This window comes from Thiomicrorhabdus marina (genome assembly GCF_017571465.1).
Lineage (GTDB): Bacteria > Pseudomonadota > Gammaproteobacteria > Thiomicrospirales > Thiomicrospiraceae > Thiomicrorhabdus > Thiomicrorhabdus marina.
On sequence record NZ_JAGETV010000012.1, the window covers coordinates 1 to 57,671 of the forward strand.

Sequence of the window (57,671 nt, forward strand, 5' to 3'; positions counted from 1 at the left end):
CGTAGGGGCTTTGCAAAATTTGGCTAAGCGGTGTTGTCTCTTTTTGTCAGGTCTAGACATAACTGCAAACAGACGCCTTGCTTAGCCTAAATTTTACTTTGCCTGAAGCCATTTGGATTTGTTCTGCGTTTCCTTAGAAGGAGCATTCACCTAAACCCTTGACTAATTCGCTACAATAGATCGAAATTTAAAGGAGTACATTATGAAATTAATCAACAATATGGCTTCCTCAACCATGAACACATTTCTTGGCGCTATTGCTCTAAGCCTAGCAACCATCACCCCTACCTTTGCCGAAAACGCTCCAAGCAGCTCCGACAAAGCCGAGCTCCAACAAAAAGCGCAAAACTATGCCATTTGCGCGGCATTGAGCAAAGGAAGTGAACAACAAACCTATACTGATAAGCTAACGGCGCTTTTAAAGCAACAGAATACTAAACAGCAAAAAAGCTATAGCGACCAGCAAATTAGCGAACTTAGCACCAATAAAATATCTGAATTAAAACGTAACTTCAGAGAGTACAGCGAGCAAAGTCAAAACAAGCTCTATGGAAAACTTTGTAGAGATTCATTAAAAATGGACGAGAACTTTGTCGGGCTTGAATTCAAAGAACTTCCCCTCAGCCTTCAACAAAAGATGCGTTCCATTGCTACTTGCGCGTTAATTTCCGATTCTCTACAACTGAAACAACAAGCCAAACAGTTAACCGCTGCCAACACATTAATTATGGTCGCTGCGGGGTTAAATGGACGTAATCAAGCGCTAAGCCAATTGACGGAACTCCATAACTCGATTATCGAAGAACTGAAACCGCTTTCCGAAGAACAAATTAAAGCGCAATTTAACAAATCATGTAGTGCTGTTCAGCAAATTCAACAACAACGTCACAATGCCAAACCTTAAAACAAGGTCAACCTAAGGAATAGATAAGATGGATATCTTCAGCAAAATTTTCTGGCAAGCTGGGCTTGGTCTAAGCCTTGTCATGCTATTTGTCGCTATCAGCGCCTTGCTTAATGCCGAGAACGGTCAACTAACTGTTGAAAATCTGGAGCATCTAAGCGGAACTTACAGTGCCTTATTTGAGACGTTAAAATTTGTTGTTTACCCTTGGCTAGCTCTCGGTCTATTCTTATTAATCCGATTCTTTATCAGGCTCAGCAAGTCTTAAGGAAGCACAGAACAAGATTCCCACTTTAGAGGAATGAATGATTTGTTTTCATTGAAGACTTCAATCTTCTTCTCGGCACTTCAACCAATTTCAAGTTAGGTATTTTTGTAGATAATTCAAAAAAACCAACGCTTTTCTTTACTGATTCAATACGCAAAAAGATGTATTATTACTAAACGTTTGTTATTCCTAGTTTAAAAAAAGGATTACTTTTACATGTCGTCAGGTAAAAACAGCTTGCAACTGCCAATTATCTTCAGTAGCGCACTACTTATTATGGTCAACATCATTCTGTTTGACCGTAATCAACAGCAGCAACAAATCTGGCAACAGATGAACGGTGACAACCGCGCCGCCGAGCAGTTGATTCGCAACCAACTTGCTGCGTTATATGGCGATATCAGTATTATCAGAGATCAGAGTATGCAGAGACTCACAACGAACGAGTGCGTCAAACAACCGAGCAGAGTTTTCTGACAATCATGCATAACCAACCGGAATTTATGCAGCTTCGCTATTTAGACAAGCAAGGCCAAGAACAAATACGCATTGATAGAACAGCAAAGGGAATTGTCTATGCAATCAAGCAACAAGACCTGCAAAACAAAGCCGATCGCTACTATTTCCAAGAAGCGCTTAAGCTACCGCGCAACGGAATTTTTCAATCGCCACTTGACTTAAATGTTGAACAAGGCAAAATCGAAACACCTTTCAAACCGACTATTCGCTATGCAACAGCCGTCGGCAAAACCGACATACAAGGGTATCTGATTATCAATATCCATGCCCAGCCATTGCTACAGAAAATAAAAAAATTGCACTTAGCGACTGAGGGACAGCTTTTTCTCGTAAACCATGATGGCTACTTCTTTAATAACTCTGATTCCGAACTTAACTGGGGCTTTATGCTCGACAAAAAAGAACACAGCCTTGCACAACAACACCCGCAATTCTGGAAAGAGCTTGTTGAAAATGGCGGATTCCAGAAATTACTCAAAGATCAAAACCTTTTTTTAGGTAGCGCAATTTGCTTGGCGCAAAGCTGCAATAACACCAATCAGAAATACTCCGTAGATACTTTGATTGATAAAAGTCATTGGTATTTGATCAATCAACATCCAACACCTGCATGGTGGCAACTTAATGCCAACACCTGGGCTAGCCTACTATTAATAATATTACTCCTGCTTGCTGTAATCGCCCGACGCTCTTTCAATGACAAACAAGCCATAAGCCAAGACTTAAAAGATGACCCAGCCAACTTTTTACCTTTATTGAAAGCGCTGCCAACGGGGGCTTGTACCATTGATAAGCTAGGACAAGTACAAATCTACAACCAAGGATTTGCCAATGTATTCAACCTACAGGATAGAAGCTCTCGAAAAAATAATTTTTACGATTTATTCCCAAGCTCAATCCGTGAGAACCTGACATTAAAGGTTTACAACGCCATTACAGATAACCACACCCAAACCTTATACGACAAACAGCAACCTCTACAGTTGCTACTAGCGCACAAAGCGCCGCTGTACTTCAGTTTACATATCGCCCCCTTAAAAGTCGGCAATCGCGAACCGCAATCCTATCTACTACTAATGGAAAACCTCACCATTGAGCTGCACAAACTCAAGCAAAATCAATTGAGCATCAGTTTGCAGACAATCAGTGAACTCAGTAACGAACTTCTCAATCAAACTACGATTCCACCGGAAGCAATCGTGCAGCACTTGCAAATGTGCGCTAGCCAAGTCGACCTAAGCAAACATCAACAGAAGTTGAGACCGCTACTCCAGCAATGGCAGGAGCAGTTACAACAGTCAGAAAAACCGCCACTGGAAATCGAAATGATCTTGACCGATGACTGCCAACTCAACCTAGATCAAGCCAACTTCAACCGTTTTATGGAGTTACTGCTGTCGACAATGCCGGAAAGCTGCGACAAACTTACTTTACAAAGCAAACGCATCAGCATTAAAAACAGCGGCGAAATGTTAAATTTATACCACTTAGAGAAAGGCGACTATGTGCAAATTGCACTCAAAGGTTGCCGCTACAAAAAGACTCAAAAACTTGATTCAAACAACAGCGAGCAGGGCACATTAGAACCATTTAACGGCTGCGAAATGCACAGCGGAGATTACCTTCCACTAGGAAGTGCATTTGGTTTAGTAAAACAGTGCAACGGGGCAATGCGGATTAAATGCAGTGAAAACAACAGAACCATCTTCATTTATCTACCTGTTTTTACCGATGATTAAAATCCTGTAGATAACAATATGAATTTTAATTATTGCATTTTTTGCAACAATCTAATGTTATTAGAAATTTTATTTTACAAGTCATTAACTCAATCAATGAAGATATTATCAATTGACTCGGTTAGCATGTACTTTATGCGAAAGAACAGTTTCTTTACAGGGTTATCAATATAATGAATTACTAATTCAAATGAAACTTATTGCAAATATTGCAACAAAAGATATAATCCACAACTAATGAATTAATGCAAAAAGTATACAAATATAAAACAAAATTCGTTCTAAACGGTACCGCCAACTGTTAGTAACAGCAATGACTAACAACCGTAAAGATCCGCGAGCTGCATTAATTCCTATACAACATCAACTAGAGTTACAGATTTGTTTTAGGGAGATAAACGATGAAATTCAATGAACGTCTCAAATACTATATTGAATACAAAGGTATTATCAAACACCGTGTTGCAGAAGTAGCCGGTATTACACCAAGCGCATTTTTCCGTTTTTTGAACGGTACCAGCACAATGAAATCTTCAAATATTGAAAAAATTAATGAAGTATGGCCGGAAATGATCGCTTTCGCCTTCTCGGTTGACCCAGATATAGCCAAGCGAGCTAAAAAGCTAAAACTATCAGACGAAGATGAGTAAACGCCATCTTTCTCTCGGATAAACTTTGACGACAAGTGTCTTAGCAATCCAAGCTAAACCCGGCTAGCCCGGGTTTTTTTATGCCTATCGTGTTGTATCCGTACACAATCTCGTTAAAATCACCTAAACAAAAATAATTGCTATTCAATAAAACGGTTGTCGTTTTATACAAAAGCTATACAATCATTAGCAGTCTCAAATTTTTGGAGAGAGTTATGCATTATCACGGGCGTGCCCAATTTCATCACGGTGAAAGCAGTGCGACCGGCGTTTTAATTACCAACCTTGGTACGCCGGATGCACCAACCAAACAAGCACTTCGACCTTACCTTAAAGAATTCTTGGAAGATCCTCGCGTGGTTGAACCACCGCCAGCTCGTTGGTTATGGAAACTGATTTTGAATGGCATTATCCTCAACACTCGCCCTGCCAAATCGGCAGAAGCTTATGCCAGTGTTTGGGACTCAGAAGGTCCGGGCGCACCGTTGTTGCGCATTACTGAACGCCAGCTAGAAGGCATTAAAAAAGAACTGGAACCGCATTTTGACGGCCGAGTCGAATTTGCACTCGCAATGCGTTACGGCAATCCTTCAATTTCCAGCGCTCTACAAGAACTGCACGAAAAAGGCTGCCAACGCATTGTCGTGCTACCACTTTACCCTCAATATGCAGCAGCAACCACCGCTTCGACCTTCGATGCCGTCACCGAAGAGTTACGAACATGGCGCTGGGTTCCTGAACTGCGCTTCATCAACCACTATCACCGCCACCCAGGTTATATTAAAGCCTTAGCGAATAGTATCCGCGAACACCAAGAAGTACACGGTAAGCCACAATTGTTGGTTATGTCCTATCACGGAGTACCGCAACGTTATTTGGATAATGGCGACCCTTATCATTGCGAATGTCACGTCACTTCACGCTTGGTCGCAGATGAACTTGGCCTAAGCAAAGACGAATACAAAGTGACCTTTCAATCACTATTCGGTAAAGAAGAATGGATTAAACCTTATACCGACGAAACGCTGAAAGGCTTACCGGAAAAAGGCATTAAAGACATTCAAGTGATTTGTCCAGGATTCTCGGCAGACTGCCTAGAAACCATCGAAGAAATTGATGAAGAGAACCGTGAATACTTTGAAGAAGCCGGTGGCGAGAAGTTTAGCTACATTAAATGCCTAAACGACCGTGAAGATCACACGCAAATGCTGGCAGATTTGATCCTGCAACATACGCAAGGCTGGTACGAACGTGACGGTTTTAATGCGCAAGCCGACGAGCAAGAACGCAATACCGTTAAAGAAAACGCTAAAGCGATGAACTGCCCTTACTAATAAGTTTGACCCACTTGTATACCTGCTGCTTGCTTACATAGCAAGCACAACAAAAAAGCCGCTGAAAATTCAGCGGCTTTTTCGTTATAAGGTTAAGCGAAATTAAATTAGCGCTCTTCCAGCGGTAGGTAACAAGCCGTGCCCTTCCCGGTATAAATTTGCGTCGGACGGAAGATACGGTTGTTCTGCAACTGCTCGCGCCAGTGCGCCATCCAACCGGCAGAACGTGCTACTGCAAAAATTGGCGTAAACAAACCAGGGTCAAAGCCCATTTCTTTATACAGAATCCCTGAGTAGAAATCGACGTTTGGATAAACCCCTTTGTGACCGAGAAGTTCTTCACAAACCTTCTCAACTTCAAGTGCCGTCGCAAATGATTCACTTAGTTTATCTGACTTACCGGCAAGCAATTCATTGGAAAGTTTCTGCAGAATCGAAGCACGCGGATCTTTGGTTTTGTATTCGCGGTGTCCCATCCCCCAAACAACTTTTTTATCTGCTAAACGCTGTTCGATGTAAGGACGAGCATTTTCCGGCGAACCAATTTCATCCAACATCTCAATCACTTTCTGGTTTGCACCACCATGAAGAGGACCGGAAAGCGAAGCAATTGCCGATGAGATAACCGAACAAGGATTTGCCAAAGTGGAACCGGTCACCATAGTAGTGAAAGTTGAGGCGTTAATAGTATGCTCAGCGTGCAGAATCAGAATCGCATCCAGCAATCGCGCCCAATCCTTATCTGGCTCCTGACCGTTTAACATATACAAAAAGTTTTCTGCATAGGTCAAATCTTTACGCGGCTCAATCGGATCGTAGCCATTGCGCATATGCTCCCAACTCGCTACCAAAGTTCCCATATGAGCAATAATCTTAACCGTTACATCATTGATGTATTCTTGGTTCTCTGTACCGCCTTTCATGTATTCGGTACTTGGATAGAAGCTCGCTAGAGAGGCCACCACCACTTGCAGCATATGCATCGGATGCGTGGTGCTTGGCAGATTTTTCATAATCTCGCGAATATTGTATTTAACACGGCGATTTTCACGTAATTGCTTATCAAAGTGCTCCAATTTTTCAGCCGTTGGCAGCTCGCCAAAAAGAAGCAAAAGAGTGGTTTCCTCAAATGAGGAATATTCAGCCAGTTCTTGAATGTCATAACCACGATAGGTTAAGACGCCTTTTTGACCATCAATAAATGAGATTTGCGATTCCGTTGCCGGAACCCCTGCTAAACCTGGAATATATTGCATAAGCTGCCCTGAAAATTTGTCAGAAAATTCGTGTGAATTACACGCTAAATGAAGAACCACAACCGCAAGTTGTGGTTGCATTTGGATTTTCGATTACAAAGCGAGCGCCTTGTAAATCTTCTAAATAATCAATTTTAGCGCCCACTAGATACTGGAAGCTCATTGAATCAACCAATAGCGTCACACCATCTTTGGTGACCACAGTATCATCATCCGCTTGGTTTTCATCAAAGGTAAATCCGTATGAAAAACCAGAGCAACCACCGCCGGTAATGTACACGCGAAGTTTTAGATTTGGATTTTGCTCATCTTCAATCAGACCGCTAACCTTAGAAGCCGCAGACTCGGTAAAAATTAAAGGCGTTGGAATATCAGACATATAAGAATCCTTTTCATGTCGGGATAAGCGACCAACCTTTTACAGGACAAATGTCGCTTATAGAGCAAATTAGAATTTTATTATAACAAAACGACTCTAGAAGTCGTCTCATTCATCATGGCAACAAAGCAACTTGTTGCAAACCAAGAGTCTCATCAAGCCCGAACATGATATTCATATTCTGCACAGCTTGACCGGCCGCGCCTTTCACTAGGTTATCGATAACCGAAGTCACTACCACTTGCGAACTGCCTGCCGGACGATAAACCGCAATACGGCACATATTCGAGCCTTTCACCGAACGGGTTTCCGGCAAAGTACCTGCCGGCATCACATCGACAAACGGTTCCTCTTTATAGGTCTCTTCAAACAGCTTTTGTAGTTCTTCTTGGCTCATGTCTTCAGTCATGGTCGCGTAAATGGTATTTTCCATTCCACGAATCATCGGTACCAAATGCGGCACAAACGTTAGGCTGACTGGCTTATCCGCGATTTGCGCCAATTTTTCACTCATTTCCGGCAAATGACGGTGGCCGGCAACGCCATAGGCCTTAAAGCTTTCCGACATTTCCGCCCCTAACATCGCAACATTCGCGCCACGACCGGCACCGCTAACACCCGATTTACCGTCAGCGATAATGTTCGTCACATCAATTAGATTGTTTTTCAAAAGCGGCGCAATACCCAGCGTTACGCTAGTCGGGTAGCAACCTGGGTTAGCAATAATCTGCGCATTTCTAATCTGTTCACGGAAATGCTCCGGCAGGCCGTAAGCAACCTTATCAAACAACTTACCTTCGGTATGTTTCATGCCGTACCATTTCGACCAAACGTCTAAATCTTCAATACGGAAATCCGCCGCTAAATCGATTACTTTCACACCAGCACTGGTCAGTTCATCCGCCATACTCATCGCCACACCGTGCGGCGTTGCAAAGAAAACGATGTCACAGGTTTTCAGTTTACTGGCATCCGGCACCGAGAATCTCAAGTCATATACGCCACGCAAGTTTGGGAACATATCCGCCAACGCCACACCTTCTTCCGAGCGCGAAGTAATCATCGTAACTTCCGCCTGTGGGTGACTTGCCAAAATACGTAATAACTCAACGCCTGTATAGCCTGTTCCGCCAACGATGCCAACTTTTACTTTTTGCATTCTCTGCTTCCTGAAAACTTATCTTGAATAACCCGCTATTGTACCGATTCACTACTGAAGGTGCTAACTTTAGCTATTGCTTATACTGAAGCGACAATACAACTTACTTCACTGTATTTCAAGCAATCAGAACTTTGCATCACAGAACAATCGGGGTAAGGTAATAATTAATCATATCCATTATTGTTTAGGCAATTTCCGAGGTGAATTATGAAATCATTCAAACCTTATCGCAGCCAGTTTAAAGAATCACAAGTTACGCCTGAAGAACTTTTTCTCAACCGTCGTCAGTTTATTCAAGGCGCCGTCGCTGCCGGATTAATCACTTCGCCGATTGCCGCTCTAGCGGACTTTAATTTCGCCCCCAACTCGAATTTTCGTCCGGATTTAAAACTGACTGATCCTGAGCACGCTCTCAACTACAACAACTTCTACGAACTCGGCACAGATAAATCCGACCCACCGCGCTATGCCGACAGCCTAAAAACCGATAACTGGCAAGTCAGAGTCGAAGGTCTATGCGCCAAACCACAAACCTTCGATATGGACGACCTACTCGCTTTCGACCAAGAAGAGCGCATCTACCGCTTCCGCTGTGTTGAAGGCTGGTCGATGGTGGTACCGTGGATTGGCTTTCCGTTAAGTAAGTTGCTCGACAAAGTCGAACCGACCAGTCAAGCCAAGTATGTCGAATTTATCAGTATTCTCGACCGTGAAAACTTACCGGGGCAACGCTTTAATATTCTCGACTGGCCGTATCGCGAAGGTTTACGTATAGATGAAGCCATGCACCCGCTCACTCTGATGACTACCGGTCTATACGGTAAAGAGTTACAAAACCAGAACGGTGCACCGATTCGCTTAATCGTGCCATGGAAATACGGTTTTAAAAGCGCTAAATCCATCGTCACCATTCGCCTAACCGACAAACAACCGGTTTCCAGTTGGGAACAAGCTGCGCCGGACGAATACGGCTTCTACTCCAATGTTAACCCGAATGTTTCGCATCCACGCTGGTCGCAAGCTAAAGAACGTCCGCTAGGCTCTTTCTTTAAAAAGAAAACCTTAATGTTCAACGGCTATGCAGAGGACGTTGCCGACCTTTACAAAGGCATGGATTTGAAGAAATATTATTAAGGAAACAACCATGCCGTTGGCGATTAAACTCATTTTATTCAGCCTAATCTGTGCGATTCCTGCGGGGCTGCTTAGCTTCAATTTACTAACCGATAACCTCGGTGCGAATCCTGTCGAAGCCTTAGAGCATACCACCGGCGACTGGGCAATTTACTTCCTGTTGCTAACGCTCTCAATCACCCCAATTCAGCAAATGTTCGCTCCAAAATGGTTTATGCCGATGCACCTAGTTCGTCGCGTTCTCGGTTTAAGCGCCTTGGCTTATGCACTAATTCATCTGGCGGTGTATTTTGTGTTTGATATGAGCGCAGACATTAATGAAACCCTGACCGATATTGCCGAACGACCGTTTATTCTGATTGGCATGACTGCTTTGCTTTTGCTTATCCCGCTTGGCATCACTTCTACGCAGGGCTGGCAACGTCGATTAAAACGTAACTGGCAACGTCTGCACAAACTGGTATACACAATCACCTTTTTGGGGATTTTACACTATGCGCTATTGGTCAAAGCCGACCTATTCCTGCCACTGCTATATATGACTCTTTTTGGCATTTTGATGCTTATGCGCCAATTCAAACTGCCAAGACTAAGGTAACTATCTGGGAATAGGTTTGCCTTCCGCCTTAGCACGAAATTGATCTTTGCGTTGTAACTGCGGTTCGTTAACCAATAACGGCTGATGGCTTGATTCCCAAACCGGACGGTTTTTCATTACCGCAGCAAAATAGTCACTGTCCATATGTTTTTCCAGCCAAGCCTGTACCGCCGGATAATCGGTCGACTGCCACCATGCTTGATCAACATGTGCAAACTGGCGCACAAACGGGAAAGTCGCCAAATCCGCAATCGACAATTCAGGACCTAATAAAAATGCGGTTTTTGATAACTGAGATTCCAATTTCCGGATAAACACTTCACCGCCTTGGCGTGCTTTTTCATGCCCGGCTTCCGGCGCTAAATCTGGATAAGATTCTTGGCAAAGCTCCGGATACTTATAATCATCCAAATGCTTTTTAAACCGATTATCACAAGCATCCACCCAATTATCGACACACTCGTCCTGCGAGTACAATCTATGCTCGGCCAACGCCCACTGCATAATCTCCCAACTCTCCTCAATCACCGAACCATCTTGTAACACCAAAACCGGTACAGTCCCTTTTGGCGATGCAGTCAACATCGACTCCGGCTTATCCCAAAACACAATCTCGCGTTGCTCAACCTCACGACCGGAAAAATAAATGGACAACCGCGCTCGCATGGCATACGGACAACGACGATACGAATACAAAACGGGAAAATCAGAACTCATAAAAACACCTTAAAAACAGATTGAAATGGCTTCTACAAAAGACAACATTACAATAAATTCTAAATACAAAAAAGCCAGCAAATTGCTGGCTTTTAGAGAATGAACACATAGGCTCTTTTTTCGAGCTAGGCGGTATAAATTTAAAATGAGAACTAGGCGAATTTGAAACCAGCGCGCAGCGTACATATTGGTACGTGAGCACTGGAAGTTCAAATTCAACGACGTTATCGCTTAAATTTAAATGCCCTAGCCGAAAAAATCACATCATGCCGCCCATGCCTCCCATCCCTGCTGCTGCCGCTGCATTATTATCACCTTCAGAAGGAAGGTCAGCAATCGCCGCACCCGTCGTCAGTACTAGACCTGCAACAGACGCAGCATTTTGTAGTGCAGAACGCGTTACTTTAGCCGGATCGATGATACCTGCTTCCAGCATGTCAACGTATTCTTCTTTCGAAGCGTCGAAACCGAAGTTACCCTCACCTTCCATTACCTTGTTGACGATAACAGAACCTTCTAGACCACAGTTAGTCGCGATTTGACGCATTGGCTCTTGCATCGCACGCATCGCGATTTGGATACCCACGTTTTGATCGTCGTTATCACCTTCAACCGTCACTTTAGATAGCGCACGAACTAGCGCAACACCGCCACCAGGGACGATACCTTCTTCAACCGCCGCACGAGTTGCGTGTAGCGCATCGTCAACACGGTCTTTCTTCTCGCGCATTTCAACTTCCGTTGCCGCACCAAGTTTGATAACCGCAACACCGCCAGCTAGTTTCGCTAGACGCTCTTGTAGCTTCTCTTTGTCGTAGTCAGACGTTGAAGATTCGATCATCGCTTTGATTTGTGCAACACGCGCGTCGATGTCCGCTTTAGAACCGGCACCGTCAATGATCTTAGTGGTGTCTTTACCAATCACGACTGACTTAGTTTGACCTAGGTGCTCCAGTTGAACCGTTTCTAGAGACAGACCGACTTCTTCAGAAACAATGGTACCGCCAGTCAGAACGGCCATGTCTTGTAGCATTGCCTTACGACGTTCACCGAAACCAGGTGCTTTAACTGCAGCAACCTTAACAATACCACGCATATTGTTAATAACTAGCGTCGCAAGTGCTTCACCATCAACGTCTTCGGCGATGATTAGTAGCGGACGGCTGGTTTTTGCAACCGCTTCCAAAGTAGGAAGTAGTTCGCGCATATTAGAGATTTTCTTATCGAAAAGTAGGATGAACGGATTTTCTAGTTCCGCAACCATTTTGTCTTGGTTCGTTACGAAATAAGGAGATAGGTAACCACGGTCGAATTCCATCCCTTCTACAACCACGAGTTCGTCTTCTAACGAAGAACCTTCTTCAACCGTAATAACCCCTTCAGTGGTTACTTTTTCCATCGCATCGGCAATCATGTTACCAACCGCAGCGTCAGAGTTTGCAGAGATAGTCCCAACTTGTGCCCAAGAATCTTTGGTTTCACAAGGAGTAGACATGGCTTTGATTTCCGCAACAACCGCTTCAACTGCTTTGTGGATACCACGGTTTAGGTCCATTGGGTTCATACCCGCTGCAACCGACTTCATCCCTTCACGAACGATTGCTTGCGCTAGAACGGTCGCAGTCGTAGTACCGTCACCGGCAACATCGTTAGTTTGCGAAGAAACTTGCTTAACCATCTGCGCACCCATGTTCATAAACTTGTCTTCAAGTTCGATTTCACGCGCAACAGAAACACCATCTTTGGTCACAGTCGGCGCACCGAAGTTCTTTTCTAGAACCACGTTACGACCTTTAGGCCCTAGCGTTACTTTAACTGCATCAGCAAGAACGTTGATACCGTCAACCATTTTTTCACGAGCGTCTAAACCAAAACGTACGTCTTTAGCCATTTTTAAATCCTTAAAACTTTAAATATATACTTAAATCTTATTCAGAAAATTCTATGAATTGATTCGTCAATTACCCAACGATTGCGATGATGTCATCTTCGCGCATAATTAGCAGCGGCTCACCGTTATCGTCTTTAACTTCACTTGCTCCGTTGTATTGGCCGAACATGACTTTGTCGCCAACTTTTACCGTCATCGCGATGATTGTTCCAGAGTCAGAAGCCTTACCAGGACCTACTGCAACCACTTCACCGGTGTTTTCTTTCTCTTGAGCCGAACCAGGCAGAAGAATTCCGCTCGCCGTCTCTTTTTTCTCTTCAACACGGCGAACCACAACGCGGTCTTGCAAAGGTTTGATGTTCATGGGTATCTCCCTAAAAAGTTAAATTTTGAAAATGTTAAAAATTGGTTTTGCGCACTGCTTAAAAAATTCCACTAAAACAGTCGCTTAGCTAGTCGCTAAGTAAAGAAGCACACATTCTAAACATCACGCGATAGCTGTCAACAGATATGGGGATGATGAAAATTTTTTCAAGGGAAATAGGTAACAAAAAATAAAAAGAAGCCTAGGGAAACGCAGAACAAGTCCAAATGACGCCAGGCAAAGTAAAATTTTATTAATTTATTGAAACTGCAATTTTTGTTTCAAATTCCTGTAATCCGCAACGAATAGCATAGCGATTTTAATTGTCAAACATTTAGACAGGGATATTTATGCAGTTCCAGAAAAAGACGCTTTTGGGCGCAATTTTATTAGCAGGCACGACTATATTAAGTGGTTGTGTTGATGACGGCGTCAATGGCGAAGACGCTTCGCAACAGACCATCAATCTATCGCAGATTGCTACCTATGAATCCGGTGTATTTGACGAATCTGCCGCTGAAATTGTGACTTACGATCCGGTCAACAACCGTACTTATGTAGTTAACGCCAATAATAAAAAAGTCGACGTACTGGACAATAGCAATATCAGCGTACCTGTTCTACAAACTTCTTTAGACCTTGCAGCAGACTTCGCAACAGCCGGAATTACTGGTACGGTTGGCGATGCAAACTCGGTTGATCTCTATAACGGTCTGCTAGCCGTTGCGGTTGCCGCAGACAGCAAAACTGACAATGGCTGGGTCGCTTTTTATAAAGCGAGCGATTTAACTTTTATCTCAGCGGTACAAGTTGGCGCTCTACCGGATATGGTGAAATTCTCGCATGACGGTTCTGTGGTAATGGCAGCGATTGAAGGGGAACCAAGCGATGACTACTTGATTGATCCAGAAGGTCAAGTGGCAATGATTGATATCTCTTGGGATGGCGCAAATTTAAACACCAGCCTAACCACCATCGGCTTTACTGATTTTAACATTGACGGCACTCGCCATGCGGAGCTGCCGACGAGCAAAATGGTGCTTGACGGTTACAGCGCAACAACAACGGACAATAAAGCAACTGTGGCGCAAAGCTTTGAGCCGGAATATATTGCATTTAACTCCGATGATTCTAAAGCCTATGTTTCTCTGCAAGAAAACAACGCCGTCGCGGTAATCGATACAGCGACCAAATCAATCGATAAGATTATCGGCCTTGGCTTTAAGAACCACTCGATCCAAGGCAATGAAATGGATGCCAGTCAAAAAGACGGTGTTAATATCCAAAACTGGCCGGTCATGGGCATGTATATGCCGGACACCATCGCGAGTATGGAATACCAAGGCAAGAGCTATATCCTGACAGCCAATGAAGGCGATGATCGTCAAGATTGGTTAGATAACGTAGTCGATCAAACAGACTGTGAAAACGCCGGTTATTTCTTTGGAGATGACGGTGATGGTGCACGTTGTATTGATGCTTTCTCAGCAAAAGATTTCTATGATGCCGATAATGTCACTCTAGTGGACTCTGAAGGCAATCCTTTTGCTGAAACCAATGGCGGCTTTGGTGAAGACAATGAACTACGTCGTTTGAAATTCTCATACCACACCACGCTAGCGATGAACGGTGGCACCGAGTTTACTTCACTGTATGCCTATGGCGGACGCTCTTTCTCGATCTACGATGCGGAAACTGGACAACAGGTTTTCGATTCCGCTAATGATTTTGAAGTCATGACTGCCAATATTTACGGCGACGACTTTAACAACGACAATGCCGAGAACACCGGCGATGACCGTTCTGATAACAAAGGACCTGAGCCGGAAGCACTGACAGTTGGCGTAATCAATGGTCAAACTTATGCGTTTGTTGGCTTAGAACGTATGGGCGGCATTATGGTTTACAACGTTTCTAACCCATACTCGCCGGACTTTGTTCAATACATCAATAACCGTGACGTGACGGTTGATAACGACACTTTAGAAGCTGGCGGAGCTGGAGATCTTGGACCGGAAGGATTCCATTTTGTTAATGCGGAAAACAGCCCGAATGGTAAGCCAATGTTAGTTGTCGGTAACGAAGTTAGCGGCACCACAACTTACTATGAAATTCAGGTTTCAGAATTTTAATCAGGGCTAAGGAAACGCAGAACAAGTCCAAATGACTTCAAACTCCTCGCTGAAGTCAATGGGGACTTATTCTGTGTTTCCCTAATCTAGCGCACAAAAAAGCCAGCGTAATGCTGGCTTTTTCCGTTGTAAGGCAATTAAAGTAATTATTCACTCAACACTAAATTATCTCGGTGCACAAGTGATTCATCATCCATATAGCCAAGTACACTCGTAATTTGATGGCTTGGCTTGCCAAGAATTTTAATCGACTCATTGGCTGGGTAATTAATCAAACCTCGTGCCACCTCTTTACCTGCTTCATCGACACAGATAACCATTTCACCGCGTTGAAAGCTGCCTTCTTGGCTTTTGACACCAATCGGCAATAGACTTTTACCAGAGCTTTGCAGCACCTTGACCGCGCCGGCATCCAATACCAATTTACCTTTAGCTTGCAGATGCCCTGCCAACCACTGTTCACGCGCAGTCATCGGCTCTAAATCTGGAATCAATAAAGTGCCATGCTGTTCACCATTCGCAAGCTTAACAAGGATATTCGGCTCACGACCGGAAGCGATAAACGTTGCCGTACCGGAACGTGCCGCACGTTTTGCCGCCATTACTTTGGTATACATTCCACCTTTGCCAAGCGCGCCACCTTCCGGCGAAGCCATCGCTTCAATATCTTTACGCGACACTTGCGCTTCGGAAATCAACTCCGCATCTGGATTAGTACGCGGGTTATCGTTGTACAAACCTTTCTGGTCAGTCAAAATCACCAATACATCGGCAGAAATCAAGTTTGCGGTTAAAGCACCAAGCGTGTCATTATCGCCAAAACGGATTTCGTCGGTTACGACTGTATCGTTTTCATTGATAATCGGCACGACACCATATTCCAACAACGCTTTGATGGTATTGCGCACGTTCAGATAACGTTTACGGTTCGACAAATCATCGTGTGTCATCAAAATTTGTGCGGTATGAATGTCGTACTTGGCAAACTTTGACTCGTAAGCCTGAATCAACCCCATCTGTCCGACTGCTGCAGCGGCCTGCAAATCGTGCAACGCTTCCGGACGCGAACTCCAGCCTAAACGCTTCATGCCTTCAGCAACCGAACCGGAAGAGACCAAAACCACATCCTTGCCGCTTTTTTTCAGTGCAACAATCTGTTCGACCCAATGCGCCAGAGCTTCTTTGTTCAGCCCTTGACCGTCATCGGTCAGGAGCGCACTGCCAATTTTTACCACCCAACGCTGGGTACTGTTTACATCTGCACGCTGCATGCTACAGATCCTTCTACTCTAAAAATCGAAATCTTCTTCAACGGTAGGACGACGAACAGTTCGACTTTCTTGCAAGTCGGCCTCTTCATGCGCCAAGCGTTTATTCTCATGCAACTGCTTAGCAATCGCATTCATTAACTCTTGAGTACCGCTACGATCAACCGCTGAAATACGGAATACCGGCCCTTGCCATTCAGTCTCTTCAACAATCCGAGTACAAGTCTCTTCAACTTCATCTTCAAGCATTAAATCGGTTTTATTCAAAACCAACCAGCGCTCTTTTTCCAGCAACTCATCCGAATACTTCTCCAATTCTTGCTGAATCACTTTGACATTTTCGGCGGGATCGGAATCATCCATCGGGGCAATATCGACCACATGCAATAATAAACCGGTACGCGACAAGTGCTTCAGAAACTGAATACCAAGACCGGCACCTTCCGCCGCGCCTTCAATCAAACCAGGAATATCTGCAATAACAAAACTGGTTTCCGGCGAAATCGAGACCACGCCCAAGTTTGGATACAGCGTGGTAAACGGATAGTTGGCAACCTTTGGTCGCGCAGCAGAAACAGCGGAAATCAAACTCGATTTACCGGCATTTGGCAAACCTAACAGACCTACATCGGCCAGAACCTTCAACTCTAGACGCAGGTCGCGCTCTTCGCCGTCTTCGCCTTTAGTGCATTGACGCGGCGTACGGTTGGTCGAGCTTTTGAAGTGCACGTTACCTAAACCGTGACGACCACCTTGTGCCACCATCAATGTTTGACCATGCTCGGTCAAATCGCCCATGACTTCATCAGCATCAATATCGAACACCACAGTTCCGACCGGCACCGGAATGATTAGATCCTCACCAGCCGCACCGGTTTTTTGTTGCCCCATACCGGTTTGCCCGTTCTGGGCTTTGTAACTTTTGGTATAGCGAAAATCGACCAAAGTATTCAGGTTACGGTCAGCGACTAGGATAACGTCACCGCCGTCACCGCCGTCACCGCCATTCGGACCACCAAAAGGAATGTATTTTTCCCGGCGGAAACTGGCAATACCGTTACCGCCGCGACCGGCTTGTACAGAAATGGATGCTTCATCAACAAACTGCATGATTTTCCTCTTGGTGTCGATTACCTGATAAACGCTATATTTTAGCAGAGCGCCCCGCTTTGTCAGCGTAGCGTAATAAAATTTGGATCATTATTTCTATATAAAAACAAAAACGCCCCGACAAAGCGGGGCGTTTCGCAATCAGAACTAAATAATTAAATTATTCAGCAACGATTGTTACGAAAGTACGTACTGGCTTACCTTTAGATACGAAAGCAACTTTACCGTCTGCTTTTGCAAATAAAGTGTCATCCTTACCGCGACCAACGTTGTCACCAGCGTGGAACTTAGTACCACGTTGACGAACAATGATGCTACCAGCTGATACAGCTTCACCGCCGTATGCTTTTACACCAAGTCGCTTGGCATTGGAGTCGCGACCGTTTTTAGTACTACCTGCTGCCTTTTTATGAGCCATGGGTGCTATCCTTTAGTTAACAGAGCTGGACCCTCTTCAGATACAGCTGCCGTTTTGAATTATAAAACTAGTCTTGCTAAGCAAGCTTAATGGTATACCAATTAAGCTGAGATTTTACCGATTTTAACTTCAGTGTAGTTTTGACGGTGGCCTTGCTTAGTTTTCGAGCGGTTCTTACGACGACGGAATTTGATGATGGTTACTTTTTTACCACGACCGTTTGATTCAACAGTTGCTGCAACTTTAGCACCTTCAACAAAAGGCGCACCAACTTTAACGTCTGCACCTTCACCAACCATCAATACTTCGTCAAACTCAACTGCATCACCTGCTTCTGCATTCAAAGACTCGATGCGTAGTACTTGACCTTCACGAACTCGATACTGCTTACCACCGGTTTTAATAACTGCGTACATACATATCTCCCGGATATCTAAAATTCTTTTTAATAAGCTTCAAGCTAATAGCAAATATTAGCGAAGGCCGGATTATATAAGCTTTTGATATTAAGGTCAAAATTTAATTTCGCGAAATGCAGTAAATTGATGTAACAGCCAGTTAAAATTAATATGAGTTACCCGCAAATGTGGCTAATCTACAATATTCATACTAAAATAGCGGCTTTTAAATAATATCGTGGCTGAGAGCCTTTTCATGACCCTTCAACAAATCCGTGAACTAATTGCCGATGACATCCAAGCTGTAGATCAACTAATTCTAAACCGTTTGTCTTCCGATGTTGTCCTGATAAATCAGATTGGTCACTATATTATTAATAGCGGCGGTAAACGCCTCCGCCCTCTACTAACACTGCTTAGTGCCCGTGCTTGCGGTTACCAAGGAAGCGACCATCTGCTGATGGCGGCGGTGATTGAATTCATCCATACCTCCACCCTTCTGCATGATGACGTGGTCGATGAATCGGATACGCGTCGCGGCAATAAAACCGCCAACGAAGTTTGGGGCAATGCCGCTAGTGTTCTAGTCGGTGATTTCTTATATTCGCGCTCTTTTGAGATGATGGTTGAACCGGGCATCTTAAAAATTATGCAAGTCATGTCAGTAGCGACCAACGTCATTGCCGAAGGCGAAGTTCTACAACTATTGAACGTCCATGATGCCGACACCACTGAAGCACGCTATATGGAGGTCATCCATCGCAAAACAGCCAAACTGTTTGAAGCGGCCACACAGATGGGACCAATTCTGGCACAAAAACCGGAGTTAGAAGACGCTTTTGCGGCCTATGGCCGCCACTTGGGCGCGGCTTTTCAATTAGTCGATGACGCTCTCGATTACACCGCCGACGCCGAAGAACTTGGTAAAAACATAGGGGATGATTTGGCCGAAGGCAAGCCGACCCTGCCGCTGATCTATATTATGCAGAACGGTTCTGACGACGAACAAGCTCTGATTCGCCGCGCAATTGAAAATGACGGCATTAAACTGATTGAAGAAGTTAGTCAGATTATCAAAAACTCCGGTGCCATCGATTACACCTATGATGTAGCAAAACGTGAAGCAAAACTCGCGCAACAAGCTTTAGCGCCACTTGCCGACAGCGACCTAAAACAAGCGTTAGCCTCACTGGCCGATTTGGCGGTTAATCGTAGCCACTAGAACAGCTTCAATAAAGAGGTGACATTCTTTCGCCTCTTAGCCAATCTCCATTTCCTCAAGCAAAACCTGTTTTCTTTTACGCTCTCGCTCGTCATTAAAGAGTCGATATAAATCCAAGTTAACCAATTTGGTTTTACTCCAATCGAAACGCGGTAACATCCACTTAATCATCCAACGAATAATATGGCATTCATCAGGACTCTGATACAGTAATTCCGGTTTAGGGCGATATCCATGCATACGTTCAACCTTAATGACTTGCTGTTCGCGATCAGGCAAAATACGGACATAGCCAGATTTACTTTCGTCAAAACTGGTGCTGTAGTACACCTTAACCACACGATTCATACTAAAGATAGCTTTAGACAGAATGGTTGATTCTTGTTTACCATTCAGCCCAACGGTAAAGATAAAAATATTTTGAGTTTTTATCTGACGAAAAAACTTCTCAACTTCGGAAAAGTTTAAATCTTGTGTAGCACGTACTATTTCTTGCCGAGCAATTTCATTTTGCTGCTCGATTTTTTCCATGTGTTGGAATAAATATCTCGTGCCTTGTGACAATTCTAGTTTATTACTCATAGCCTAAATTCTCCCTTGCATCAGAGATAACGGCGACAAATCATGAAACTTAAGGGAATCATTGAAAAACGGACATAAAAAAAGGAGTAAGTCCGATGGACTACTCCCAATAAAGGTCTTTACAAAAAAACATGCTTTGGATCGCACAAGAAGAATCATAACAAAAACTTATCCCTTGTCATAAACAAAATTTTTATTTAAGCAGAAATTAAACTTATATCATGACGAAAAGAACACTGCTTAAGTGCGAAAGCTTATTTTTTTAGCTGAATTCGGGAAAATTTATTTTTTATCTTAAATTACAAATACTTAATAATCTTTAAAGTAAGTTTTCTTTACAAAAAGCCAACAACCTTACCCTAGTAGTTTTGCCTTAATTTTTACCGTGAATGAACTTTCTAGCAATAAAAAACCCGCCATAAAGAAAGCGGGTTCTGAATACTCAATGCAACTCTTACAATCTAAAACGGCACGTCGTCGTCGTCAAAGTCATTTGGCGCGTAAGCCGGAGCAGGTTTTGGCTGCATTGGTTGATTACCACCCATAGGCTGATGTTGCTGTCCAGCCATGCCTCGGTTCTGCTGTGGTGCTTGCTGCATACCACCCATGTTATTGCCGCCGAAGCCGCCCTGATTTTGACCCATCGCTGGTTGCTGACCCATACCTTGGTTACGCTGTTGAGGCGCTTGGTTTTGCATGCCTTGGTTATTATTCATACCGCCGCCAAAACCGCTGTTTTGTTGGAAACCACCACCAGCGTTGTTATCAAAGCTCGCATCGCCGCCACGCCCCGAACCGCCGCCAAGCATCTGCATATTACCGTCAAAACCACTTAGAACCACTTCTGTAGTGTAACGGTCTTGACCGTTTTGATCTTGCCACTTACGCGTCTGCAATTTACCTTCTAGATAAACTTGCGAACCTTTTTTCAGATACTGCCCGGCGATTTCTGCCAACTTGCCGAAAATCGACACACGGTGCCATTCGGTTTTCTGCTGCTTCTGACCTGTATTTTTGTCATTCCACTCTTCACTGGTCGCAACGCTTAAGTTTGCAATGGCGTTACCATTAGCGGCATATTTTACGTCCGGATCTGCGCCTAGGGTGCCGACCAAAATTACTTTGTTCACGCCCCTCACACTATACCTACCTTTAAATTATTGTTTTTCATAACATTTTCCTTATTTTTTAGAAATTATACTATACCAGCTGACTTAAATTAAATATTTTCACTAAAATTTACCTTGAAAGTGATAAAGAGATGAGTGGCTAATATTTTGTAATAAAGAGTTTAACTCTTTCTCAACTGACTTAATTTCAGCAGTGCCTCGATATTTGACCTCAAGCCTTTCCACAATTTTTTTTGCTTGAGAATAAGCTCGAGAACTTTGATGAACTGTTCTGAGCAAAATCGCATTTGCTAAATAAACCTGCAATTCTAATTTTTTTACTAAATTATTATCAATACTTTCAACAGACTTTAACCTTTTTAACTGACTTTCTTGCTCTACTACAGCATCAGTAAGCCTAGAATTTTCGTCCTTTAGACTGTTATTCTCTAATCTCAATTGCTCAGGGCTCATCGCTTTACCTGATGCATTTTTTTTCTTTGTAGGAGAGCTTTTTGCATCATCAACGGCATTCTTAATATCCCTTAGAAGGGAAGCATAAACATACTCACTAGTTTGCTGATCTTTTTTATAAAGAGTAGTCTTTCCAACTCTAGATCCATCTCTAAACTTTGCTCCATTTATTACATCTTTTTGAGAAAAAGGCTTATTAGCATCAATTAACACGTCCAAAGATCTTTTAATCGCCTCTTCAAATGAGCCTTTGACGGAAGAAACAGTAGCATCCATTCACACATCCTCTTTCATTGAATTCAAAAGCCTTTGCGCCCGCCGCATACCATTCTTAGCCGCAGTTCTTAGTTCAGAATTCTTTGTTGTCTCGAAGGTATGTTTGTGAGCATCATATCTTCTTTGCCAATGCTCTTTTCTGTCAAGCGGAACACCAAAGTTGGGACAGTTGGAGCACAATTCTTCTGAACGATTAGAATATTCAGGCATGCCATTCGTTCCACATCTAGCTCTTGAAGCTCGCGATAAATTCATAAAACAATAACCATCAGCAGCAGGCATAACAATATAGCCCAACTGCTCAACAAGACGCTCAGCAATAACTTCAGCCTTAGAAACGCCTACCACTTGCACAGATTTTTTTATTAAATTCTGGTACTTTTTAATTGCACGAGAAAAACCAAAGTAAAGATTTTTCTCACCTAGCAAAGCTTTTTCTAGTACATCTTTAGTCAATATTTTTAATTCCTCAGGAATGAATTCCCATACAGCTTCATCAGAGGTATACGCTTTTGTAAATTGTTGACCATTGTGAAATAGAAGATCAGCCAGATATTCCATATCTCCAGTCTCAAACCTCCAAGCCCACATTAACGAAAAAAATCTTCTAAACATATGTGGCCTTAAAGTACCTTCAGCATAACCAGCATCCTCAGCAAAAACATCTAGCATTCGATATAAAACATCTTCGGCTAATTCAACTCTAGTACTCTTAGATTCTATAGAATGACCATCTCCGTGCAAAAGCCTTATAAACAGATATTTTGATCTATGTTTCTCTCTCATAGGAGCTGTTAGCGAAACAACAATAGACAAAGCCTCTTTTAATTCTTTTACAACGGTTCTATCAGTCTTCTTACCGGTTGAAGTTCTTGCAGTTTTAAAAACTCTTCCTGTTAGTAAATCTTGTCGACCGTCTAGAAGCATTTCTGTTTCACCAAGTTCAATAAGGCTCATTTCATGTTTACGCATTGCTGAAAGGGTCAATAAAACCAAAATAGAAGATGCATATAAAACATCAACTTTGCGCTTTATTTCTCTAAAGGTTTCTGAATACTTATCTCGATATATTGTGTATGAATTACTCTTGCCACTATGTTTTAAATGTAAATAGTACTCATAGCGCTGCAAAACACCTTTACTGTCGGATATTTTTCTCAAAGCATGGTTTAACAAACCTAATCCAACCTTAGGATATAAGGTATCCGTATGTCCATCTGGTTTTGAGATTCTTTTTGCTACTTTACTCAAAGGGTTAATAGCTTCGGAATAAGGATCAAATTGTATTCCATTACTTAAGAGTGGCGAATTTAAATAAAACAGTCTGCATATTCTGAGCAACTCAGACACATATGAATAACTAGCATTTTTCTGCTCAATATAAACCTCCAAAGCATCGACATCTTGTCTGGTTATATCCCTAGGAGTAACTACCTCCCTCTCAATAGCAAAGAATGAAATTACAACTCTAACATTCTGAACAAAGGCTTTTTTGGACGAAGAAAATAGATCGTGATTTTCAAAATAATTAACAGAAAAATCTTTTCCAAATCCTTTCCAAATACCCCAAATAACTTGTGCAGAGGAATCTTCAATATCGAATACTGGCTTCCAATTAAACTTTAATTTACTATCTGATTCTGCATCGTTATATGGCTTGAACTGCCACTCATCGTCAACTATCGAGGAGTTAACCAGCCAGTTGACTGTCGGAACTATTTTTTTCTCAAGCTTCTCGTCAACCAAAGAGGGAATTATTGGTTCAACAGTATCCAAAATAGATTTCTTCAAATTAGTAATCCTGTGTTTTTAGCCATTAATCTGATCATTAAAGCGATTACTCTTCAGCAGGTGAGAGTTGCTGATTATTCGAGTGGAGATGTTTGGAATTGTAAAACATTTCGATGTAATTAAAGATGTCTTGTTTCGCTTCAGCGCGAGTTTTATAGACTCTTCGCTTAATGCGCTCGCGTTTCAGCAGTTGGAAAAAACTCTCTGCAACCGAATTGTCGAGGCAGTTCCCTCGACGGCTCATGCTGCCTTCTAGTCCATTCACTTTGGGAAGTGGCTCCAATCGAGACTAGTGTTGACCTTGTAGTGGTCAACAAAATCCAAACGTTAATTTAAGTTGTTCCTCTGCTTTCGCAGACGACCTGATGCTAAACGAGTGAAAGAACTCGCCATGGTGCGAAGAATTCATACTGAAATAATGGTTCAGCCGGTGCGAGAACGTTTGCTCAAATAGCGACAGATAGACAGTTCCCAATTAGCCGTTATCAAGTGGCCAAGATGATGAAGCAATTACAGCTTGTTAGCTGTCAATTGCCTAAACATAGCTATAAAAAAACACATCGGGAGCATATAGCAATTCCGAATGTACTCGACAGGCAATTCAATTCTGGTAAACCAGATGAAATCTGGGTAGGTGATGTCACTTATATCTGGACAGGAAATCGCTGGGCATACTTAGCAGTTGTCATCGATTTGTTTGCGCGAAAACCGGTTGGTTGGGCAATGAGTTTTTCACCAGATAGTGAACTGTCAGCCAAGGCCTTAACAATGGCTTATGAATCGAGAGCTAAGCCCTAGGACTGCTCTTCCATTCAGATCTGGGCACACACTACACTAGCGTGAGATACCGTCAATTGCTATGGCGTTACAAGATAAAGCAAAGCTTAAGTCGTAAGGGTAATTGTTGGGATAACAGTCCGATGGAACGCTTTTTTAGAAGTTTAAAGACGGAATGGATTCCGACCACTGGATATCGACATTTAGTCGAAGCCCAAAACCATATTGGAAATTATATTTTTGGGGTATTACTCTCGGGTGAGACCGCATCAATTTAACGGTGGTAAAACACCAAATAAGGCTGAGCAACTCTATTGGAAAATTGCTCTAAAGACGCGGCCAAATCTACTTGACCACTACAGAAGTTAAGTTTGAGAAAGAGCAATTCAATTGTGTGAATCACACACTTAATAGCTCAACCTTTCAGCAACTCACGTATATGACTCTCAGAAATTCGACCTTGAATTGAATTAGTTCAGCCCCTACCTGACACATTCCGAAAACCATCTTTGGCATAGTCAGTCAGTTCCAACACTTCCATTTTTCACATAATTTCTTTTATATTTGTTCTAGTAGTAATAACGAAAATATTCTTTGAACCGATCTCTTAGCTGTTACCTAGTCAAACTTGATTTTTATGATCTAAAGGGAAATAATGAATCTTGGTTCAAAGGTGCGGACCTATTTTTCACCCATTTTATAATGGTAAAGCTATCGCTTGCGATGCGCATCTGGCTTATCAAGGCAAACACAATTTACAACATAGTTGATTTTCATGCTTCATGTGAAAAAGGGGCATAGTAAAAGGAAGTTAATTATGAACATCCCTCGCTACACATCCAATGGATTTTCTCATAAGTCTTTGTTAGACAGAGCTAGACAATTCCGGAATGACAATGAATCCCACCTATCTTTACACCAAGCTAAAAATCAAATTGCTCAAGATGTCGGCTTTAAAAACTGGAAAATATTGGAAAAAGAGCCTACAAATAGAAATAGAGACTCTTTTTATTATGACGCTTTTTCTGACAGGGAAAAGTATCAAGCCAGATATGAGGTTTTTCTTGAAGAGTCTGGAGTTGAGCAGTCTATGGACGCCTATAGAGACTTTGTTGTACAAGAATTTCAACGTGAGTCATCCAATAAAGAAAATAAAGTAGAAGTTCAACTTCTTCAAGAAATAATTGACCGATTGCAAGCATTTGGTCCTGAATCCTTATTGCCACAAAACTTTCCTGAATATTTACTTATTAAAGTCGGTGATGCTTTTGAATCTTTCTTTTCGGAGGATGAAGAAGCTTCTACATCTACTGTACCTCCAGAAATTATTATCTTGTTAAATGCTGCAATAACATCTGAAAAGAATAGAAACTGGAATGGTGAGATGACAATATCTGAGCAAAAGTTTATGGACGATTTAGATGCATATCGACTCTATCTTAGCTTTGAACGTTTTAAGCGCTCATTAGGGCTAGAGTATTCACCTCCAACAATATCAAATATTTTCGATCCAAACCATAAGGTAGAAATAAAGACAAATAAGGAATTTTTTGAAAAAGGAAAGGAAGTCTTTGGCGATAATCTTTCGCCTGAATTTGAATATCAGATTTAAATTTCAGCTGCCTGACAAAGTCTCCCAGAACTTTTCATACAATTTAATTCGTTTAATTGTCAGCAACCCTTCCCACCCTATCCTGAACCTTAGTGACAATTCAGGATTTGGGTGAGAGCCATAAAAAAATCCAGTACCGAAAACGAGACTGGATTTTAACTTTCTCAACTAAACAATGCTTAAGTGAACGGCACTATGCCAACAGTAGCCTTTTCTGAAAAGTAGTGCTTAGGATGGCTGCCACATATAGGCAACGCCAGATTTGGCATACAGTCGCACCTGTATCCATCGCCCTTCACTGTTTTCAAGAACGGTATCCTTCCCATCCCATCCAGAGCGAGGATTTAATTCGTGCAACTTAAATGAAGATTTTGACATGGAAGAATACACTCCAACTTTCTTGCCAGAATAATTTCTCATTTTAGCTTCACCTACTACCTTAGATGTACGCCCATAAAGAATGTCATCTGAAAGGTTTTTTGGCGAGGCATTAATCACCAAGCTCTTTAGATCCGCTATCTTTCCGCCACGCAAAAATTTGCCACGGTTATAATCATAGTCATACCAAAGCTTCAGGCCTTTGTCTGTTTTAAAAAACAGATAAGGAATTCTCTTTGGACGACCAAATCCGGCTGCTTTAAGGAGTTCTCCTCCTACAGCGTTAGCTATGTTCGCATTTACAGCAGAAGCCCTGGCGATTCCGGTGTTTGCATACGGAACCGATTTTTTTCTAAACTGAAAAGCTGCCTTAACTGATTCGATGTCGCGTCTTTCTAGAATTTCCGCAGTATCACCAGTAAACACCCATCGGAATTGCACGCCTGGGTTTTTTAGCTCTAATGAGCTATAGAAAAGCGCTTTTGATAATGGGCAATGCGTGTAGACACGAGCGTAAACAATTTTATTGGAATTAAGGTCACCGGTTTTTACAAAGACTGTTGAGTCCAGTGCCTTCAAAATATCTTCTTTGGCCTGATCTCTACTTGATTTTGCCAAAGCAATGCTTGGCATAACCAAAGGTGCGCCAGCGGCAACCCCAGCTAATTTTAAAAAATCTCTTCGATTCATCATTGAATACTTCTCCGTTATTTTAATGAAGTTTTAATGCAAAACCCTGTCATCGGGTTGCTTGTTTTTTCGCTTTGAAAATTCGCTCGAAAAAGCCTTGATTGCTCTGGTCAGTTCTTTCTTAATTTCAAGAAGACCGTTGCCGTTAATTGGCTTATCGTCCAGCACTACACCAATCTGAGAATGCAAATTCCCGCTACCATCCTTGGACTCTTCATAGTGATAAACCATGAAGGCATTTAACACTGAAAGGCCCTGCTTCTTAACTAAATCCGCAAAGAAGACAACGGCCAAGTAAAATCTGAGCTAGTAAGCATCACTCACTTATACGCCAGCCATTTTCGGTTTTTATAAGTTTAATCTTTTCTTCTTTAGTTACCGTGTGACCCTCTTTGAAATTGCCATATTCCATGCTTAAAGCCATTACCCCGAAACCAGCACCGGCAGCTCCAAATGGAGACCCTGAGTTTTTGGCTTCTTTTTCCATTTCTTTAGCAATTTCTTTTAAGCTTTTTTTGAAAACGACATCATATTTAACATCTGCGATGTAAGTTCTGTCATCTTTGTCGAAACCGTTCGTCTTTTCAAAATTATCGATTTCAAAGTATTCATCTCCGCCATCACCAAGAAGTTTTTCTGTGACTTGATCCTCAATATCACCTTCAGAAGGAGATCCTGAGCAAGCTGTAAGCAAAAGCATTATTGAAACAAGAAATATTTTTTTCATATCGGGTTATTCCATTAGTTAGTTTATTTTTTAGCAAACAAAAATACTTGTTTAACTTCAGTAAATCAAGTCATATGTATCGAATTGTATACAACAATGCTACTTTTTAATTAGATAATTGTGCATCATTTAGCTACAATGATTTTTCCAACCTTTTATGAATTCAATTATTGTTATTTTGGTGTAAAAATGTATTTGAAAAAAAACGTATCAAAAATGGCTTTTTTATCGGTCATTTTTGTTGCTCTTGGTGGTTGCGGTTCAGATTATTCTGAAAAAATGTCAATAGAGAAAACTGGTGATGTTGACTTTTCAGTGACTAAAGCTTTTTTCTATAAAAATAGTGAAGATTTGCTTAAAGCAGCCAATCAAATTGACCAAGACCTTAAAAAGCTTAATGCTCTATCCATTTCTGTAAAAGGCGAATCACTCGCTTTAGTTGAACCTTTATCTATTCTGCCGGAATCTCCAGAAAAAACGACTTTGGTAGAACTAGCAAAAAGCGCTGAAGATGCATACAAAGAAGCCTTTGTAAAATGGGACAAAGAGTATTTGCCGGCGAAAATTAAGGAGCAGCAAGAAAAGATTGATTCTCTCAAAACAAAATTAAAGTCTGCTGAAGAGTATGTTGCAAAATACGATCAAGAAATTGAAGTTCAGAAGAGTTCTGTTGATAGCACACAAGCAAAAATCGATGAATCCAACAGTGCTTTAAATACAATTCGAGAGGATGTAAAAAACTTTTTTAATGAGACTATCATTAGTGAGCGCTTGCCTTATAAAAAAATAGATCGTCCATTTAGTTCTCGCTTCAATATGTATAGTAGTTTTTCAGAGAACAAGTGCAATGAAAAAACCCGTAAAGGCTGGGGTGGGTACCAATTATCAGTGATGAACAATGGTACTTGCTATGTATTCAGTAGTTTACCAAAAGAAGAAGTAATACAAGCAATTAACCTCAATGCATTGAAAGCAAAGTTTGTGAAATATGCGGAGACTTATGAGGTATATAGTTCGAATGCTGATTCTTTAAAACAAGCACAGAAAGCACTTAAAGATCAAAAAATTATTGCGGGAAATCTATACCCTGATTATAAATCCAAGAAATATGAATTGGATCGTGGTAACTCTGATTTGAGTCATTTAAATAAATACCTTAAGGATTTGAATGGCCAGCAAGGCAAGCCAAGTTCAGGTTATTTATTGAACGTAGATGCTATTAAAAAATTCCAGACCGAGTATCGAAAAATGAAGCGCGATGGAACAATCATGGCCACCTTAGTTAAAGGCTTTAATGATGAATATTTAGTTGGCACGGTGACTTTTGATTCTAATACTTATCAAGCAAATACTATTGAAGATGCTGGAGCAATGGTTTTAGTAAAAGTTAGCGATAAAACCAATCAGAAAGCAAGAAATTTGTTTTTTATGGATAATGTCACTGTAAAAGAAATTAATGCTTATTATTTGGATCTTCTTGCTGAAAACCCTCTGCTTAGTGAAAATGATGTTTTTAATGTAGAAGATAACAGTAAGTTAATTGAGTCGGAATCTTTTAAGGAAAGAGCTTGGGATAACATAGATTCTAAGAATAAAGAGGCCTTAATTGACATGATGAGTATTCATGCACTTCAAAAGTCTACATAACAGTTTGAATTCACCTCCCTTCTCGAGACACTAGTTTGAAGTGTCTCAAGAAGATGCTCTATTCTCTCTCAATTTTTTATGACTTGAGGTTTTGAGTTGTAAAACCAGTCTCTAAACAAGGCTATCCTGCCAACCTTTCCTTAAGTCGCTAAATTTTGAGAACTTCAACCCTCACTCGTACCGTTTCATTTTGAAAACTAAATAGCGCCTGATTGGACTGAATGATCGGCCTTTCCTAGTGAAACTCACAAATGTAATAATTCAGGAAGGGATAGAGATTTTATTTGTAATAGTTTAAACAAATATAAGCCCTTGAATTCACTGCCAATATTTATTATGGACACAAAGTGTAATAGTTCATGACGGGGCGCGCTACACAAAACGTAAGAGTTCAGAATGGGACAGTAATTTTATTTGTAATAGTTTAAACGAATATAACCCGTTGAATTCATTGCCAATATTTTTTATACACACAAAATGTAATAGCTGGTGTTGGGCGTGCTACACAAAACGTAAGAGTTCAGGATGGGATAGTAATTTTATTTGTAATAGTTAGAGCGAGAATCAATCTAGAGAGTTGCCATCTCATGGCATTCACTGTAGTTATCAATTATTTAACAAGATGGGAATGGTCAGATGTAATCTGAGCGACTTACAAATTAAGTAAGACCCGTTTTTACTAGAGTTTTTTATTATGCATTTGTTTGTTTTAGCAGGGCTAGCTTTTTTGATAGTGGCGGTCATTATTTCTTTGCTTGTTACTTCAGGGCTGACTTCTTATTTGGTGTCTCAATACAAGAAAAGGACTTTATTACCTTTATTAGCTAGAATTTTTCTTGCTTTTACACTTTCTTGGACTCTTTATGTCGCTTATAAGTTCGGAGATAAAAATGGGTACTTCTTCTACGTCCTTTTAGCTATTCAACTCATCGGAGTTTCAATATTTATTTCGCCTAGAGTATTCACAACTAAAGAGAAGTTTGAACGATTGATTGAAGGAAATTCACAACTGAAAAGGGAGCTTGGAACGATAGTTTTCTTGTTTGCGAGTATATCCGCCTTGTTTTGGGTGGGTAGAAACTGGTATATTTCATTTTTCTTCAATCCAAATAAAGTCTTTGAATTTCAAAGTAATTTAGAAAACTACCTAATTACAATGTTTTCTTTTATTGCTATCGCGTCCTTGGCTAGATTCTTGATTTCTATAATTCTTTTTAAGCTACCACATGCAACCAAAGATTTTGCGCTGGCTACTCTACCCTATATAGTGACGGGAGGAGTTTTCGTTTATCTGGTTGACCTCCGAACTTATTATGAATATCTTCATCAATAAATTTTGATAAACATAGAGCAAATCGGAGCAGAAAAATTTTGGCTAAGTGGTAGCGATTTACACTCAAAAAAATGCCTCTTGTTCAAATTTCTTACTTCCCTCTTCAAGCCCCGATATCAAATCTTTATTGGCTTCAGATAAACCAAGGTTGTTTAGCCGGTTTATCTCAGCGCTCGTAAAAAGGGATTTGCTATCCTTATTTAAATAATCGATAAAAGACATTCTATAACCTATGACAGAGCTTAAAATGGCACTATCCAGAATGTTTAAAATCACAAACCCACCTAAGTCTATATCCCCCCAATGGCGAAAATCCAAATTGGTTTTGCTTTGGGCGATTAGCTTAAATAGCTTTAAAAAAGATGGACTAGGTACACCGGAAGTAAACATAACGATCTCATCCTCTTGCCGCTCTTCTTTGACATACCTATTGAAAGTCGCTTGATTTTCTATGGTAGTTACCACTTTTACTTTGTCATCAAGCAAAGCCTTATCAACACTTTCTGACCACACTCCTACAGACGGGGGGAATTCTGCTCCTAAGGAAATGTCTTTTGAAAACAGCGTTAATGCTCCGGAGATGAAAACAGGATGTGACAGCGGTGAAAGGCCATAAAACTGAAGCATACTCTCGGTATCAAGCGGTTCAAGCTCTGGATTTAACTCTTTCAAGAGATTGGCTACACCTGACTTAATCGATGAGAATGCTTTTGAATCTCCTAGCACTCTTGCCGAGAAATGTCGGTAGTCGCTCTCTATCCCGTTGCGGTAGTTAATTAACACCTGTTCTGCAGATTTAAAGTAAGCCAGGAGCGAATGATATTCATCTACTTTAATACGATGAAAAGGTCTGTCCTTTTCCCATTTTTCAAGTAACTTGGGGCGTAGGCTTTTATAGACAAAGTTCCCTTTTAAGTCATTATCCAGGCTTGTCATGGCCTCAGAAACCCGTTCTGAGAGAAAACGGTAAGAAATATGTTCCGCCACCCTATCTGGACTCAATAACTCTATAGAATTCAATGCAACATTCGGAACTTTCCATTCAATTACGATTTCATCAGAATAACTACCAATTAACTCATTGAAAGCGTATGCAATGCCTTGAGGCTTGTTCTTACGATAAGCATCAAAGACTTTTTCACCAACATTTATTCGAGCACGTTTACCAGCGTCAAACTTTTCCAGTAACCGCTGCAAGACTTTGCCAACTAACCCCTCTGCATCCATATTCTACTCCGTGAATGCAGGGTTTGATTTTGCCAATAAAGCCTTCGCTTTATCGGTAAGAATCTCAATGTCGACATCCACTTCTTCAGTGCCGCCTAACGCGTATTTTGATATGTATATAGTGCTGTCTACAGCTTCCTTGAATACCTGTTCTTTTGATGCGGGTGTCGCAACAATAACCTGTAACCCCGTGTCATTCATAAACTCAATAGCACTATGCAGATTAGCCTCATCCAATCGATTAAATGCTTCATCCAACAAGGCAAGACCAGCACTTCCGCCATTGCTATTTAAAGTACGCCAAGCGTTCGCAAGCGAAGCAGCAATAGCAACGTAAAATGGGGATTGCTTTTCGCCCCCAGAACCAGTTTTTAACAGGTTGCTCAACTTGGTTTTATTGCCAGTTTTATGATTTGTGACTAATACATCATAGGTGAAGTATTTACGGTAATCCTGAATGTCGGATGCATTCTCTTGTCCCGCTTCAACCAATAAATCAATTTGCTCTTTAACCTCCTCCGGCATCTGATCAAACAGGTCATTTGAAGACGTTGAAAGGGCTTCAGGGCTAGAACTGTTGATATAATCGATAAGTAATTTAAATTCTTTCTTTGCGCTTTTGGTGAAACGATAGATTTCTGAATGAAACTCTTTGTTCTCCAAAGCTCGATTAATGGAATTGAATTGCTGTGCTTGAAAACCAAACGCTTCTTTCAACCTGTTAAGGACGTCTTTACGGAAAGTCTCGCTAATGTCAGCACGAGCTTTTTCTGAGGCTTCACGGTATGGCACTAAGTTCATCTCATGAATGGAATCTATGTGGATTTGAACCAACTCCATAGCTCGATGTAAGAACGTTTTATTTAGTGGTGTAATATCGCCGGTATCAAATTCGGTGTTTCTGGAAGCATAGGCGTCAATTAAATGTGTGGTGTCAGCTTGTTTGCTCGATGCAGATTTTTCAGCAGACGTTCGACTCGATTCAAGCATTTCAACCGTATCCTCTTCATGAGCTTGCTGAAACTCATCATTAAGTTGAACATCAAAAAACTCGTCATCTTCAATATCACGCTGGGCTTTCAACAAGGAGTCCACCTGTTTTTCTAAATCATCAATCTTTTCTGAAAGATATCTCGCGGTTCTAAGCCCTTCGGATTTTACTTTTTTGTGTACACCCTTTGCTTCGATGGACTCAGTAATATGAATTTTTAACACCTCTAATTCTGACTTTAAATCTTCCAAATGACTTAAATCGAGCCTATCAAGGTTATTTGACTTGATACTGATATTTGATTCTATAGACTGAATTTTCTGGGCTATTTTTTGAGTCAGTAATGTTCCGGATTCTTTCTCATAAGATTGAATCGAGGCAAGACTGGTGTCGATGGTTTCTAACCCTTCTCCATCTTTTGTCAGGCGCAGTACCTTTTCTGCATTTTGGTCACGCTCATACTTCCAGATTCTTAGATTTTCACTCTGGTCCTTAACCAGTTTTAAATCAGGGAATAGCTTCTTACTTGAAATACCGGTTGCAGTAGCGGTCATGCCATCCTGAGTAATAGCAAAATTCGAATGCTTTAACTCTTCTTCACTGTCGACCAGCTCAAGGTTACCAAGACGCTTGTGCAAATAGGCTAAAGCCAAATCGTTATCAGAGTGAACTAGTGTGGCGGCTGTATTTTCTTTGAATTTATGTAACCAATCTTGCGCTCTGGAAACTTTTACAACTGTACTACCAAAAAGCTTATGCTCTTTTTTGTATTGGCGGTATAACTGAATCGCCTTACGCTCAAGGTCAACTGGAACAATAAGCGCTTCAACTTCCTTACCCAAAAAAGCTTCGATAGCTGGTTGCCAATTCTCATCCAAGCATTCAGTAATATGGCAAATTGGTTCAGCCTTAATGCCATGTTCGGCAAGATGCATAATAAGGTTTTGCGTCGGTCGAGATAGTGGTGTTTTCCCACTACTGGAAACGGATTGAATATATCCTTGATACTTTTCAACTTCCTTCTCGGCATTAGCTAAGTCGCTATAAGTGGTTTTCTTTTGTCTTTTGAGTAGAAATTGAATCTCTGGTAGTTTATCCACTATCTTAGAAATTAACTCGTCGACCTTTGTTCTGGATTCAGCTTTATCTATTAATGGAGATAACTCTTGCACCCATCCTTTAAAAGTCTGGTCTCTTATGATTTCTACATTGGCATCGCAAAGTGTTTTGAATAAATTACGAATCTTTAACAGCTTCTGACCTTGAACCCCTAAATCTTCTTGAAGCTTTTCAATGTCATCTTCAAGTCTCTTTTGTTGCCTCGCTAAGTCATCGTCTTGAATCTGTGCTTGTAAATTATCACGGTATTTCTCTTTGGCTGGTATCTCAGAATTCAGTTTTCTGAATGAGCGACAAGCATTGACATAATCTTTGACCTTGTCTTTGATTTGCTCTCGTAAGTCATCAACTTCTGAATACAGTGATTCCACTTTCTTTTCTTGGATTAACCAGCCAAGGTAGTTAGATTTTTTTAAAAGCCTCTCATAGCTGCGTGCATTTTTAGCAATATCTTCCAAATCATTGATTTGCTGCTCACAGGTTTTGATTTGCGCCTCTATTTCCTCATATTTATTTTTTGCATTAACCAATGAATTGATGTCGATGGGTTTTGCCTCTAGTATGAAGCTTTCGACAAAACGAGAGATATCTTTGACCTCTTTGAGACTAATCGACTTAGACAAAGAATCACGCAAAACCTCTGGGTCTATCCATTGGTTTAACTCTTTTCTTGGGCCAATCAAGCGAACCATTTCATTTAAAAATTTAGCGGAATTGTTCTCGTAATGAGCTTCAACACCTGAGATAGACAGTCGTTGCTTCACTATATCAAAGGGATGTACTCTATAGCTTTTGTCGGACTCTACATAAATAAAGTCTTCGACGTTCAAGGGACGATTGCACTCAACCATTCCCCGCATTTTAAAATCGACTTTCTGTTCATCTGCACGCGCTTCAATACCCACAAACAAATTTACATAGGTATCGATTACTTCATTGTGGAACACAAGGCCAATATATGAAATGCATTCATCGCGCTTACGGAAGTTTCTTGAATTTCCAGAGCCATCATCCGGTCGAAAGTAACCCAGGCAGTATGATTTGATATCACGTTCACTTCGGCTCTCTGACGAACTAGCATTAAGCTTAATGTAACGCTGGTTACCGCCAAACAGAACCGTTTGAATAGCATCGATAATGGTACTTTTTCCGGCCCCGTTTTCACCAATGATCGCAACATTTCCATAAAACTGTATTTCCTGTGGTTTGTACAAGAACCAGTTAACCAAAATAACTTTAGTGAGTTTCATGCTGTTCCCCTGTAGGTGCGTCATCGAGATTGTCAGCTACTATGTCTGCTTCAATAGCCTCTGAGTCGGCCTCAACACTGTCCCTTTCTCTCAAATTTTTAACAAACGAGGCTGCAAAATCTGGCGTTACCAATACTTCGATAGTTGGCAAAATGGTAATGTCAGGCAGACCGGTTTCTTCATTCTTTTCGGATTCCACTCGAATTATCGATTTTCGCTGAAAGAGTTTAATTAAGTCATAAAAACGTGTGCTGGTTTCGTCAAGGTCAGAACGTTCGGAAAGCTCTTTGTACTGAGCAATTAAATGACTTCCGGTAATGGATATGGAGCCATCTTCATTTGAACGGTACTCTTTCTCCAAGTGATAGATGAGCCGAAGTGTAAACATAAGCACGCTTTCACTAATGCTCATTTTTGCCACAAAATGGCTTGGCGTGTAGCCGATATAACCATGCTCGTGGCTGTGGTGAAACTTATAACCGAATAACTGCAGACCACTTTCAAAGATTCCTGGGTAACGGTCGATTAAGTTATAGAATCGTTTATCTCGGGAGTGCGACCGGAACAAGAACTGCCTTTCCTGAAGAACCACAAACGCTTCTTGCAGCTCTGCCTCGTCGATTCGTTGATTGGCAAGTAGGTTTCTGACTTCATTAAACATGAGCACTGTTCTCTTTTTTGGTAATTGTGAAAGCATTACAAAGCATGTATTCATGCTGTATTAGCCCAACACTCTTACGAGTGAATTCATATTGAGAGAGGGATTTCCGATAACGCGAATGGAGTTTTCCAGGCTCCATAGCTAGTCTTCGAGCATTTGAAAAACCGATTAAGTCCTCCACTTCTGTTATGAGAACTTCCTGTGACGTAATTTGGACTTTTGGGTAATTCTCTGAAAACAGAGCGTTAAGCCAAGCTAAGAATTTCTGGTCACTTAGTGAGACACGTTCGGCGTAATCTCTTCTGGCCTGTATACGTGCTTTTTGCTCCTCAGGTATGGCAGAGCTAAGACTGACTGCTTCTTGCTTTATTGGTGGTCTTTTACGCGGAATGCGACCAACACTATCGGATGACACTGCCTTAAACACCGGTAATGGGCTGTCGATTACTTGTCCATCATCCACTTCCTTAAGAAGGCTAATTGCTTCTTCAAACAACTGGCCAGCATTGGTTGGCGTTCTACGCTGATATTTAATAGATTCATTCACTTGCCTTAATAGGCGATCGTGACTAATATCGATTTTCGTAATAAGGTGTTCTGTGTTTTGAAAGACGCTTCTTATCAAATGAATGTTCTTGATAAGCTTTTCCTCAGCATCTTGCTTAAGAAGATTTTCATGCTCACTGATTGCCTCAATCAATCGATTTCTTATCTCAGGGGTATGTTCGATTTCAAAGAGCTTCTCAATGATTTCCGTTCTATATCTGAATGGGTGATTATGGCCCTTAATGGCGTTGTAATCAGAGAAACTTGAGCCTTGTATAAACCCCTCAAAAAACAACTTAACCTTGTCTTTGAGTTTTACATAGGATTTAAAATCTTGGGAAATATCAGTCAGATGCAATGCAAGGTTTTTCATCTGTTTGCCTAGGTTCCGGGAATCTTTAGTCGTCTTGGTAAGGGTTTGAGCTAAATCGATGACCGTCGCCCCCTTGCTGGTCATCAAGAAGTTTATGGCGTTGTATATTGCCAGTACATCACCGCCTACCTCTCCGGTTCCATAGCTTTGGGCATTTTGTAGAAAGTCGACAAGAATTGAAATCCTTGGTGACATGTAAGCTTCTTTCTTGACACCATCCTTACGTACACTTATCCAGCCGGACTTTCTTAAAACAAAGTAAATATAATTTGTGCTGGCCTTAAGTTGTTCCACTGTTCTCAGTTCAAAATCATGATCTTCTTCGACCGACCAGCTTTGGTCTTGGATGTACCCCTCAATGAAGTCCTTTATTTTAGATATCGATATTGAGGTTTCCAAAAAGTCTGCGTACTCACTGAAAAATGTATCATGCAATTCGATTATCAAATCTAGGTAACGCCGTCTATTCTGACTGCCTAAAGGCACAAATATTTTGTCGGGATAATGATCAAAGAAATGCATAAGCTCAGTTCTTTATAGCAAATAAGTATTAAATGTATCAAATAAAAACTCATAATACTATCTATCACCTAATAAAAAGTATTACCAACATTATTTTGCTATAATTACAAAAAACCTAAAAAGAAAAATATATGTCAGCGACAGATAGATACGACTACATACTACTTAAAGCTTTATGGGAAGGCGGCGTTAAGCGCCAAGAGTTGATGGATCGATTTGAAATTGGACCTGCGCAAGCAACAAAAGACTTCAGCAAAGTTAAATCCCTATTTCCAGAAGCCATGCGCTACAGTCCTGCCGACAAACAAAATATAGATGTAAATTGTCGTAAGTACCTTGGCTCCAAAACCTTTGATGATTATTTAAAAATCACTGGTAAGTATGATTTTATCCAGCAACTTAACAACGTCCATTCAGACCTGCCTGTTGAGCTTTATCGCAAAATTCATACAGCGATAACGAATAAATTCGGCATTCAATTCCAGTATCACTCAATCAATAATCCAGAAAAAAATTCTGTACGGACAGTCTACCCTCACAATTTGATTAACTCAGGTTATCGGTGGCATATACGAGGATGGGAACAAGAAAGCGGCGAGTTCAAAGACTTCAATGTCATGCGCATGTACGGGGACATCCAACTTGAAAAAAACAAACAACCAAATGCCTCTATTAATAATGACGTCAAATGGAATACTTATAAAACAGTGTTTTTAATACCCAATCCAAAATTGAATCCAGACCAGAAAGATATAATTTCTATGGACTATGGAATGAAAAATGGAGTGCTAACTGTAAACTGCCGTGAAGCATTATTTCTTTACACAATGCACACATTTTTAATTACAGACTTTTCTGAATCTCCAAATGAACACCAATACCTCAGCATTGCAAAGAAGATAAGTTAATGATTTTGGATGCCTAAATTTTAAGAATTAAAGCTAACCACATAATACGAATTGTAAAGTCGCCATACTTTACAATTTGAACTTCCCCTGCATAATTTTTCCGTTCATGTTTTGATTCAAGATCGACTCATTAATATATTAATCCAAATACGGTAACTTTATATTCGCAGCTATTTTTTGAGCCTCATGAAAAATTCGCGTAGAAGTCATGCTCAGCAAAGCCTCATACTCAGCCAAAATAATCAACCAATGATTTGACCACCGTGCAGGGTTAGAAATTATCAATCTATCCTTGTCAGTAAGAATTTTTTCTCGATAAGCAATCCACTCCGCGACAATATTAGGCTCAGCGAGCAATGTACGAACTGCACTTTTATCTTTCAATTTTTCTATGTGTCGTTTCGCTCTTTCTCCAATAAACTCTTCAAAATTCTCCTCTTCCTGCTCAAGTGCTTGCAAATCAACATTATTTAACGCCTGAGAAACTAAGAAATTCTGAAAATCAAACGCTTTCTTGGACAATAATGCAGCCGTTTCGGTTCTTGCTACATAATCTTTGGTTGTTGAGAAATTTGCATGGTTTAGTTTTCGCTTTACTTGACCAACAGACGCACCTTTCAGAACATCAATTACAACATGAGTAGGCCTAAAATTTTGTCCCGTAGCAGTCCCTTTCCCCCCTATCAAAAGCTTTATTAAATTTAATTTTTCAGAGTACTGTTTTAATTTTATTCGAACCCAATCTGAAGGAGTCCCATCATCATAAGTCGAGAATTCGTAAACACCATTCTTAGTTTTCTCACGATTGATGTGCCCAAATATCGACACGTTCTCAGCATCAAAAAAATTTTTCGCGAAACTTAATTTGGCCTTAGTTTGATTAAAACGATAAATATAGTCTTTCAACAAAACCACCAAGGGGTCTGAGTCTTTCACATCAACATCCACTCCCGCTCCTCTTTCTTTACCCATGAAAACATTAGTTAATCCATGTTCTATCGATTTAGTCAATGAGGTAGTTAATGTGTAAAAAAAAGCAGTGTCAACGTTTGGAGCAAGAGCACGATGAGACAACAAAGCCATTAATAATGGCCTTTGAATATAACGACCTGGAATAAACGCAGATTGAACTCTTGATACCGTCCACCCTCGGCATTTTAAATAATCCACAACACCTTTCGGCCATTTTTCGGAGTTAGGGATGCAAAAACCGAATTGGGAGTAAAGAATTTTCAAGGCTAATTCTATAGACTTAGGATTAAGATCTTTCCAAGCGTAACTTTGGATACTTTTAAAGGCATTTTTCTTTGCGTCAGGCAATGATTTACTATATTCAACAAACAAAGAAGCTGAGTTTTGCAACTCTTCTCTTATATCAATAGACTTCCAGCCCCGAGTCTTTAAAAAATCATAAGTCCCCTTAACCCAATTGTCGACGGACTTATTAGAAGCATCATTGAAATACAAAATTGCAAAGCAATCTTTCTCGTTCCTGAAATCACCATATGCTTTTGAAAAATCATCTACCCCCTTGAGAAACTCCTTTTCGCTATCAGAGGTACCCTTAATAATGGACTCAATCCACTCTATATCATCTAAAGCAGCACTAACTTCTTTTAAAGATTTTTCGTAGATAAAGTCCATTACCGTTTCATTAAAAAACAATGTTATGGCTTCTGCTTGGTCTAATTGATATTCAGATTCAATAAACCGAATCGATTTTGAATATTCATTCAACAAAACTTCAAATGACGATGTTTGCCTCTGTGCGATTTCCGAGAAGCTAGGAATCGGCTTTTTATCTGTGTTTTTGAAGTTTTTAGGTAAAGTCTCATTTTGTACAACAGAGACAGAAATTAAATGTTTAACAAACCCCTTGCAAGCCGAAAACAACTGACTTTTGGTATTCACCTCTGATTGTGGGCTCTTGTCTAAAAAATCCTTAAAACCTTTTAACGATTGAGCGCTAACTGCTCCATGTAAATTTGCGACATATCGCAAATAACGAAGAACTCTATTTGCAACTTCTCTTTTTGATTTCTGCGGTCTTAGGAAGATATTCAATTCTTTTAATATCAATTCACCATCTTGAATATTCATCAAATATGGTGCCACAATAGGGTTACCCTCAGTTCTTATCTCCCAGCCATTAGGAACTTCTAACGAAAGTAACTCAGCACGCTTTTTCTTTTTAATAGGCGAACGTACAACTCTACGGGTTTTCACTTAAAGCTCTCGTCATATCTAGCAGAGGTATATGGTTCTAAAGTATCGTCGCTTGCATGCCTACTGACAGTTCTTGCTACTGCTTCAGCTCTTCTAACTCCAGCAGCATCCAACGCCCTTAATAACTTAGTAATAGCATGATGCCTTAATCCGTGAGTCCAAACTCTTTCATCTTCGGTTAAATCACCAAATTCAACGGCTTTCAGAAACGCTCTTCTGACAGAATTGGAGAACCCTTTACTTGAGAACATATCTCCATTTACATTTAAAAAAACATAAAGAGGTTCTTTGTAAGCTTTGTATTGCTTCCTGGCTTTTTTCTGGCCAACATTTACTCTATAGGGTCGAAACAGTTCTATATAATCCCAAGTCTTAAGCAAAAGGGAATGAGATACTGGGATATCAGCCTCTTTTCCTCCTTTCGTTGTCCCTAAATGCAAATAAACATTTTCTTCTTCAGCCAGTTTCTTTTCGACGGTTTCTCGACCTGGCAAATCACTAATCTTTAAGTGGCAGATTTCTTTGGCTCTTAACCCCCCCACTTTGCCATACCCAACCATCAGTTCAAAAATTGAGTTAGCTAATTCATCTTTGGGTCCAAATTTAATAATCCTCTCAATCCAGTCTGATCTCGGTACGATTATCGTTTTATGCTTGACTTTATTCTTTTTCGTAAGGGGATGTTTAATTTTAGACTTTCTATCAAAAGATATTCGAACCTTGTACTCAGGAGTTTCCCCTATCAAATTATAAAAATACCCATTGGTTTCTAACCAAAATAAATAATTTAGAACCGACCTGAGGACTGATACTGCGTAGGATTCTTTATTTGTGTATTCAACTCTATCAATTATTGACTGCTTATATTCTGCTAAATAGTCATCATCAACCAATAGCATACTTTCAAGGTCACCATCAATCTCAAGCTGACTCAAAAAATCCACTAGATGCTGGGCATAGGTTTTCAAAGAGCTAAGTTCTACACTTTTGCCCTTATCTAAGAAATAATGCAAGGATAAGAAATGAACATTTTTATTTTCGGTAAGAATTAAGGGGAACCCCTCTACCGAATCAGAACCGTAAACTTTAGCTGATGTTGTGTACTTTAGATATGCCACATAAAACCTGCATTCAGTGCCTTCTAACATGAATCTGATTATAGTGGCATATAAGCTTTCAATAAAGTAGAAGTATAGCTAAGCAGTATAATTTATTATGCGTGACCAATAATTACTTTGTTTACGCCTCGCATAACTCTGTACTCTCTCTCTTTCTCAAGGATTCTGAACTCTGTTCAATGTATTCAATCAGGGTGACTTCGTTGAGCTGCTTACGGTCAATTTTAAAGTAAGCACGTTGCTCGTCCAGACGGACTATCACTTCATAAATTCCGTCGTAATCCAGCAATTTCTGCTCTAAACTAGCGATTTCCTCTTCGGCAATCTTGCCTAGCGGTACAGAGGCAATACTCAACGGCATCGGTTTTTCCATACTCACTGCAGCCAGTAGCCAAATTGCGCCCATGATAGCAGTCATCGCAAAGACACCATTATAACCATAATGTTGGTAAAAATAGCCACCCAAAGCACCGCCAATTGCTGCCCCGATAAACTGGCTAGTCGAGTAGACGCCACTAGCAGTTCCTTTCTTATCAGCCGGCGACAATTTTACGACTAGCGATGGTAATGATGCTTCCAATAAATTAAAAGCGGTAAAGAAAATCAACAACAGTGCGAACAACATCCAAAAACTTTGTTCAAAGCCGAGGAAAGCGAGCTGCATTAACATAATCGAAGCAATGGCACCGACAAACACCTGTTTCATTCGCCCCTTGCTTTCCGCCTGAATAATAAACGGCACCATCAACACAAACGACAGCAACATCACCGGCAGATAGATATGCCAATGCTCAACCGCAGGTAAACCGGCAGAGTCGCGTAAAATTAGCGGCATAACTACAAACATCGCCGTCAAGATGGCGTGTAGAACAAAAACGCCCAAGTCCAAACGCAGTAGTTGCGGATGGCGTAGGATTTCGCCAAACTGGCTGAAATCCGTCTGCGCTTCACGTTGAAATTCTTGTTTCTCGATCGTCGGCAAAGCAAACAATACCAATAAAATACCAATCATTGATAGGCCTGCAATTACCCAGAAAATGCCGCGCACACCAATCCAAGAATCCAGCAACGGCCCTGCAACCAACGACAAGGTAAACGACAAGCCGATAGTCATGCCGACAATCGACATGGCGCGCAAACGATACTGCTCGCGTACCAGATCAGCGACCGATGCCATCAGTACCGCGGCAACCGCCCCCATGCCCTGCAAAGCACGACCGAGAATCATCATTTCGATGGAATCCGCCATGGCACAAACCAGCGAGCCAAGCATGAAAATCAACATACCGACAATAATCAGCGGCTTGCGACCGAATTTATCGGAATAGTAGCCGAATGGAATTTGCAGCAGCGCTTGCGTCAGACCATAAATACCAATGGCGATACCAATTTGGGTACCGGTAATGTCGGCAAATTCCTGTTCGGCAAACAACGCGAATACCGGAAAAATCATAAATAAGCCGAGCATGCGCGTAGAGAAAATTCCAGCAATCGAGAATGCCGCGCGTTTTTCAACCGGACTCATCGAATTGGGGTGAGGAATTGACATAAATTAAAAGCCCTTTTGCGTTTTTGCTTGATAGGCAATTTTGCCTTATATCGACAGCCGACTTACTGACAACTGTCTGAATCTATTCACAAGGTTCTGGCTGGCCGGAACGACAACATATCTTTACCGAACCGACGCCCAAAATTTTGAAGCGAAAAATTATAACATTCATAACCTCTCTTAAGAATGACTTTGCACCGAGAGAGCTATAATGAACGCTCAATTATCGCCAATCTTTGGAGGCAATATGCTTACTCGATTCTTATCATTGTCCGTTGTACTGCTGTTATCGGTTTCACCGCTCAGCGTCGTTCATGCCAGCGACAATGCCAAAGGCCATTCGGTCAATTTTCAAATCAACGAGCAGATGAATGCCGAAAACGACATGTTGCAGCTGAGCCTGCAAAGCATTCAAGAAGCGCCGAATTCAAAAGACGCCATCAACCAAATCAACCGCCAGATGGCACAAGCGCTACAAGCGTTGGAAGCCCTAGGCTTAGACAAAAGCCAGTTGCAACTAAATAGCGGTAACTATCAGATTAATCCGGTCTACAACAAACAGCGCCAAATCAGCCATTGGCGCGGCCAACAAACTTTGGCAATTGAAGTCTACGATTTAGCTTTGGTGAGCAAGGTGCTATCAGCTGCGCAAAAACACCTGACTTATCAATCCATGCAATTCGGGCTTTCCACCGAGCGCCGTCAGCAACTCAGCCAACAACTATTAGTCAAGGCATTGAAAAATTACCAGCAACAAGCAGAACTGATTGCCGAACAACTCGGCGCGCAACGCTATCAATTATTGCAAACCAATATCAATAGCAGCCGTGCAATTCCATTGGCGCGTATGGCTTACGCCGCGCCAGCAGCAATGGAAATGGCCGATGCTGCGGTGGCTTCCGGCAGCTCTGAGGTGAAAATCACAGTCAGCGGCACGCTGTTCATTCCTTGGTAAACAATTGAAATAACACTATTTCGGGCACGCAAGCCATGCTCATTGATGCGCACTTATTGGTATAATTCCGCTTTTCGCCTTAATACTTTGCCGGAGAGAGCATGTTAGAAGAGATTGTGATTCGCGGGGCCAGAACCCATAACCTGAAAAACATCGACGTTACCCTGCCACGTGACAAGCTGATTGTCATTACCGGCCTCTCCGGCTCCGGTAAATCTTCGCTGGCGTTTGACACAATCTATGCCGAAGGGCAGCGTCGCTATGTCGAATCGCTTTCCGCCTACGCCCGTCAATTTCTGTCGGTCATGGAAAAACCGGATTTGGATCATATCGAAGGGCTTTCTCCGGCGATTTCGATTGAACAGAAGTCTACATCGCACAACCCGCGCTCGACGGTCGGTACCGTTACCGAAATCTACGACTACCTGCGTCTACTGTTTGCGCGAGTCGGCACGCCTCGTTGCCCTACGCACAGTTGCGATTTGCAAGCGCAGACTGTTAGCCAGATGGTTGACCACACGCTTGAATTGCCGGAAGGCACAAAATGTTTACTGCTGTCTCCGGTGATTCGCAGTAAAAAAGGCGAACATGTCACATTACTCAGCGAGCTGCAGGCGCAAGGCTATATCCGTGCACGGATCGACGGCGACGTTCGCGAATTAGATGGTTCGATTGAACTCGAAAAAAACAAAAAACACACCATTGAAGTAATCATTGACCGCTTTAAGGTACGTAGCGATTTAAAACAGCGCTTAGCAGAATCTTTTGAGACGGCATTACGCCTTTCCGACGGTTTAGCGCAAGTCGTGCCGATGAGCGAAGACGATGATTTCGAGCTGCTGTTTTCGGAGCGTTTTGCCTGTCCGCATTGCGGCTATTCGGTACCGGAATTGGAACCGCGTATTTTCTCATTTAACAACCCGCACGGCGCTTGTCCGACTTGTGACGGTATCGGCGTGAAAGAAAGCTTTGAAATCGACAAGGTCATTCACCATCCTGAACTTAGTCTGGCCGGCGGTGCAATTCGTGGTTGGGACCGTCGCCACAAATACTATTTCGATTTGCTAAAGGCGGTCGCCGCGCACTATGAATTCGATATCGAAACCCCTTGGGAAGAGCTCAGCGAAGAACAGCAAAACGTGATTTTGCACGGTTCCGGCCGCAAGAAAATTCCATTGCCACACGGCAAATACAGCGATACTCGCCGTTTTGAGGGCGTTATCCCGAATATGGAACGCCGCTATGCGGAAACCGATAGCCGTGCAGTCCGCGAAGAACTGGAAAAATATCTCGTCTCCAAGCCCTGTTCCAGCTGTCACGGCACACGCCTCAATGAAGTGGCTCGCAATGTTTTTGTCAAAGAATACACTTTGCCTCAGTTAACCGATATGCCGGTCGGTGAAATTCATCAGATTTTCAGCGGCTTGAGCTTGGAAGGCGCGAAGGGCGAAATCGCCTCGAAGATTATTAAAGAAGTGCATGATCGCTTGAGCTTCTTGGTCAATGTCGGCTTGAACTACTTGACCTTAAGCCGAAGCGCTGACACCCTTTCCGGCGGTGAAGCGCAACGTATTCGTTTGGCATCGCAAATTGGTGCCGGTCTGGTCGGTGTGATGTATGTGTTGGATGAACCGTCCATCGGCTTGCACCAGCGCGACAACGATCGCCTACTGGCAACCTTGAATCACCTGCGTGATTTAGGTAATACCGTTATTGTGGTCGAGCATGATGAAGACGCGATTCGTGCTGCCGATTTTGTTTTGGATATCGGCCCGGGAGCCGGTGTGCATGGCGGGCGTGTGATAGCAGAAGGAACACCGGCAGAGATTATGGCGAATCCGCAATCATTGACCGGCCAGTTCTTGAGCGGTAAACGTGAAATTTCGATTCCGGAACAACGTCTGCCAGCCGGTGAAAAGTGGCTGGAAATCATCGGTGCGCACGGCAATAACTTACAGAATGTGCATTTGAAACTGCCGGTCGGCCTACTGACTTGTGTCACTGGGGTTTCCGGTTCCGGTAAATCGACTTTAATTAACGGCACCCTATCGAAGCTTTCAGCGAATATTCTCAATAAAGCCGGACATACGCCATCGCCGTACAAATCGCATGCCGGTTTTGAACATTTCGACAAGGCGGTCAATATCGACCAAAGCGCTATCGGTCGTACGCCGCGTTCCAATCCGGCAACCTACACCGGTTTATTCACGCCAATTCGTGAACTGCTGTCGGCAACACCGGAAGCGCGTACGCGCGGTTATACGCCGGGGCGTTTTAGCTTCAATGTTAAGGGCGGACGTTGTGAAGCGTGTCAGGGGGATGGTGTCTTGAAAGTCGAGATGCATTTCCTGCCGGATGTGTATGTGCCGTGTGATGTTTGTCACGGCCAGCGCTATAACCGCGAAACCCTGCAAGTTGAATACAAAGGCAAAAACATCCATGAGATTCTGGATATGACGGTCGAAGATGCTCGCGCCTTCTTTGATGCGATTCCAGTGTTGGCGCGTAAGCTACAGACGTTAATGGAGGTCGGTCTGGGTTATATCAAGCTTGGGCAAAGCGCAACCACTCTGTCCGGCGGTGAAGCACAACGGGTTAAACTGGCAAAAGAACTATCAAAACGCGATACCGGTAATACGCTGTATATTCTGGATGAGCCAACCACAGGTCTGCACTTCCACGACATTGAACTACTATTGAAAGTGATTAATCAGCTTCGCGACCACGGCAATACCATTGTCATTATCGAACACAATCTAGACGTAGTTAAAACCGCAGACTGGATTGTCGATTTGGGCCCTGAAGGTGGTTCCGGCGGCGGGCAGATTATCGCCCAAGGTACGCCTGAAGACATCGCTAAAAACAAAAACTCACATACCGGACACTACCTGAAAAAGCTTTTAGCGTAAAAGCTTTCCTGCCTTAACTGCCCTGTTTTGGTGCTCGCCTTTTCCTGCTTGCGAGCATCATCAGATCCTTTAAGCCTTACAAATACGCTCTAAGCAGCTTATGTATGACCATGGTTAAACACCGATGATAGTGTATTCACCGAATACTTGCTGAATCCGCCATAAAACCGTAAAAATAACCTTCTAAACCTCGTTGTATGATTATTTGGTCTATTTATTGCAATAATGGCTCAAATTAGATGCTTCTAAACGGTGCAAAAAAATATGAAAAAACATGCAGCACAAATCCTAGACCGTTATTACCAACAAGTGTCGGACATTATTCTTGCCCGTCAAAATCCAATAACGGGGTTGCTACCGGCCAGTACCGCAATCACTGCACACGGTGACTATACCGATGCGTGGGTTCGCGATAATGTGTACAGTATTCTTGCCGCTTGGGGTTTAGGCTTGGCATATCGCCGCATTGACGATACGCAAGGTCGTGCAATTCTTCTAGAACAGAGCGTGGTCAAACTCATGCGCGGTTTATTGACCGCAATGATGAAGCAGTCCAATAAAGTCGAAGCCTTTAAATATTCGCAAAACCCGCTGGATGCGCTGCATGCCAAATACGCGACCGACAGCGGTGATCCAGTGGTTGGTGACGATGAATGGGGGCACTTACAGCTAGATGCGACCAGCCTATTTTTGCTAATGCTCGGGCAGATGACCGCTTCCGGTCTGCGTATTATCTTTTCCATGGATGAAGTGCATTTCATTCAAAACTTAGTGCACTACATCGGCCGCGCTTACCGCACGCCGGATTACGGGATCTGGGAAAGAGGTAATAAAATCAATCACGGCATCGCCGAAGTAAATAGCAGTTCAGTCGGCATGGCGAAAGCCGCATTGGAAGCGATGGACGGTTTTAACTGTTTCGGCTCAGAAGGCGGACAAGATAGCATTATTCATGTGGTGCCGGACGAAATCGCTCGTGCTCGTATTACACTGGAAACCGCCTTACCATCTGAATCCCTTTCCAAAGAAGTCGATGCCGCAACCCTTAGCGTTATCGGCTATCCGGCTTTTGCCATTGAAAATACCGAGTTAGTGAACTTAACACTCGATGAGGTAATCAATAAACTTGCCGGCAACTATGGTTGCAAACGCTTCTTACGCGATGGTCACCAAGCCGCTAATGAAGATCATCACCGCTTGCACTACGAACCGGAAGAGATGCAGCAATTCGAAAACATCGAATGCGAATGGCCGCTGTTTTTCACCTATCTGTTACTGCATTATCTATTTACCGACCAAGCTGAACTGGCTAAAGAGTATCGCGAAAAACTGGAAGGCTTATTAGTTGAACAGAACGGCCAGAAGCTCTTGCCGGAACTGTATATCGTGCCGCTCGATAAAATCGACGCCGAACGCGAAAATCCGGGTTCACAAAAGCGTGTCCCAAATGAGAACGTGCCGCTGGTGTGGGCGCAAAGTTTATATATTCTAGGTTCTTTGATTCAAGACGGTCTATTGGATGTTGCCGATATCGACCCACTTGGCCGCCATAATCGCATTGGTAGCAGTTTGGGTAAACAGCTTCAACTGTCGCTGATTGCCGAGGACGAAACCGTACAAGCCAAACTAGATGAATACGGTTTAGTGACGCAGACGGTACAACAGCTAGAACCTGTTCAGGTACGTCAAGCCAGTGCGCTTGCCAGTGCTTTTGAATGGCTTGGCAGAAGCGAACGGTTACAGTTAAGCGGCCGCCCGCGACGTAATCCGCGCGGCATGGCAACGTCCTGCGTCTATGAATTTGAAGACAAACGATTCGTGTTCCAACCGCAGTTCTTAAGTCGTCACGATTTCTATCTGACCCAAGACAACGAAATGCTAGTCAAACGATTGAAAATGGAGATGGGTTATATCTATCGCCAATGGCATTTGCCGGGCCGCCCTTTGGTCGTCATGGTGGTCAGCCAGTCGATGCTGAGAAAAGGTGGCAAAGAAGCTTTATTGGAATTTATCGAGCAGTGCCGCCAAGGCCAGTTCGATGATATTCCGGTTAAACTTGGCATGTTGAAAAGCTTTCTACCAACCTCGGCAAAACGTAGCTTGCACTATCTGGAAAAAGAAATTGGCGACGAAGAAGCTTTTCTGCAAGAACGCGTCTGCCAAATGCTCTTGCCACAAGACATTCATAGCCCTTGCGTCTGCTGTTTAGAAGACTGCCACGCAAACCAAGACGAACAATTAATTGAACAGCTATCACTGACTGCGAACCTCAATGACCAGTTCCTGATTTTACAAACGCTGTTCGAGCGTCACGGCGCTGATTTTGTCACCAGTTTGCAAGATCAAGACGGCAATCGCTTCACCACCAGACAATTACTCGAAGAAGTCTATATTCGCGCCGGTGAAAGCAGCGACTGGAATATCACTCGCCGTGCTGCTGCCCTACTGGATAAATTCGACATTAACTTGGAAGGTGCAGTCACCGAAATTCTGGTGCGAAAAATTGCCTTGAGTGTATCGCGCCAATACAGCAAAAAATCGACTTTTAAACAACCTCGCGGTGCCGATGAAATCCTCCGGATTATCAAGGAATTCAATGCCGATGACCAGCGCGCGCAGATTTTGACTCAAGAACTGATAATTAACCTCGGTCTGATTATTCGTTCGCGCCCTGAACTACTGCTGAATATGACATTGGTAAGAACTGGACAGCTACTACAACTTTTAGCTGGGCATATTCGTCACGGCGAACATTGCAGTGCTGACGATGCCTTAGATGTCCTGATGACTAAAACACCGTATGAAATCTCGCAGGCCTTGGAATATGTTCTTGAACACTACACTGACGTTCAAGAAGAACTGTATCAAGAAGAGGTAATGAAGTTCGACAACAGTGAACAAGATTTGAAACTACCGCACTTTACATCAGATTTAAACCCCGAACTGGGTGGCGCCAATGATTGGCATCACTGGCGCCAAATCAATGGCTCAATTGGTCGTTATCCAGATAGTTTCTACGAAGGTGTCTGGGACGTAGTCAATCAAACCGCCGGCTTGATTATCGGCGACCAATGGAATCCGAAACGCCGCTTAGATAATAGTCTATGCGCGGATATGACCCGCGGCGAAAAGCTTTTCCAAGCTAAAGTCGAACACTTAATGAATAAACCGCCTCTACCAGAAGTTCGCCGACTCTACTACGAGGCATTGATGGTTCTCGGCATGATTATGAAAGTCAATCCGGAAATGCGAACCGATGACGACATGTATATCGACGTATTACTCGGACATGCGGTACGTTTGCGTTGGCTTTCTAAACCGGGCAATCATATGATTGCTTACGAAGGCGAGCGCAAAGATGCCTGGCAAGCGTTTTACTACGCTTCTCCAGATGAAGTCGCCAACGCGATTGTTCAAGCATTCCGTTTCTTGCATAAAGAAAGTTAGGAGAAATTTATGGCACAAATTCTGGCCGGAGATGTTGGTGGCACCAAAACTGTACTCGCTATTTATGAAACAGAGGGTGCTGAATTCTCGGAAATTCGTAAACAGACTTTCCCGAGTGGAAAACATGAAAGGTTTGAAGACCTTTTACTGGAGTTTCTCGGCGCAGGTTTTTCTATCGATGCGGCAACCTTTGGAATCGCCGGGCCGATAAAAGAGCAGAAATGCATTACTACCAATTTACCTTGGACGATTGATGCAGCTAAGTTGGCTAAACTGCTCAACACTTCCAAAATCCGCTTGCTAAATGATCTAGAAGCCGCTGCCTATGGCGTACTGCAACTTGAACACTTCCATGAGCTTAATCATCAAGCAATTCAACAAAACGGTCATATCGCAGTGATTGCTGCCGGAACCGGTTTAGGTGAAGCAATTCTGTTTTTCGATGGTAAAGATTTTCACGCCATGCCGTCCGAAGGTGGGCATTGTGAGTTTGCACCACAAAATGAACTGGAAGATCAATTGTTGGTATTTTTGCGCGAACGATTTTATGGCCATGTCAGTATCGAACGGATTCTCTCCGGTGACGGTTTCGGTAATCTATACGACTTTCTGAAAAGCATCGACTTTGCACCAGTCAATCCAGATATAGAAGCGCAAATGGCTAATACAGACCGTAATGCAATTATCAGCAAATCAGCACTGACAACTGATGATGCACTTTGTAATCAAGCCATGAAACTATTCTGCCGAATCTATGGTGCAGAGGCCGGCAATCTAGCATTGAAATGCCTACCTAATGGCGGAGTCTATATCGCCGGCGGCATTGCACCGAAAATTCTTCCAGCTTTGCAAAGCGAATTATTTATGGAAGGATTCTTAGATAAAGGCCGTATGACCCATGCCATTGAAAAAATGCCGGTACGTATTGTCGACAACCCGGAAGCCCCGCTTTTAGGCGCGGCGCATTTTGCCTCTAAATTATCAGGTCGTAATTAGCCGTTACTTTCAAAACAGGCTAATTGTTGGACAACATATCCAGCCAGCATTAATCCAAAAATCCCCGGCATATAGCTGGCTGTACCATTAACGACACGACCACGCGCGCCTTCAATTTCTTCCATCGGGCCTGGCGCTTTTGGTACTTCTGAAGAGAAAACCGTCATCACCCCTTTGGCGATACGCTGTTTTTTAAGACGCTGACGCATATTTCGCGCCAGAGCACAGCCATGGGTTTTCGAGATGTCGGCTAAGGCTATTTTAGACGGGTCGATACGACGCCCTGCTCCCATACTGGAAACCACATTTAGACCGAGTTGTTTCGCCGTAGCAACCAGCGAAACTTTACAGTTAAGGCTATCGATTGCATCGACCACATAATCGAAACCAGGGCTTAATAGCGCTTCCATATCTTCTGGGCGAATAAACTGCTTGCTGATATTGACCTTACAGGCAGGATTAATGTCTGAAATACGTTCAGCCATCACCTCGGCTTTATTTTTCCCTGTCGTACTATTTAAGGCGATAATTTGGCGGTTTTTATTAGATGCATTAACCATGTCGTGGTCAATCAAGGTTAATTCACCAACTCCTGCACGTGCTAGCGCTTCGGCGACAAAGCCGCCAACCCCTCCAACACCAGCAACTAATACATGCGCAGCCTGTAACTGCTGAATACCTTGTTCTTCAAAAACCAATAAACTGCGTTCAAACAGAGCATCCATATAACCGCCTAATCTTTAAAACCAAAAACAGAACGCGCATTATAACTGGTTTGTTGAATGACCTCTGCAGCGGTAATGTTTTTTATTTGTGCAACCATCTCGGCAATATGCCGAATATCACTTAAAGAAGATTGCGCTCTATTAGGTAAATAAATATTGGGATAATCGGTTTCTAAGACGAAATGTGCTAATGAGAAATTGTTAAGCATAGCGTGATAGCGATTCGCATTACTACGGCACGCAACCCCATTAACACCAATCTTAAAACCTAAACCGAGATATTGCTCAACCAAAGGCAAAGAGGCTCCAAGCCCATGAATAACACCACCAACTGAATACTGTTTTAACAAAGTGAGCAGCTCACTATGAGCTTTTATGACATGGATGGAAACGGGTAATTGATGGCGTTCAGCCAGTTGTAACTGACACTCAAAAATGTCTAACTGCAGCAGTTTATTTTTAACAAACTGTTTTTGGAAATCGAGACCGATTTCACCAACCGCGAAAATACTTTCACGTTCGATAAAATTTTCCAGTACATCAATATCCGCATAGGATTCTTGAGAAACAAACCAAGGGTGAATACCTAATGCAGGTAAAAGAAAGGGATTCTGTTTTTGAATCGTAATCGCCCTGTACCACTGACTGGAGTCGGCGGTGACATTAAGAATCGGATAATCTATTGAATCTAGCTCTTGTTGAGAAGCTTCAATGAGATGGGCATGAGTATCGAATAACATAAAGCTAGTTTACGTTTTCGATAGACATAAAAAAAGCCGGATTAACCGGCTTTCTTTATAACTGAATAATAAATTATTCAGCGTCGCTGTTGTCAGCTGCCGCAACTGGACGGTCAACCAATTCAACAATCGCCATAGGCGCTTTATCACCTGGACGGTAACCACATTTAAGAATGCGGATGTAACCACCTGGACGGCTCTCGTAACGAGGACCGATTTCGCTGAAAAGCTTACCTACTGCTGCTTTATCACCTAAACGAGCAAAGGCTGTACGACGGTTGTGAACGCTGTCTTTTTTAGCTAGCGTGATCAAAGGCTCTGCAACTGTACGTAGTTCTTTTGCCTTAGCAACCGTAGTACGGATTACTTCGTGTTCGATAAGTGAAGCAGACATGTTTTTAAACATTGCCTTACGGTGCGAGCTGTTACGATTTAACTTACGACCTGATTTACCATGACGCATGATAGCTTCCTTATATTAAGATTCTTTGCTCACCAGGCTTGCTGGTGGCCAGTTTTCTAATTTAGTACCAAGGCTTAGACCACGTTGTGCAAGAACATCTTTGATCTCTTGCAGTGACTTCTTACCTAGGTTTGGTGTCTTAAGCAGTTGTGGCTCAGCACGCTGCACAAGATCACCAATGTAGTAAATTTGTTCTGCTTTCAGACAGTTTGCCGAACGAACCGTTAGTTCTAGATCGTCAACCGGTTGCAGGAAGATCGGATCGAATTCATTCTCTTCTTCTTGCGGAGCAGCTACTTCTTTATGCTTAAGATCAACGAAAGCATTTAGTTGTAGGTGCAACACGGTAGCCGCTTGTTTGATCGCATCTTCTGGATCAAGGGTACCGTCGGTAACAACGTTTAGAATTAACTTATCAAGGTCGGTACGCTGTTCTACACGAGCATTCTGAACTTCATAACTAACAGTGTGAACTGGCGAGAAACTAGCGTCTAGACGTAGCATACCAATTGAACTGTCATTATCTGTTTGAGCAGCACGGTAACCCATACCACTTTCAACACGAAGACTCATGTTAAGTTCTGCGCCTTCAGATAGGTGCGCGATGATGTGATCAGGATTTGCAATCTCAACATCATGGTTTAGTGCGATATCTGAAGCACGAACAACCGCAGGACCTTTCTTATTTAGCGTTAATTCAGCGCTGTCTGTTGCGTTTAATTTGACCGCCACCTCTTTAAGGTTAAGAAGGATTTCTAAAACATCCTCTCTTACACCTTCAATCGATGAGTATTCGTGTAAAACACCATCAATTTGGGCTTCTACGATAGCCGCACCAGGCATAGACGATAACAAAATACGACGTAACGCATTCCCTAGAGTATGACCAAAGCCGCGTTCAAGCGGCTCTAAAGTCACACGACTGTGGAAAGGCGTTAGACGTTGGATATCGACCATACGTGGTGTTAACAACTGTTCTAACATCTCTTGCATCAGAGGTGATCTCCGTTTCTATTACTTAGAGTAAAGCTCAACAATCAAGTTTTCTTGAATATCCGCAGATAGGTCTGAACGATCTGGAACATTCTTGAAAGTACCTTCGAACGCTTTAGCGTTAACTTCTACCCAGCTAACACCACCCATTTGCGCTTTTAGTTCAAGCGCAGTAGCGATACGAGTTTGGTTGCGAGATTTCTCACGAATAGAAATCACATCACCAGCAGATACTTCGAAAGACGGAATATTTACTGATTGACCGTTAACTTGAATCGCTTTATGCGAAACAAGCTGACGAGCTTCTGCACGAGTAGCAGCGAAGCCCATACGGTATACAACGTTATCTAAACGGCTTTCTAGGATTTGTAGAAGGTTTACACCAGTAGACCCTTTACGACGATCCGCTTCTTTGTAATACATGCGGAACTTTTTCTCTAGAACACCGTACATACGACGTACTTTTTGTTTTTCACGTAGCTGAGTACCGTACTCAGTTACTTTCTTACGTGCTGCACCGTGTACACCAGGTAATTGATCGATCTTACATTTTGATTCGATGCTACGAACACCGCTTTTCAAAAATAGATCAGTACCTTCACGGCGGGCAAGTTTACACTTTGGACCAATATATCTAGCCATGATTACCTCAAATATTAAACGCGACGTTTCTTAGGTGGACGACAGCCGTTGTGAGGAATCGGAGTAACATCAGTGATTGATGAAATTTTGAAACCTACACTGTTTAGACCACGAACGGCAGAGTCACGACCAGGACCTGGGCCCTTAACCATAACATCTAAGTTTTTAACGCCGTATTCAACAGCCATTTGTCCAACACGCTCAGCAGCAACCTGTGCAGCGAATGGAGTACTCTTACGAGAACCACGGAATCCGCTTCCACCTGAAGTTGCCCAGCAAAGTGCGTTACCTTGACGGTCAGTAATAGTTACGATCGTGTTGTTGAAGCTAGCGTGAACGTGCGCAACGGCATCCGTTACGACCTGTTTAGCCTTCTTTTTAACACGTGAATTTGCTTTTGCCATATTCTTTCTCGCTATCTAAGCATTAACGCTTAATTGGTTTGATTGGACCTTTACGAGTACGTGCATTCGTCTTAGTACGCTGACCACGAAGTGGTAGGCTACGACGATGACGAATACCACGGTAACAACCCATGTCCATCAAACGCTTGATATTCATAGACACTTCACGACGAAGATCACCTTCGATTGTAAAGTTTGTCACTTCATTACGAAGTGCTTCTAACTGTTCTTCAGTTAGCTCTCGAACTTTCGCAGATGGTTCAATACCAGTTGCTGCACAGATTTTTTTTGCAGAAGTTGAACCAATCCCGTAGATCGAAGTCAATCCAATAACAATATGCTTGTTAACTGGAATGTTTACGCCGGCAATACGAGCCATTTTGCGCTCCCTTTAATTCCATCTACCGAAAAACGTGGCATTATACACGTCTTTCACTATAAATACTAGAATAAATAACCTTGAAGATTATCTACCTTTTAATTTCGATTTTTTCATCATGCCTTCATATTGGCTTGATTGCATTTGTGCTTGTACCGAAGTCATGAAATCCATAACAACAATTACGATAATCAATAGAGATGTTCCACCGAAATAGAAAGGAACATTCCAATACAGAATTAAAAATTCTGGTAGTAAGCACACTGCTGTGATGTAAATCGCACCAGCTAGTGTCAAGCGACCCATAATGCCGTCGATATGACGAGCAGTTTGAGCACCTGGACGGATACCTGGGAGATATGCACCAGATTTTCTTAAGTTTTCAGCTGTCTCATTAGGATTGAAAACAATCGCAGTGTAGAAGAAACAGAAGAAAATAATTGCAGTCGCGTAGAACAGGATATAAAGCGGTTGACCCGGCGACAAAGTTGTCGCGATGTCTTTCATCCAACCCATACCTTCAGCTGCACCAAACCATCCACCAAGTGTTGCAGGGAATAGAATGATACTTGAAGCAAAGATTGGTGGAATAACACCCGCCATGTTCAGCTTCAGTGGCAGATGTGACTCTTGACCACCATAAAGTTTACGACCACGCATTTTTTGTGCGTAATGAACAGGGATACGACGTTGCCCACGTTCAACAAACACGACAAATGCAATAACCGCTGCAATAAGAGCCAGTAGAACGAATACTGTGATTGCATGAAGCGCCCCAGTATTTACCTGCTCAAATGTCCCACCTAGCGCGCTAGGAAGACCTGCAACAATACCTGCAAAGATGATTAGCGAAATACCATTACCGATACCACGTTCGGTAATTTGTTCACCTAACCACATCAGGAAAATAGTTCCGGATACCAAAGTCACAACCGCTGTCAGCTTAAAGAAAAAGCCTGGATCAATAACTACCGGCATGCCGTTAATGTTTTGAGATTCAAGTGCAATCGCGACACCTAAAGCTTGGAAAGTCGCAAGCACAACAGTCCCTTGACGGGTATATTGCGTAATCTTACGACGACCTGACTCCCCTTCCTTTTTCAGCTGTTCCAGTTTAGGAGAGACAACTGTCAAAAGCTGCATAATAATTGCAGCGGAGATATAAGGCATGATTCCCAATGCAAAGATCGACAAACGCTCAAGGGCACCACCCGAGAACATGTTAAACATGTCTAAGATGGTACCCTTTTGCTGTTCGAACATTGCTGCTAAGGCAATCGGATCAATTGACGGAACTGGAATGTGAGTACCTAGTCGATAAACGATAATGGCACCCAGTACAAAAAGAATCTTATTCTTTAGGCTACTCATTCCGGTTGATGCAATTGAACTATTCATAATAATTATGCTTCTACCGAGCCGCCAGCAGCTTCGATTGCAGCTTTCGCTGCAGCAGTTGCGCGAAGACCAGAAGTTTTAACCGCTTTGGTGATTTCACCAGAGTTGATAATTTTAACTTCTTTGATCTTATGACCAATAATCTTAGCTGCAACAAGTGCTGCTACGTCAATAACGTCCGCTTCGATTTTCGCTAGAGTATCTAGACGAACTTCTGCCACGTAAGCCGCTTTACGAGAAGTAAAGCCGATCTTAGGTAGACGGCGTTGTA

51 protein-coding genes and 2 pseudogenes (1 of these 53 running past the window's edge) are annotated in these 57,671 nt (G+C 42.3%); 19 read left to right on the forward strand and 34 right to left on the reverse strand.

All coding sequences use genetic code 11. The annotated features are described in order from the left end of the window. The first annotated feature begins 202 nt into the window (after positions 1-202). The 6 genes from J3998_RS07710 to hemH all read left to right on the forward strand — a co-directional run bounded on the left by J3998_RS07710 (position 203) and on the right by hemH (position 5,414). Positions 203-904 (forward strand): hypothetical protein, encoded by a 702-nt coding sequence (locus tag J3998_RS07710; protein ID WP_208149579.1) that lies wholly within the window; start codon positions 203-205, stop codon positions 902-904. A 28-nt stretch (positions 905-932) separates the two neighbouring features. Continuing rightward, positions 933-1,172: a hypothetical protein gene (locus J3998_RS07715; protein ID WP_208149581.1), complete on the forward strand. Its 240-nt coding sequence runs from the start codon at positions 933-935 to the stop codon at positions 1,170-1,172. A gap of 216 nt (positions 1,173-1,388) precedes the next feature. Beyond that, on the forward strand, positions 1,389-1,649 hold the full coding sequence (locus J3998_RS07720) for a hypothetical protein (RefSeq protein WP_208149583.1): 261 nt from the start codon (positions 1,389-1,391) through the stop codon (positions 1,647-1,649). Beyond that, on the forward strand, positions 1,619-3,430 hold the full coding sequence (locus J3998_RS07725; protein WP_208149585.1) for a cache domain-containing protein: 1,812 nt from the start codon (positions 1,619-1,621) through the stop codon (positions 3,428-3,430). The genes J3998_RS07720 and J3998_RS07725 overlap by 31 nt, the downstream gene beginning before the upstream one ends. A 401-nt stretch (positions 3,431-3,831) precedes the next feature. After that, entirely contained in the window at positions 3,832-4,080 is a 249-nt protein-coding gene (locus J3998_RS07730) for a helix-turn-helix domain-containing protein (protein WP_208149587.1), read from the forward strand. 215 nt (positions 4,081-4,295) lie between these two features. After that, positions 4,296-5,414 (forward strand): ferrochelatase, encoded by a 1,119-nt coding sequence (gene hemH / locus J3998_RS07735; RefSeq protein ID WP_208149589.1) that lies wholly within the window; start codon positions 4,296-4,298, stop codon positions 5,412-5,414. Positions 5,415-5,521: 107 nt separating this feature from the next. Here the strand turns inward: hemH and J3998_RS07740 are convergent, their stop codons facing one another. From J3998_RS07740 to argC, 3 genes are all read right to left on the reverse strand, one after another. After that, a complete protein-coding gene (locus J3998_RS07740; protein WP_208149591.1) occupies positions 5,522-6,670 on the reverse strand; it encodes a citrate synthase in 1,149 nt (382 codons plus the stop codon). Positions 6,671-6,707: 37 nt separating this feature from the next. Beyond that, entirely contained in the window at positions 6,708-7,049 is a 342-nt protein-coding gene (gene erpA / locus J3998_RS07745; protein ID WP_208149593.1) for an iron-sulfur cluster insertion protein ErpA, read from the reverse strand. Between the two features lie 115 nt (positions 7,050-7,164). Further along, positions 7,165-8,208, reverse strand: a complete 1,044-nt coding sequence (gene argC, locus J3998_RS07750) for an N-acetyl-gamma-glutamyl-phosphate reductase (protein ID WP_208149595.1) — start codon at positions 8,206-8,208, stop codon at positions 7,165-7,167. Positions 8,209-8,418: 210 nt separating this feature from the next. Here argC and msrP point away from each other — a divergent pair, with 210 nt between their 5' ends. Together msrP and J3998_RS07760 are read left to right on the forward strand one after the other, a co-directional pair. Further along, the gene (gene msrP, locus J3998_RS07755) at positions 8,419-9,345 is read left to right on the forward strand and encodes a protein-methionine-sulfoxide reductase catalytic subunit MsrP (RefSeq protein WP_208149608.1); all 927 of its coding nucleotides are present in this window, start codon (positions 8,419-8,421) and stop codon (positions 9,343-9,345) included. A 10-nt stretch (positions 9,346-9,355) separates the two neighbouring features. Beyond that, positions 9,356-9,943 (forward strand): protein-methionine-sulfoxide reductase heme-binding subunit MsrQ, encoded by a 588-nt coding sequence (locus J3998_RS07760; protein WP_208149610.1) that lies wholly within the window; start codon positions 9,356-9,358, stop codon positions 9,941-9,943. Here J3998_RS07760 and J3998_RS07765 read toward each other — a convergent pair whose 3' ends face one another. The 3 genes from J3998_RS07765 to J3998_RS07775 all read right to left on the reverse strand — a co-directional run bounded on the left by J3998_RS07765 (position 9,944) and on the right by J3998_RS07775 (position 12,915). Then, entirely contained in the window at positions 9,944-10,660 is a 717-nt protein-coding gene (locus J3998_RS07765; protein ID WP_208149612.1) for a glutathione S-transferase, read from the reverse strand. A 259-nt stretch (positions 10,661-10,919) separates the two neighbouring features. Next, positions 10,920-12,551 (reverse strand): chaperonin GroEL, encoded by a 1,632-nt coding sequence (groL, locus tag J3998_RS07770; protein ID WP_208149614.1) that lies wholly within the window; start codon positions 12,549-12,551, stop codon positions 10,920-10,922. 70 nt (positions 12,552-12,621) lie between these two features. Then, a complete protein-coding gene (locus J3998_RS07775; RefSeq protein ID WP_208149616.1) occupies positions 12,622-12,915 on the reverse strand; it encodes a co-chaperone GroES in 294 nt (97 codons plus the stop codon). Positions 12,916-13,265: 350 nt separating this feature from the next. On the opposite strand from J3998_RS07775, the gene J3998_RS07780 reads away from it, so the two are divergent. Further along, positions 13,266-15,047, forward strand: a complete 1,782-nt coding sequence (locus J3998_RS07780) for a choice-of-anchor I family protein (RefSeq protein WP_208149618.1) — start codon at positions 13,266-13,268, stop codon at positions 15,045-15,047. A gap of 146 nt (positions 15,048-15,193) precedes the next feature. Here J3998_RS07780 and proB read toward each other — a convergent pair whose 3' ends face one another. The 4 genes from proB to rplU all read right to left on the reverse strand — a co-directional run bounded on the left by proB (position 15,194) and on the right by rplU (position 18,259). After that, positions 15,194-16,318 (reverse strand): glutamate 5-kinase, encoded by a 1,125-nt coding sequence (gene proB / locus J3998_RS07785; RefSeq protein WP_208149619.1) that lies wholly within the window; start codon positions 16,316-16,318, stop codon positions 15,194-15,196. Between the two features lie 18 nt (positions 16,319-16,336). Next, the gene (gene cgtA, locus J3998_RS07790) at positions 16,337-17,425 is read right to left on the reverse strand and encodes an Obg family GTPase CgtA (protein WP_208149621.1); all 1,089 of its coding nucleotides are present in this window, start codon (positions 17,423-17,425) and stop codon (positions 16,337-16,339) included. A 160-nt stretch (positions 17,426-17,585) separates the two neighbouring features. Then, positions 17,586-17,843 (reverse strand): 50S ribosomal protein L27, encoded by a 258-nt coding sequence (gene rpmA, locus J3998_RS07795; RefSeq protein WP_208149623.1) that lies wholly within the window; start codon positions 17,841-17,843, stop codon positions 17,586-17,588. 101 nt (positions 17,844-17,944) lie between these two features. After that, positions 17,945-18,259 (reverse strand): 50S ribosomal protein L21, encoded by a 315-nt coding sequence (gene rplU, locus J3998_RS07800; RefSeq protein ID WP_208149625.1) that lies wholly within the window; start codon positions 18,257-18,259, stop codon positions 17,945-17,947. Positions 18,260-18,497: 238 nt separating this feature from the next. On the opposite strand from rplU, the gene ispB reads away from it, so the two are divergent. Beyond that, on the forward strand, positions 18,498-19,463 hold the full coding sequence (ispB, locus tag J3998_RS07805; protein WP_208149627.1) for an octaprenyl diphosphate synthase: 966 nt from the start codon (positions 18,498-18,500) through the stop codon (positions 19,461-19,463). 36 nt (positions 19,464-19,499) lie between these two features. Here the strand turns inward: ispB and J3998_RS07810 are convergent, their stop codons facing one another. The 5 genes and pseudogenes from J3998_RS07810 to J3998_RS07830 form a co-directional block, all read right to left on the reverse strand. After that, positions 19,500-20,045, reverse strand: a complete 546-nt coding sequence (locus tag J3998_RS07810; protein WP_208149628.1) for a hypothetical protein — start codon at positions 20,043-20,045, stop codon at positions 19,500-19,502. 461 nt (positions 20,046-20,506) lie between these two features. Continuing rightward, positions 20,507-21,184 carry a single-stranded DNA-binding protein gene (gene ssb / locus J3998_RS07815; RefSeq protein WP_208149630.1) on the reverse strand — a complete coding sequence of 226 codons (678 nt, stop codon included), beginning with the start codon at positions 21,182-21,184 and terminating at the stop codon, positions 20,507-20,509. Positions 21,185-21,277: 93 nt separating this feature from the next. Then, positions 21,278-21,904 (reverse strand): hypothetical protein, encoded by a 627-nt coding sequence (locus J3998_RS07820; protein ID WP_208149632.1) that lies wholly within the window; start codon positions 21,902-21,904, stop codon positions 21,278-21,280. Beyond that, the gene (locus J3998_RS07825; protein WP_208149634.1) at positions 21,905-23,695 is read right to left on the reverse strand and encodes a hypothetical protein; all 1,791 of its coding nucleotides are present in this window, start codon (positions 23,693-23,695) and stop codon (positions 21,905-21,907) included. 46 nt (positions 23,696-23,741) lie between these two features. Then, positions 23,742-23,989 (reverse strand): annotated as a pseudogene (locus J3998_RS07830) (IS3 family transposase); the annotation flags it as partial. A 120-nt stretch (positions 23,990-24,109) separates the two neighbouring features. On the opposite strand from J3998_RS07830, the pseudogene J3998_RS13250 reads away from it, so the two are divergent. Beyond that, positions 24,110-24,841: pseudogene (locus tag J3998_RS13250) on the forward strand (IS3 family transposase); the annotation flags it as partial. A gap of 448 nt (positions 24,842-25,289) precedes the next feature. Next, positions 25,290-26,084 (forward strand): hypothetical protein, encoded by a 795-nt coding sequence (locus J3998_RS07845; RefSeq protein ID WP_208149649.1) that lies wholly within the window; start codon positions 25,290-25,292, stop codon positions 26,082-26,084. Positions 26,085-26,312: 228 nt separating this feature from the next. On the opposite strand, the gene J3998_RS07850 is transcribed toward J3998_RS07845, so the two are convergent. From J3998_RS07850 to J3998_RS07860, 3 genes are read right to left on the reverse strand one after another with little or no spacing between them, the layout of a single operon-like run. After that, positions 26,313-27,155 carry a twin-arginine translocation signal domain-containing protein gene (locus tag J3998_RS07850; RefSeq protein WP_208149651.1) on the reverse strand — a complete coding sequence of 281 codons (843 nt, stop codon included), beginning with the start codon at positions 27,153-27,155 and terminating at the stop codon, positions 26,313-26,315. A gap of 30 nt (positions 27,156-27,185) precedes the next feature. Continuing rightward, a complete protein-coding gene (locus J3998_RS07855; RefSeq protein WP_208149653.1) occupies positions 27,186-27,446 on the reverse strand; it encodes a hypothetical protein in 261 nt (86 codons plus the stop codon). A 22-nt stretch (positions 27,447-27,468) separates the two neighbouring features. Beyond that, a complete protein-coding gene (locus J3998_RS07860) occupies positions 27,469-27,879 on the reverse strand; it encodes a membrane lipoprotein lipid attachment site-containing protein (RefSeq protein ID WP_208149655.1) in 411 nt (136 codons plus the stop codon). Between the two features lie 189 nt (positions 27,880-28,068). Here J3998_RS07860 and J3998_RS07865 point away from each other — a divergent pair, with 189 nt between their 5' ends. After that, on the forward strand, positions 28,069-29,526 hold the full coding sequence (locus tag J3998_RS07865) for a coiled-coil domain-containing protein (RefSeq protein ID WP_208149657.1): 1,458 nt from the start codon (positions 28,069-28,071) through the stop codon (positions 29,524-29,526). Between the two features lie 694 nt (positions 29,527-30,220). Then, positions 30,221-30,859 carry a hypothetical protein gene (locus J3998_RS07870; protein WP_208149659.1) on the forward strand — a complete coding sequence of 213 codons (639 nt, stop codon included), beginning with the start codon at positions 30,221-30,223 and terminating at the stop codon, positions 30,857-30,859. Positions 30,860-30,922: 63 nt separating this feature from the next. On the opposite strand, the gene J3998_RS07875 is transcribed toward J3998_RS07870, so the two are convergent. Genes J3998_RS07875 through J3998_RS07890 form a run of 4 tightly spaced genes read right to left on the reverse strand, consistent with a single transcriptional unit; the run spans position 30,923 to position 37,548 of the window. Next, entirely contained in the window at positions 30,923-32,086 is a 1,164-nt protein-coding gene (locus tag J3998_RS07875) for a Wadjet anti-phage system protein JetD domain-containing protein (protein WP_208149661.1), read from the reverse strand. A gap of 3 nt (positions 32,087-32,089) precedes the next feature. Then, positions 32,090-35,446 (reverse strand): SbcC/MukB-like Walker B domain-containing protein, encoded by a 3,357-nt coding sequence (locus J3998_RS07880; protein ID WP_208149663.1) that lies wholly within the window; start codon positions 35,444-35,446, stop codon positions 32,090-32,092. Further along, on the reverse strand, positions 35,433-36,107 hold the full coding sequence (locus tag J3998_RS07885) for a DUF4194 domain-containing protein (protein ID WP_208149665.1): 675 nt from the start codon (positions 36,105-36,107) through the stop codon (positions 35,433-35,435). Before J3998_RS07885 ends, J3998_RS07880 begins: the two co-directional genes overlap by 14 nt. Continuing rightward, on the reverse strand, positions 36,100-37,548 hold the full coding sequence (locus J3998_RS07890) for a Wadjet anti-phage system protein JetA family protein (protein WP_208149667.1): 1,449 nt from the start codon (positions 37,546-37,548) through the stop codon (positions 36,100-36,102). Before J3998_RS07890 ends, J3998_RS07885 begins: the two co-directional genes overlap by 8 nt. A gap of 131 nt (positions 37,549-37,679) precedes the next feature. On the opposite strand from J3998_RS07890, the gene J3998_RS07895 reads away from it, so the two are divergent. Then, complete coding sequence (locus tag J3998_RS07895; RefSeq protein ID WP_208149680.1) at positions 37,680-38,456, forward strand: BrxR family transcriptional regulator; 777 nt, start codon at positions 37,680-37,682, stop codon at positions 38,454-38,456. 138 nt (positions 38,457-38,594) lie between these two features. Here J3998_RS07895 and J3998_RS07900 read toward each other — a convergent pair whose 3' ends face one another. From J3998_RS07900 to J3998_RS07910, 3 genes are all read right to left on the reverse strand, one after another. Beyond that, positions 38,595-40,682, reverse strand: coding sequence for a hypothetical protein (locus tag J3998_RS07900; RefSeq protein WP_208149682.1), 2,088 nt, complete (start codon positions 40,680-40,682; stop codon positions 38,595-38,597). Continuing rightward, the gene (locus tag J3998_RS13390; protein WP_208149684.1) at positions 40,679-41,800 is read right to left on the reverse strand and encodes a tyrosine-type recombinase/integrase; all 1,122 of its coding nucleotides are present in this window, start codon (positions 41,798-41,800) and stop codon (positions 40,679-40,681) included. The genes J3998_RS07900 and J3998_RS13390 overlap by 4 nt, the downstream gene beginning before the upstream one ends. A 121-nt stretch (positions 41,801-41,921) precedes the next feature. Continuing rightward, positions 41,922-43,349 carry an MFS transporter gene (locus J3998_RS07910; protein ID WP_208149686.1) on the reverse strand — a complete coding sequence of 476 codons (1,428 nt, stop codon included), beginning with the start codon at positions 43,347-43,349 and terminating at the stop codon, positions 41,922-41,924. 211 nt (positions 43,350-43,560) lie between these two features. On the opposite strand from J3998_RS07910, the gene J3998_RS07915 reads away from it, so the two are divergent. From J3998_RS07915 to glk, 4 genes are all read left to right on the forward strand, one after another. Then, on the forward strand, positions 43,561-44,304 hold the full coding sequence (locus J3998_RS07915) for an SIMPL domain-containing protein (protein ID WP_208149688.1): 744 nt from the start codon (positions 43,561-43,563) through the stop codon (positions 44,302-44,304). A gap of 101 nt (positions 44,305-44,405) precedes the next feature. Continuing rightward, complete coding sequence (gene uvrA, locus J3998_RS07920; RefSeq protein ID WP_208149700.1) at positions 44,406-47,213, forward strand: excinuclease ABC subunit UvrA; 2,808 nt, start codon at positions 44,406-44,408, stop codon at positions 47,211-47,213. Between the two features lie 264 nt (positions 47,214-47,477). Then, complete coding sequence (locus tag J3998_RS07925; protein ID WP_208149703.1) at positions 47,478-50,660, forward strand: phosphorylase b kinase regulatory subunit alpha/beta; 3,183 nt, start codon at positions 47,478-47,480, stop codon at positions 50,658-50,660. A gap of 9 nt (positions 50,661-50,669) precedes the next feature. After that, positions 50,670-51,656 carry a glucokinase gene (gene glk / locus J3998_RS07930; protein ID WP_208149705.1) on the forward strand — a complete coding sequence of 329 codons (987 nt, stop codon included), beginning with the start codon at positions 50,670-50,672 and terminating at the stop codon, positions 51,654-51,656. Here glk and J3998_RS07935 read toward each other — a convergent pair. The 9 genes from J3998_RS07935 to rplO form a co-directional block, all read right to left on the reverse strand. Beyond that, entirely contained in the window at positions 51,653-52,381 is a 729-nt protein-coding gene (locus J3998_RS07935; protein WP_208149707.1) for a tRNA threonylcarbamoyladenosine dehydratase, read from the reverse strand. The two genes, glk and J3998_RS07935, sit on opposite strands and share 4 nt — an antisense overlap. An 8-nt stretch (positions 52,382-52,389) precedes the next feature. Next, positions 52,390-53,121 carry a TatD family hydrolase gene (locus J3998_RS07940; protein WP_208149709.1) on the reverse strand — a complete coding sequence of 244 codons (732 nt, stop codon included), beginning with the start codon at positions 53,119-53,121 and terminating at the stop codon, positions 52,390-52,392. A gap of 73 nt (positions 53,122-53,194) precedes the next feature. Beyond that, positions 53,195-53,584, reverse strand: a complete 390-nt coding sequence (gene rplQ / locus J3998_RS07945) for a 50S ribosomal protein L17 (protein ID WP_208149711.1) — start codon at positions 53,582-53,584, stop codon at positions 53,195-53,197. Between the two features lie 15 nt (positions 53,585-53,599). Further along, complete coding sequence (locus J3998_RS07950; protein ID WP_208149713.1) at positions 53,600-54,577, reverse strand: DNA-directed RNA polymerase subunit alpha; 978 nt, start codon at positions 54,575-54,577, stop codon at positions 53,600-53,602. 21 nt (positions 54,578-54,598) lie between these two features. Next, on the reverse strand, positions 54,599-55,219 hold the full coding sequence (gene rpsD, locus J3998_RS07955; protein ID WP_208149724.1) for a 30S ribosomal protein S4: 621 nt from the start codon (positions 55,217-55,219) through the stop codon (positions 54,599-54,601). 14 nt (positions 55,220-55,233) lie between these two features. Continuing rightward, on the reverse strand, positions 55,234-55,623 hold the full coding sequence (rpsK, locus tag J3998_RS07960; RefSeq protein WP_208149735.1) for a 30S ribosomal protein S11: 390 nt from the start codon (positions 55,621-55,623) through the stop codon (positions 55,234-55,236). Positions 55,624-55,645: 22 nt separating this feature from the next. Beyond that, complete coding sequence (gene rpsM / locus J3998_RS07965) at positions 55,646-56,002, reverse strand: 30S ribosomal protein S13 (protein ID WP_208149745.1); 357 nt, start codon at positions 56,000-56,002, stop codon at positions 55,646-55,648. An 87-nt stretch (positions 56,003-56,089) separates the two neighbouring features. After that, positions 56,090-57,400 carry a preprotein translocase subunit SecY gene (gene secY / locus J3998_RS07970; protein ID WP_208149747.1) on the reverse strand — a complete coding sequence of 437 codons (1,311 nt, stop codon included), beginning with the start codon at positions 57,398-57,400 and terminating at the stop codon, positions 56,090-56,092. Positions 57,401-57,405: 5 nt separating this feature from the next. After that, positions 57,406-57,671, reverse strand: partial view of a 50S ribosomal protein L15 gene (gene rplO / locus J3998_RS07975; RefSeq protein ID WP_208149750.1) — the 3' portion only. It continues 169 nt past the right edge of the window; 266 of the gene's 435 nt are visible here — the last part of the coding sequence; the start codon falls outside the window, past its right edge; it ends in the stop codon at positions 57,406-57,408.

What these genes read in the sequence shown, in the direction of transcription:
- J3998_RS07765 (WP_208149612.1), bottom strand. Translation starts at nt 10,660, where the DNA reads ATGAGTTCTGATTTTCCCGTTTTGTATTCGTATCGTCGTTGTCCGTAT.
- rpsK (WP_208149735.1), bottom strand. Translation starts at nt 55,623, where the DNA reads ATGGCAAAAGCAAATTCACGTGTTAAAAAGAAGGCTAAACAGGTCGTA.
- J3998_RS07870 (WP_208149659.1), top strand. Translation starts at nt 30,221, where the DNA reads ATGCATTTGTTTGTTTTAGCAGGGCTAGCTTTTTTGATAGTGGCGGTC.
- J3998_RS07910 (WP_208149686.1), bottom strand. Translation starts at nt 43,349, where the DNA reads ATGTCAATTCCTCACCCCAATTCGATGAGTCCGGTTGAAAAACGCGCG.
- J3998_RS07860 (WP_208149655.1), bottom strand. Translation starts at nt 27,879, where the DNA reads ATGAAAAAAATATTTCTTGTTTCAATAATGCTTTTGCTTACAGCTTGC.
- cgtA (WP_208149621.1), bottom strand. Translation starts at nt 17,425, where the DNA reads ATGCAGTTTGTTGATGAAGCATCCATTTCTGTACAAGCCGGTCGCGGC.
- rpsD (WP_208149724.1), bottom strand. Translation starts at nt 55,219, where the DNA reads ATGGCTAGATATATTGGTCCAAAGTGTAAACTTGCCCGCCGTGAAGGT.
- glk (WP_208149705.1), top strand. Translation starts at nt 50,670, where the DNA reads ATGGCACAAATTCTGGCCGGAGATGTTGGTGGCACCAAAACTGTACTC.
- J3998_RS07730 (WP_208149587.1), top strand. Translation starts at nt 3,832, where the DNA reads ATGAAATTCAATGAACGTCTCAAATACTATATTGAATACAAAGGTATT.
- J3998_RS07715 (WP_208149581.1), top strand. Translation starts at nt 933, where the DNA reads ATGGATATCTTCAGCAAAATTTTCTGGCAAGCTGGGCTTGGTCTAAGC.
- ispB (WP_208149627.1), top strand. Translation starts at nt 18,498, where the DNA reads ATGACCCTTCAACAAATCCGTGAACTAATTGCCGATGACATCCAAGCT.
- J3998_RS07780 (WP_208149618.1), top strand. Translation starts at nt 13,266, where the DNA reads ATGCAGTTCCAGAAAAAGACGCTTTTGGGCGCAATTTTATTAGCAGGC.
- rpmA (WP_208149623.1), bottom strand. Translation starts at nt 17,843, where the DNA reads ATGGCTCATAAAAAGGCAGCAGGTAGTACTAAAAACGGTCGCGACTCC.
- J3998_RS07890 (WP_208149667.1), bottom strand. Translation starts at nt 37,548, where the DNA reads ATGCATTTCTTTGATCATTATCCCGACAAAATATTTGTGCCTTTAGGC.
- secY (WP_208149747.1), bottom strand. Translation starts at nt 57,400, where the DNA reads ATGAATAGTTCAATTGCATCAACCGGAATGAGTAGCCTAAAGAATAAG.
- rplQ (WP_208149711.1), bottom strand. Translation starts at nt 53,584, where the DNA reads ATGCGTCATGGTAAATCAGGTCGTAAGTTAAATCGTAACAGCTCGCAC.
- J3998_RS07880 (WP_208149663.1), bottom strand. Translation starts at nt 35,446, where the DNA reads ATGAAACTCACTAAAGTTATTTTGGTTAACTGGTTCTTGTACAAACCA.
- J3998_RS07775 (WP_208149616.1), bottom strand. Translation starts at nt 12,915, where the DNA reads ATGAACATCAAACCTTTGCAAGACCGCGTTGTGGTTCGCCGTGTTGAA.
- J3998_RS07740 (WP_208149591.1), bottom strand. Translation starts at nt 6,670, where the DNA reads ATGCAATATATTCCAGGTTTAGCAGGGGTTCCGGCAACGGAATCGCAA.
- J3998_RS07875 (WP_208149661.1), bottom strand. Translation starts at nt 32,086, where the DNA reads ATGGATGCAGAGGGGTTAGTTGGCAAAGTCTTGCAGCGGTTACTGGAA.
- J3998_RS07935 (WP_208149707.1), bottom strand. Translation starts at nt 52,381, where the DNA reads ATGGATGCTCTGTTTGAACGCAGTTTATTGGTTTTTGAAGAACAAGGT.
- J3998_RS07820 (WP_208149632.1), bottom strand. Translation starts at nt 21,904, where the DNA reads ATGGATGCTACTGTTTCTTCCGTCAAAGGCTCATTTGAAGAGGCGATT.
- msrP (WP_208149608.1), top strand. Translation starts at nt 8,419, where the DNA reads ATGAAATCATTCAAACCTTATCGCAGCCAGTTTAAAGAATCACAAGTT.
- rpsM (WP_208149745.1), bottom strand. Translation starts at nt 56,002, where the DNA reads ATGGCTCGTATTGCCGGCGTAAACATTCCAGTTAACAAGCATATTGTT.
- J3998_RS07950 (WP_208149713.1), bottom strand. Translation starts at nt 54,577, where the DNA reads ATGCAAGAGATGTTAGAACAGTTGTTAACACCACGTATGGTCGATATC.
- erpA (WP_208149593.1), bottom strand. Translation starts at nt 7,049, where the DNA reads ATGTCTGATATTCCAACGCCTTTAATTTTTACCGAGTCTGCGGCTTCT.
- rplU (WP_208149625.1), bottom strand. Translation starts at nt 18,259, where the DNA reads ATGTACGCAGTTATTAAAACCGGTGGTAAGCAGTATCGAGTTCGTGAA.
- J3998_RS07895 (WP_208149680.1), top strand. Translation starts at nt 37,680, where the DNA reads ATGTCAGCGACAGATAGATACGACTACATACTACTTAAAGCTTTATGG.
- hemH (WP_208149589.1), top strand. Translation starts at nt 4,296, where the DNA reads ATGCATTATCACGGGCGTGCCCAATTTCATCACGGTGAAAGCAGTGCG.
- J3998_RS07720 (WP_208149583.1), top strand. Translation starts at nt 1,389, where the DNA reads ATGTCGTCAGGTAAAAACAGCTTGCAACTGCCAATTATCTTCAGTAGC.
- J3998_RS07925 (WP_208149703.1), top strand. Translation starts at nt 47,478, where the DNA reads ATGAAAAAACATGCAGCACAAATCCTAGACCGTTATTACCAACAAGTG.
- proB (WP_208149619.1), bottom strand. Translation starts at nt 16,318, where the DNA reads ATGCAGCGTGCAGATGTAAACAGTACCCAGCGTTGGGTGGTAAAAATT.
- J3998_RS07940 (WP_208149709.1), bottom strand. Translation starts at nt 53,121, where the DNA reads ATGTTATTCGATACTCATGCCCATCTCATTGAAGCTTCTCAACAAGAG.
- J3998_RS07810 (WP_208149628.1), bottom strand. Translation starts at nt 20,045, where the DNA reads ATGAGTAATAAACTAGAATTGTCACAAGGCACGAGATATTTATTCCAA.
- J3998_RS07865 (WP_208149657.1), top strand. Translation starts at nt 28,069, where the DNA reads ATGTATTTGAAAAAAAACGTATCAAAAATGGCTTTTTTATCGGTCATT.
- J3998_RS07885 (WP_208149665.1), bottom strand. Translation starts at nt 36,107, where the DNA reads ATGTTTAATGAAGTCAGAAACCTACTTGCCAATCAACGAATCGACGAG.
- uvrA (WP_208149700.1), top strand. Translation starts at nt 44,406, where the DNA reads ATGTTAGAAGAGATTGTGATTCGCGGGGCCAGAACCCATAACCTGAAA.
- argC (WP_208149595.1), bottom strand. Translation starts at nt 8,208, where the DNA reads ATGCAAAAAGTAAAAGTTGGCATCGTTGGCGGAACAGGCTATACAGGC.
- J3998_RS07915 (WP_208149688.1), top strand. Translation starts at nt 43,561, where the DNA reads ATGAACGCTCAATTATCGCCAATCTTTGGAGGCAATATGCTTACTCGA.
- groL (WP_208149614.1), bottom strand. Translation starts at nt 12,551, where the DNA reads ATGGCTAAAGACGTACGTTTTGGTTTAGACGCTCGTGAAAAAATGGTT.
- J3998_RS07850 (WP_208149651.1), bottom strand. Translation starts at nt 27,155, where the DNA reads ATGATGAATCGAAGAGATTTTTTAAAATTAGCTGGGGTTGCCGCTGGC.
- J3998_RS07760 (WP_208149610.1), top strand. Translation starts at nt 9,356, where the DNA reads ATGCCGTTGGCGATTAAACTCATTTTATTCAGCCTAATCTGTGCGATT.
- J3998_RS07710 (WP_208149579.1), top strand. Translation starts at nt 203, where the DNA reads ATGAAATTAATCAACAATATGGCTTCCTCAACCATGAACACATTTCTT.
- J3998_RS07845 (WP_208149649.1), top strand. Translation starts at nt 25,290, where the DNA reads ATGAACATCCCTCGCTACACATCCAATGGATTTTCTCATAAGTCTTTG.